The 57,671-nt window shown below is 42.3% G+C and carries 53 protein-coding genes and 8 tRNA genes (1 of these 61 cut by a window edge); 22 read left to right on the top strand and 39 right to left on the bottom strand.

What is annotated here, in order from left to right:
• The 6 genes from odhB to sdhC all read right to left on the bottom strand — a co-directional run.
• A protein-coding gene (gene odhB / locus E2K93_RS15190) for a 2-oxoglutarate dehydrogenase complex dihydrolipoyllysine-residue succinyltransferase (RefSeq protein ID WP_135439908.1) crosses the window boundary here: on the bottom strand, positions 1–1,282 show its 5' portion. 206 nt of this gene lie to the left of the window's left edge; the window shows 1,282 of its 1,488 coding nt (coding positions 1–1,282); the start codon lies at positions 1,280–1,282; its stop codon lies beyond the left edge, outside the window.
• Between the two features lie 25 nt (positions 1,283–1,307).
• Positions 1,308–4,106 carry a 2-oxoglutarate dehydrogenase E1 component gene (locus E2K93_RS15185; RefSeq protein WP_135439907.1) on the bottom strand — a complete coding sequence of 933 codons (2,799 nt, stop codon included), beginning with the start codon at positions 4,104–4,106 and terminating at the stop codon, positions 1,308–1,310.
• 227 nt (positions 4,107–4,333) lie between these two features.
• The gene (locus tag E2K93_RS15180) at positions 4,334–5,044 is read right to left on the bottom strand and encodes a succinate dehydrogenase iron-sulfur subunit (RefSeq protein WP_135439906.1); all 711 of its coding nucleotides are present in this window, start codon (positions 5,042–5,044) and stop codon (positions 4,334–4,336) included.
• An 11-nt stretch (positions 5,045–5,055) separates the two neighbouring features.
• Entirely contained in the window at positions 5,056–6,828 is a 1,773-nt protein-coding gene (sdhA, locus tag E2K93_RS15175) for a succinate dehydrogenase flavoprotein subunit (RefSeq protein WP_135439905.1), read from the bottom strand.
• Positions 6,829–7,176 (bottom strand): succinate dehydrogenase, hydrophobic membrane anchor protein, encoded by a 348-nt coding sequence (gene sdhD, locus E2K93_RS15170; protein WP_135439904.1) that lies wholly within the window; start codon positions 7,174–7,176, stop codon positions 6,829–6,831.
• Positions 7,170–7,544, bottom strand: a complete 375-nt coding sequence (gene sdhC / locus E2K93_RS15165; protein WP_228445619.1) for a succinate dehydrogenase, cytochrome b556 subunit — start codon at positions 7,542–7,544, stop codon at positions 7,170–7,172. Before sdhC ends, sdhD begins: the two co-directional genes overlap by 7 nt.
• A 515-nt stretch (positions 7,545–8,059) precedes the next feature.
• Here sdhC and E2K93_RS15160 point away from each other — a divergent pair.
• Both E2K93_RS15160 and E2K93_RS15155 read left to right on the top strand, forming a co-directional pair.
• The gene (locus tag E2K93_RS15160; RefSeq protein WP_135439902.1) at positions 8,060–9,349 is read left to right on the top strand and encodes a citrate synthase; all 1,290 of its coding nucleotides are present in this window, start codon (positions 8,060–8,062) and stop codon (positions 9,347–9,349) included.
• Positions 9,350–9,567: 218 nt separating this feature from the next.
• On the top strand, positions 9,568–10,635 hold the full coding sequence (locus E2K93_RS15155) for a hybrid sensor histidine kinase/response regulator (RefSeq protein WP_135439901.1): 1,068 nt from the start codon (positions 9,568–9,570) through the stop codon (positions 10,633–10,635).
• Between the two features lie 108 nt (positions 10,636–10,743).
• On the opposite strand, the gene E2K93_RS15150 is transcribed toward E2K93_RS15155, so the two are convergent.
• Positions 10,744–12,528: a hypothetical protein gene (locus tag E2K93_RS15150; protein ID WP_135439900.1), complete on the bottom strand. Its 1,785-nt coding sequence runs from the start codon at positions 12,526–12,528 to the stop codon at positions 10,744–10,746.
• A 117-nt stretch (positions 12,529–12,645) separates the two neighbouring features.
• Here E2K93_RS15150 and E2K93_RS15145 point away from each other — a divergent pair, with 117 nt between their 5' ends.
• Both E2K93_RS15145 and E2K93_RS15140 read left to right on the top strand, forming a co-directional pair.
• On the top strand, positions 12,646–13,260 hold the full coding sequence (locus E2K93_RS15145; RefSeq protein WP_135439899.1) for a hypothetical protein: 615 nt from the start codon (positions 12,646–12,648) through the stop codon (positions 13,258–13,260).
• Positions 13,260–15,230, top strand: a complete 1,971-nt coding sequence (locus tag E2K93_RS15140) for an alpha/beta hydrolase family protein (RefSeq protein ID WP_135439898.1) — start codon at positions 13,260–13,262, stop codon at positions 15,228–15,230. Before E2K93_RS15145 ends, E2K93_RS15140 begins: the two co-directional genes overlap by 1 nt.
• A 43-nt stretch (positions 15,231–15,273) precedes the next feature.
• Here the strand turns inward: E2K93_RS15140 and E2K93_RS17810 are convergent, their stop codons facing one another.
• Positions 15,274–15,417 carry a hypothetical protein gene (locus E2K93_RS17810; protein WP_228445345.1) on the bottom strand — a complete coding sequence of 48 codons (144 nt, stop codon included), beginning with the start codon at positions 15,415–15,417 and terminating at the stop codon, positions 15,274–15,276.
• Positions 15,418–15,449: 32 nt separating this feature from the next.
• Positions 15,450–16,529, bottom strand: a complete 1,080-nt coding sequence (gene bamC, locus E2K93_RS15135; RefSeq protein ID WP_135439897.1) for an outer membrane protein assembly factor BamC — start codon at positions 16,527–16,529, stop codon at positions 15,450–15,452.
• A gap of 334 nt (positions 16,530–16,863) precedes the next feature.
• On the opposite strand from bamC, the gene E2K93_RS15130 reads away from it, so the two are divergent.
• Entirely contained in the window at positions 16,864–17,391 is a 528-nt protein-coding gene (locus tag E2K93_RS15130; RefSeq protein ID WP_135439896.1) for a glycine cleavage system protein R, read from the top strand.
• Positions 17,392–17,399: 8 nt separating this feature from the next.
• A complete protein-coding gene (bcp, locus tag E2K93_RS15125; RefSeq protein WP_135439895.1) occupies positions 17,400–17,873 on the top strand; it encodes a thioredoxin-dependent thiol peroxidase in 474 nt (157 codons plus the stop codon).
• A gap of 92 nt (positions 17,874–17,965) precedes the next feature.
• On the opposite strand, the gene E2K93_RS15120 is transcribed toward bcp, so the two are convergent.
• Together E2K93_RS15120 and E2K93_RS15115 are read right to left on the bottom strand one after the other, a co-directional pair.
• Entirely contained in the window at positions 17,966–19,051 is a 1,086-nt protein-coding gene (locus tag E2K93_RS15120) for an AI-2E family transporter (protein WP_135439894.1), read from the bottom strand.
• Between the two features lie 6 nt (positions 19,052–19,057).
• Positions 19,058–19,285 carry a sulfurtransferase TusA family protein gene (locus E2K93_RS15115; protein ID WP_135439893.1) on the bottom strand — a complete coding sequence of 76 codons (228 nt, stop codon included), beginning with the start codon at positions 19,283–19,285 and terminating at the stop codon, positions 19,058–19,060.
• A 257-nt stretch (positions 19,286–19,542) separates the two neighbouring features.
• Here E2K93_RS15115 and E2K93_RS15110 point away from each other — a divergent pair, with 257 nt between their 5' ends.
• The 4 genes from E2K93_RS15110 to E2K93_RS15095 all read left to right on the top strand — a co-directional run bounded on the left by E2K93_RS15110 (position 19,543) and on the right by E2K93_RS15095 (position 23,942).
• Entirely contained in the window at positions 19,543–21,006 is a 1,464-nt protein-coding gene (locus E2K93_RS15110; RefSeq protein ID WP_228445343.1) for a M48 family metalloprotease, read from the top strand.
• 38 nt (positions 21,007–21,044) lie between these two features.
• The gene (gene arsC, locus E2K93_RS15105) at positions 21,045–21,401 is read left to right on the top strand and encodes an arsenate reductase (glutaredoxin) (RefSeq protein ID WP_135439892.1); all 357 of its coding nucleotides are present in this window, start codon (positions 21,045–21,047) and stop codon (positions 21,399–21,401) included.
• Between the two features lie 13 nt (positions 21,402–21,414).
• On the top strand, positions 21,415–21,849 hold the full coding sequence (locus tag E2K93_RS15100; RefSeq protein WP_135439891.1) for a DUF2069 domain-containing protein: 435 nt from the start codon (positions 21,415–21,417) through the stop codon (positions 21,847–21,849).
• A 179-nt stretch (positions 21,850–22,028) separates the two neighbouring features.
• Positions 22,029–23,942, top strand: a complete 1,914-nt coding sequence (locus E2K93_RS15095; RefSeq protein WP_135439890.1) for a hypothetical protein — start codon at positions 22,029–22,031, stop codon at positions 23,940–23,942.
• Between the two features lie 154 nt (positions 23,943–24,096).
• On the opposite strand, the gene hda is transcribed toward E2K93_RS15095, so the two are convergent.
• Positions 24,097–24,798: a DnaA regulatory inactivator Hda gene (gene hda, locus E2K93_RS15090; protein WP_135439889.1), complete on the bottom strand. Its 702-nt coding sequence runs from the start codon at positions 24,796–24,798 to the stop codon at positions 24,097–24,099.
• Positions 24,798–25,844: a DUF2066 domain-containing protein gene (locus E2K93_RS15085; RefSeq protein ID WP_189637789.1), complete on the bottom strand. Its 1,047-nt coding sequence runs from the start codon at positions 25,842–25,844 to the stop codon at positions 24,798–24,800. The genes hda and E2K93_RS15085 overlap by 1 nt, the downstream gene beginning before the upstream one ends.
• A gap of 228 nt (positions 25,845–26,072) precedes the next feature.
• Between E2K93_RS15085 and purM the strand changes: the two genes are divergently transcribed.
• From purM to E2K93_RS15070, 3 genes are all read left to right on the top strand, one after another.
• Positions 26,073–27,113 (top strand): phosphoribosylformylglycinamidine cyclo-ligase, encoded by a 1,041-nt coding sequence (gene purM / locus E2K93_RS15080; protein WP_135439887.1) that lies wholly within the window; start codon positions 26,073–26,075, stop codon positions 27,111–27,113.
• A gap of 2 nt (positions 27,114–27,115) precedes the next feature.
• Positions 27,116–27,763 carry a phosphoribosylglycinamide formyltransferase gene (gene purN, locus E2K93_RS15075; protein WP_135439886.1) on the top strand — a complete coding sequence of 216 codons (648 nt, stop codon included), beginning with the start codon at positions 27,116–27,118 and terminating at the stop codon, positions 27,761–27,763.
• A gap of 86 nt (positions 27,764–27,849) precedes the next feature.
• A complete protein-coding gene (locus E2K93_RS15070) occupies positions 27,850–28,626 on the top strand; it encodes a DUF3108 domain-containing protein (protein WP_135439885.1) in 777 nt (258 codons plus the stop codon).
• On the opposite strand, the gene E2K93_RS15065 is transcribed toward E2K93_RS15070, so the two are convergent.
• Positions 28,623–29,456, bottom strand: a complete 834-nt coding sequence (locus E2K93_RS15065) for a class II glutamine amidotransferase (RefSeq protein WP_135439884.1) — start codon at positions 29,454–29,456, stop codon at positions 28,623–28,625. The two genes, E2K93_RS15070 and E2K93_RS15065, sit on opposite strands and share 4 nt — an antisense overlap.
• Positions 29,457–29,812: 356 nt before the next feature.
• On the opposite strand from E2K93_RS15065, the gene fadE reads away from it, so the two are divergent.
• Positions 29,813–32,281 (top strand): acyl-CoA dehydrogenase FadE, encoded by a 2,469-nt coding sequence (fadE, locus tag E2K93_RS15060; protein ID WP_135439883.1) that lies wholly within the window; start codon positions 29,813–29,815, stop codon positions 32,279–32,281.
• Positions 32,282–32,442: 161 nt separating this feature from the next.
• Here fadE and E2K93_RS15055 read toward each other — a convergent pair whose 3' ends face one another.
• From E2K93_RS15055 to dnaQ, 8 genes are all read right to left on the bottom strand, one after another.
• Positions 32,443–32,730, bottom strand: a complete 288-nt coding sequence (locus E2K93_RS15055; protein WP_135439882.1) for a putative quinol monooxygenase — start codon at positions 32,728–32,730, stop codon at positions 32,443–32,445.
• A 2-nt stretch (positions 32,731–32,732) separates the two neighbouring features.
• Positions 32,733–33,170 (bottom strand): SRPBCC family protein, encoded by a 438-nt coding sequence (locus tag E2K93_RS15050; protein ID WP_135439881.1) that lies wholly within the window; start codon positions 33,168–33,170, stop codon positions 32,733–32,735.
• Between the two features lie 146 nt (positions 33,171–33,316).
• Positions 33,317–35,212, bottom strand: coding sequence for an alpha/beta hydrolase family protein (locus E2K93_RS15045; protein WP_228445341.1), 1,896 nt, complete (start codon positions 35,210–35,212; stop codon positions 33,317–33,319).
• Positions 35,213–35,426: 214 nt separating this feature from the next.
• Positions 35,427–35,503, bottom strand: a tRNA-Asp gene (locus E2K93_RS15040).
• 36 nt (positions 35,504–35,539) lie between these two features.
• Positions 35,540–35,616: transfer RNA gene (locus E2K93_RS15035), tRNA-Asp, on the bottom strand.
• Between the two features lie 26 nt (positions 35,617–35,642).
• Positions 35,643–35,719 (bottom strand) — tRNA-Asp (locus tag E2K93_RS15030).
• Positions 35,720–35,759: 40 nt separating this feature from the next.
• Positions 35,760–35,836, bottom strand: a tRNA-Asp gene (locus E2K93_RS15025).
• 183 nt (positions 35,837–36,019) lie between these two features.
• The gene (gene dnaQ / locus E2K93_RS15020) at positions 36,020–36,745 is read right to left on the bottom strand and encodes a DNA polymerase III subunit epsilon (RefSeq protein WP_135439880.1); all 726 of its coding nucleotides are present in this window, start codon (positions 36,743–36,745) and stop codon (positions 36,020–36,022) included.
• 94 nt (positions 36,746–36,839) lie between these two features.
• Between dnaQ and rnhA the strand changes: the two genes are divergently transcribed.
• Complete coding sequence (gene rnhA, locus E2K93_RS15015; RefSeq protein ID WP_135439879.1) at positions 36,840–37,307, top strand: ribonuclease HI; 468 nt, start codon at positions 36,840–36,842, stop codon at positions 37,305–37,307.
• Between the two features lie 165 nt (positions 37,308–37,472).
• The gene (locus E2K93_RS15010) at positions 37,473–38,345 is read left to right on the top strand and encodes an MBL fold metallo-hydrolase (RefSeq protein WP_135439878.1); all 873 of its coding nucleotides are present in this window, start codon (positions 37,473–37,475) and stop codon (positions 38,343–38,345) included.
• Positions 38,346–38,533: 188 nt separating this feature from the next.
• Here the strand turns inward: E2K93_RS15010 and E2K93_RS15005 are convergent, their stop codons facing one another.
• Together E2K93_RS15005 and E2K93_RS15000 are read right to left on the bottom strand one after the other, a co-directional pair.
• On the bottom strand, positions 38,534–39,946 hold the full coding sequence (locus E2K93_RS15005; protein WP_135439877.1) for a coniferyl aldehyde dehydrogenase: 1,413 nt from the start codon (positions 39,944–39,946) through the stop codon (positions 38,534–38,536).
• Positions 39,947–39,956: 10 nt separating this feature from the next.
• Positions 39,957–40,511, bottom strand: coding sequence for a TetR/AcrR family transcriptional regulator (locus tag E2K93_RS15000; RefSeq protein WP_135439876.1), 555 nt, complete (start codon positions 40,509–40,511; stop codon positions 39,957–39,959).
• 313 nt (positions 40,512–40,824) lie between these two features.
• Here E2K93_RS15000 and E2K93_RS14995 point away from each other — a divergent pair, with 313 nt between their 5' ends.
• The 3 genes from E2K93_RS14995 to E2K93_RS14985 all read left to right on the top strand — a co-directional run bounded on the left by E2K93_RS14995 (position 40,825) and on the right by E2K93_RS14985 (position 42,567).
• The gene (locus tag E2K93_RS14995; RefSeq protein WP_135439875.1) at positions 40,825–41,613 is read left to right on the top strand and encodes a tetratricopeptide repeat protein; all 789 of its coding nucleotides are present in this window, start codon (positions 40,825–40,827) and stop codon (positions 41,611–41,613) included.
• Between the two features lie 99 nt (positions 41,614–41,712).
• Entirely contained in the window at positions 41,713–41,904 is a 192-nt protein-coding gene (locus E2K93_RS14990; protein WP_135439874.1) for a hypothetical protein, read from the top strand.
• A 12-nt stretch (positions 41,905–41,916) separates the two neighbouring features.
• Complete coding sequence (locus tag E2K93_RS14985; RefSeq protein WP_135439873.1) at positions 41,917–42,567, top strand: hypothetical protein; 651 nt, start codon at positions 41,917–41,919, stop codon at positions 42,565–42,567.
• Between the two features lie 497 nt (positions 42,568–43,064).
• Here E2K93_RS14985 and E2K93_RS14980 read toward each other — a convergent pair whose 3' ends face one another.
• From E2K93_RS14980 to E2K93_RS14970, 3 genes are read right to left on the bottom strand one after another with little or no spacing between them, the layout of a single operon-like run.
• On the bottom strand, positions 43,065–43,556 hold the full coding sequence (locus tag E2K93_RS14980; protein ID WP_135439872.1) for a DUF2919 family protein: 492 nt from the start codon (positions 43,554–43,556) through the stop codon (positions 43,065–43,067).
• A gap of 21 nt (positions 43,557–43,577) precedes the next feature.
• Positions 43,578–43,961, bottom strand: a complete 384-nt coding sequence (locus E2K93_RS14975; RefSeq protein ID WP_135439871.1) for a GFA family protein — start codon at positions 43,959–43,961, stop codon at positions 43,578–43,580.
• Positions 43,958–44,665 carry a DUF599 domain-containing protein gene (locus E2K93_RS14970; RefSeq protein ID WP_135439870.1) on the bottom strand — a complete coding sequence of 236 codons (708 nt, stop codon included), beginning with the start codon at positions 44,663–44,665 and terminating at the stop codon, positions 43,958–43,960. The genes E2K93_RS14975 and E2K93_RS14970 overlap by 4 nt, the downstream gene beginning before the upstream one ends.
• A 223-nt stretch (positions 44,666–44,888) precedes the next feature.
• On the opposite strand from E2K93_RS14970, the gene E2K93_RS14965 reads away from it, so the two are divergent.
• Complete coding sequence (locus tag E2K93_RS14965) at positions 44,889–47,249, top strand: carbohydrate binding family 9 domain-containing protein (RefSeq protein ID WP_135439869.1); 2,361 nt, start codon at positions 44,889–44,891, stop codon at positions 47,247–47,249.
• 84 nt (positions 47,250–47,333) lie between these two features.
• Here the strand turns inward: E2K93_RS14965 and E2K93_RS14960 are convergent, their stop codons facing one another.
• The 4 genes from E2K93_RS14960 to E2K93_RS14945 are packed head-to-tail and all read right to left on the bottom strand — an operon-like array spanning position 47,334 to position 51,010.
• A complete protein-coding gene (locus tag E2K93_RS14960) occupies positions 47,334–47,540 on the bottom strand; it encodes a hypothetical protein (protein ID WP_135439868.1) in 207 nt (68 codons plus the stop codon).
• A 58-nt stretch (positions 47,541–47,598) separates the two neighbouring features.
• Positions 47,599–48,969: an RDD family protein gene (locus tag E2K93_RS14955; protein WP_228445339.1), complete on the bottom strand. Its 1,371-nt coding sequence runs from the start codon at positions 48,967–48,969 to the stop codon at positions 47,599–47,601.
• A 23-nt stretch (positions 48,970–48,992) separates the two neighbouring features.
• Positions 48,993–50,165, bottom strand: coding sequence for a vWA domain-containing protein (locus E2K93_RS14950; protein ID WP_135439867.1), 1,173 nt, complete (start codon positions 50,163–50,165; stop codon positions 48,993–48,995).
• Entirely contained in the window at positions 50,165–51,010 is an 846-nt protein-coding gene (locus E2K93_RS14945) for an AAA family ATPase (RefSeq protein WP_135439866.1), read from the bottom strand. Before E2K93_RS14945 ends, E2K93_RS14950 begins: the two co-directional genes overlap by 1 nt.
• Before the next feature lie 168 nt (positions 51,011–51,178).
• Here E2K93_RS14945 and cysK point away from each other — a divergent pair, with 168 nt between their 5' ends.
• On the top strand, positions 51,179–52,147 hold the full coding sequence (gene cysK, locus E2K93_RS14940) for a cysteine synthase A (protein ID WP_135439865.1): 969 nt from the start codon (positions 51,179–51,181) through the stop codon (positions 52,145–52,147).
• A 125-nt stretch (positions 52,148–52,272) separates the two neighbouring features.
• On the opposite strand, the gene ggt is transcribed toward cysK, so the two are convergent.
• Both ggt and E2K93_RS14930 read right to left on the bottom strand, forming a co-directional pair.
• Positions 52,273–54,030, bottom strand: a complete 1,758-nt coding sequence (gene ggt / locus E2K93_RS14935) for a gamma-glutamyltransferase (RefSeq protein WP_416316114.1) — start codon at positions 54,028–54,030, stop codon at positions 52,273–52,275.
• Positions 54,031–54,036: 6 nt separating this feature from the next.
• Complete coding sequence (locus E2K93_RS14930; protein WP_135439864.1) at positions 54,037–54,633, bottom strand: tRNA-uridine aminocarboxypropyltransferase; 597 nt, start codon at positions 54,631–54,633, stop codon at positions 54,037–54,039.
• Positions 54,634–54,683: 50 nt separating this feature from the next.
• Here E2K93_RS14930 and rrtA point away from each other — a divergent pair, with 50 nt between their 5' ends.
• Positions 54,684–55,292 (top strand): rhombosortase, encoded by a 609-nt coding sequence (rrtA, locus tag E2K93_RS14925; RefSeq protein ID WP_135439863.1) that lies wholly within the window; start codon positions 54,684–54,686, stop codon positions 55,290–55,292.
• A gap of 42 nt (positions 55,293–55,334) precedes the next feature.
• Here the strand turns inward: rrtA and E2K93_RS14920 are convergent, their stop codons facing one another.
• The 6 genes from E2K93_RS14920 to E2K93_RS14895 all read right to left on the bottom strand — a co-directional run bounded on the left by E2K93_RS14920 (position 55,335) and on the right by E2K93_RS14895 (position 57,481).
• A complete protein-coding gene (locus E2K93_RS14920) occupies positions 55,335–56,105 on the bottom strand; it encodes a hypothetical protein (RefSeq protein WP_135439862.1) in 771 nt (256 codons plus the stop codon).
• A 247-nt stretch (positions 56,106–56,352) separates the two neighbouring features.
• The gene (locus tag E2K93_RS14915; protein ID WP_135439861.1) at positions 56,353–56,607 is read right to left on the bottom strand and encodes a hypothetical protein; all 255 of its coding nucleotides are present in this window, start codon (positions 56,605–56,607) and stop codon (positions 56,353–56,355) included.
• Positions 56,608–56,854: 247 nt separating this feature from the next.
• Positions 56,855–56,930 (bottom strand) — tRNA-Lys (locus E2K93_RS14910).
• 75 nt (positions 56,931–57,005) lie between these two features.
• Positions 57,006–57,081 (bottom strand) — tRNA-Lys (locus tag E2K93_RS14905).
• A 174-nt stretch (positions 57,082–57,255) separates the two neighbouring features.
• Positions 57,256–57,331: transfer RNA gene (locus E2K93_RS14900), tRNA-Lys, on the bottom strand.
• A 74-nt stretch (positions 57,332–57,405) separates the two neighbouring features.
• Positions 57,406–57,481, bottom strand: a tRNA-Lys gene (locus E2K93_RS14895).
• Positions 57,482–57,671 lie beyond the last annotated feature (190 nt).

Raw genomic sequence — 57,671 nt, 5'->3', positions numbered from 1 at the left:
AAATCGGCGTAGAGATAAGTGAACCGAATACACCACCGTTAGTGATAGTGAAGTTACCACCTTGCATTTCATCCATGGTTAGCTTGCCGTCACGACCTTTAATAGCAAGATCTCTGATGCCATTCTCAATACCAGCCATGCTCAATGTATCTGCATCACGTAGTACCGGTGTTACCAAGCCACGTGGTGTTGATACTGCAATAGAGATATCAAAGAAGTTGTGATAAACAATGTCATCACCGTCAAGAGATGCGTTTACAGATGGGTAACGCTTCAATGCTTCTGTTACCGCTTTCACGTAGAAAGACATGAAACCTAAACGGGTGTTGTGAGTTTTCTCAAACAAGTCTTTATACTGCTTACGAAGATCCATAACCGGCTTCATATCAACTTCGTTAAACGTCGTTAACATAGCGGTTGAGTTTTTCGCTTCCAATAGACGGTTAGCAATGGTCTTACGCAGACGTGTCATTGGTACACGTTTCTGGCTACGATCACCGGCACCAACAACAGGTGCTGTCGCTGCTGCAGCAGGTGCTTTCGCTGCTGCTTTTGGCGCTTTCGCTGCCGCAAGATGCGCTTCAACGTCTTCTTTGGTGATGCGACCACCTTTGCCTGAACCTTTTACTTGGCTCGCTGACAAACCATTTTCGGTCAGTAAACGACGTACAGATGGTGACGCAATTTCATCACCTGATTCATCTTCACTTGCACTTGGTGCAGCAACTGGTGCAGATACGGCGCCAGCGCTTAATTGACCAATAACTTGTTCACCAAGAACGGTTTCGCCTTCTGCAGCAATAATTTTGCCGATGACACCATCTTCTTGTGCAGGTACTTCAAGTACCACTTTGTCTGTTTCAATATCAACAAGGTTTTGATCACGAGTAACCGCTTCACCTTCAGACACATGCCACGTTGAGATAGTTGCGTCAGCAACTGACTCAGGAAGCACAGGAACAATGATGTCGATTACTTTAGCAGCTGCGGTCGCCGCTGCTGGTGCTGCGTCAGCTTTTGCTGCTGGTGCTTCAGCTGCCGCGTCGCCTGCTGATAACATACCAATAACTTGCTCACCCAGTACGGTAGTACCTTCATCTTCGTTGATGGCAGCGATAACGCCATCCGTTGGTGCAGGTACTTCTAGAACCACTTTATCAGTTTCAATATCAACCAATACTTGATCGCGCTCTACTTTGTCGCCTACTTGTACATGCCAAGTTGCAACGGTCGCGTCTGCTACTGACTCTGGTAAAACTGGAACCTTAATTTCAGTTGTCATTTTTATTCCTTAACAAAAATCTTTTTTAAAGCGTTAACGCATCATGGACTAATGCTTGCTGTTCTTTTACGTGCAAAGACGCGTAACCACATGCCGGAGCAGCAGAAGCCTTACGGCCGGCATAAATAAGAGGAGCAGTGTTACCAATTACATGACGGAAATGATGCTGTGAACAGTACCATGCGCCTTGGTTTTGCGGCTCTTCTTGACACCAAACGAAGTCTTTTACGTTTGGATATTGAGCGATAACGTCTTTTAATTCTGCTTCAGGGAATGGGTATAATTGTTCAACGCGAACAATGGCCACATTCTTCTGTTCGTTCTTACGACGTTGGTCTAGTAATTCGTAGTAAACTTTACCCGAACACATAACAACGCGTTCAACATCTTTCGGGTTGATTTCATCAATCTCACCGATAACATTGTGGTAACTGCCTTCCGCCAAGTCTTCTAGTGAAGATACGGCCAATGGATGACGAAGTAATGATTTTGGTGACATGACGATAAGTGGACGACGCATAGGACGCACCACTTGGCGACGCAGCATGTTAAATACTTGCGCAGGTGTCGATGGCACACACACTTGCATATTGTGATCAGCACACAACTGCAAGAAACGTTCAAGGCGAGCTGACGAGTGCTCTGGGCCCTGGCCTTCGTAACCGTGCGGTAACAACACAGTCAAGCCACACAAACGACCCCACTTTTGTTCACCAGACGATAAGAATTGGTCAAATACCACTTGTGCACCATTCGCAAAGTCACCAAATTGCGCTTCCCAAATGGTTAAACCTGTCGGCTCAGCGGTTGCGTAACCGTATTCAAATGCCAATACTGCGACTTCAGATAATACCGAGTCGTACACTTCGAATGGGCCTTGATCTTTACGGATGTGCTGCAACGGCATAAAGGTGCTGGCATCTTCTTGGCCATGCAAAACCGCATGACGATGGAAGAAAGTACCGCGACCTGCGTCTTGACCGGTAATACGAACACGTTCGCCACGGTCAACAATGGTTGCATAAGCTAGGTTTTCGGCAAAACCCCAATCAAGCATTTTTTCGCCGTTCGCCATCTTCTTGCGATCGTCGTAAATCTTTTTAACACGTGATTGTAATTTGTGCTCTTCTGGGTAGTCAGTAATCGCATGAGCCAGACCTTTCAATTTGTCTAGATCAATATTGTGCTCGTACTCATCGTCCCAGTCGTGTCCTAAATATGGTGTCCAGTCAACAGAATGCTCTGTCATTGGACGCCACTGCTCTACCGTACACTGACCTTCATCAAGTAATTTACGATAGTAGCTCACAAGTTCTTTATTTTCGCCGTCAGATACGACACCTTCTCCAGCAAGTTGCTCAGCATATAGCTGACGTGGCGTTGGGTGCTTCTTGATTGTTTTATACATCAACGGCTGTGTGGCACTTGGCTCATCAGCTTCGTTGTGGCCATGACGGCGATAACAAACAAGGTCGATAACCACATCACGTTTAAACTTATTGCGGAAATCAACGGCAATTTGTGATGCAAGAATAACCGCTTCAGGGTCATCAGCATTAACGTGGAAGATTGGTGCCTGTACCATTTTAGCGATATCGGTACAGTATTCTGTCGAACGAGTATCTTCTGGTTTCGAGGTAGTGAAACCAACTTGGTTGTTAACAACGATACGAATCGTACCACCAACCTTGTATGCGCGCGCTTGCGACATATTGAAGGTTTCTTGAACAACACCTTGTCCGGCTACAGCAGAATCACCGTGAATGGTAATTGGCATAACCAAGTCACCTTTGTCGCAATCACGACGATCAAGGCGAGCACGGACCGAACCGATGACTACTGGGTTAACAATCTCTAGGTGCGATGGGTTAAATGCTAACGCCATGTGCACATTACCACCAGGGGTAACGAAATCTGATGAATAACCTTGGTGATACTTAACGTCACCTGAACCAATTTGGTCAACCTTACCAGCGAATTCATCAAATAATTTAGTTGGGTTTTTACCCATAACATTGATCAATACATTCAAACGACCACGGTGCGCCATTCCCAATACCACTTCTTTGGTACCGTGTTCACCCGCACGGGTAACGATGTGCTTCAACATCGGAATTAAGCTGTCACCGCCTTCAAGAGAGAAGCGCTTGGCACCTGGGAATTTTGCACCCAAGTATTTTTCAAGGCCATCGGCTGCGATAAGGTCTTTTAAGATTTCTTTTTTCAAATCTTTTGAGAAATCAGCTTGAGAGCGAACAGACTCTAAGCGTTGCTGTAACCAGCGCTTCTCAGTGGTTGATGTGATATGCATATACTCAGCACCAATAGAACCACAGTAGGTTTCTGTTAGTGTTTTATAAATATCACCCAACTTCATTGATTCTTGACCTACCGCCAAAGAACCAACGTTAAATTCTTTTTCAAATTCAGATTTTGACAGATCGTGATGCGATAGTTCCAAATCACGAACGCGCTCACGTTCCCATATATTTAATGGGTCTAAGCGCGCATTTTGGTGTCCACGAAAACGATATGAGTTAATCAATTGCAATACGCGAACTTGCTTGGCATCAGCTTCAGAGCTAACAGCAACATGTTTTACGTTTTGTTTTGCTAATTGACGAAACTCGTCTTGGATCACCGAGTGATTGGTTTCAACCTCAACACCATCTAATTTCGGAAGCTCATCGAAAATCTTGCGCCACTCGTCAGATACCGAGTGAGCATTTTCAAGATACATTTCATAAAGCTCTTCAATATAAGCAGTGTTATTACCACTTAAATGGGAAGACTCTAACCAAGTCTTCATTACACCTTCTGGCATTGCCTAATCCTATGTATTGGTTACGACCAACTACGCCAACGTCCAATCAAGTGATTAGTCATTGGCCATTTGTTTAAACGAATTGAGAGAAACATATATCTTACGTAAATAACTTTATAAGAAAATGTTATTAGTCAACTCTGTAAAACTAAAATGCCAGGCCCATTTTCATGGGCCCGGCGATATACCGTCATCCACAAGCGCAGCTTGCAGCTTGAGTGGTCTGGTTATACCGCTCGTTGTAACAACATCGATTTAATAGAACCGATGGCTTTTGTCGGGTTTAAGCCCTTAGGACAAACATCGACACAGTTCATGATGCCGTGACAACGGAATACGCTGTATGCATCTTGTAGGTCGTTTAAACGCTCATCGGTTGCCGTATCACGGCTATCGATAAGGAAACGATATGCGTGTAGCAAACCCGCTGGGCCAATAAATTTGTCAGGGTTCCACCAGAACGATGGACATGATGTAGAACAACATGCACATAAAATACATTCGTATAAACCATCCAATTTATCACGCTCTTCAATTGACTGAAGATGCTCACGTGCTGGTTGGTCTTTACCGTCGTTGATCAAGTATGGTTTGATCTTTTCGTATTGCGTGTAGAACTGACTCATATCAATGATAAGGTCACGAACGACTGGCAAACCAGGTAGTGGACGAAGAATGATCTTGCTACCTTTAAGCTCTGATAATGGCGTGATACACGCCAAGCCGTTCTTGCCGTTCATGTTCAGACCGTCAGAACCACATACACCTTCACGACATGAGCGACGGAATGAAAGCGTTGGATCTTGCTCTTTTAGAAGCATTAATGCATCCAATACCATCATGTCTGAGCCTTCTGTAATCTCCAGCTCATAATCTTTCATGTAAGGCGCATTGTCTACGTCTGGATTATAACGATAAATCGAAAACTTCTGTTTCATCCTAATGCTCCTTAGTATGTACGTGCTTTCGGTGGGAAAGCATCGCGGTGTACAGGTTTCATGTTAACGTCACGCTTAGACATCTCTTCGTTGTCAGGCGTGTAGATAGAGTGGCATAACCAGTTCTCGTCATCACGATCTAGGAAATCTTCACGAGAGTGAGCGCCACGAGATTCGGTACGGAAATTCGCTGCTTTTGCTGTACAGTATGCGGTTTCCATCAAGTTATCTAATTCTAAACACTCAATACGTTGTGTGTTGAATTCTGAAGACTTGTCTGCAAGGTGAGCGTTTTGTAAACGTTCACGGATTTCAGCCAACTCTTTCATACCTTGAGCCATGGCTTCACCTTCACGGAATACCGAGAAGTTAAGCTGCATACATTGCTGTAGGTCTTTACGAATTTGTACTGGATCTTCACCACCAGTTGAGTTTTCCCAACGGTTGTAACGAGCAAGTGCTTGTTCAAGGTTTGCATCACTTGCATCACGACCTGATTCAGTCTCTGCAAGGTACTTACCAAGGAAGTTACCAGCAGCACGACCAAATACAACAAGGTCAAGTAGTGAGTTACCACCTAGACGGTTTGCACCGTGTACAGATACGTTAGCAATCTCACCTACGGCAAATAAACCTTCGACTACACTGTCTTCGCCAGTTGCAGGGTTGAATTCAAGTGCCTGACCATTAACGTTACAAGGTACACCACCCATTTGGTAGTGACATGTAGGGATTACTGGGATTGGCTCTTCAGCCGGATCAACGTGAGCAAACGTTTTAGATAAGTCACAAACGCCAGGTAGACGTAAGTTAAGCGTTTCTGCGCCCAAGTGGTCAAGCTTAAGTTTAATGTGCTTACCAAATTGAGGATGGTCACAACCACGGCCTTCACGAATCTCTGTCATCATTGAACGAGCAACAACGTCACGAGACGCTAAGTCTTTCGCGTTTGGTGCGTAGCGTTCCATGAATCGCTCGCCATCTTTGTTTAGAAGGTAACCACCTTCACCACGACAACCTTCGGTAACAAGTACACCAGCACCGGCGATACCCGTTGGGTGGAATTGCCACATTTCCATGTCTTGCATTTGTACGCCAGCACGAAGTGACATACCAACACCGTCACCAGTGTTGATGTGAGCATTGGTTGTTGAAGCGTAAATACGACCTGCACCACCTGTTGCTAATACGGTTGCACGAGCCTTGAAGTACACGACTTCACCAGTTTCGATACAGATTGCCGTACAACCAACAACGTGACCATCGTCGTTTTTAACTAAATCGAGTGCGTACCACTCAGAATAAACGTTGGTTTTGTTTTTCACGTTTTGTTGGTACAAACAGTGAAGAAGCGCGTGACCGGTACGGTCAGCTGCGGCTGCTGTACGAGCGGCTTGCTCGCCACCAAAATTACGTGACTGACCACCGAATGGACGTTGATATACTTTACCTTCTTCTGTACGAGAGAATGGTAAGCCCATATTTTCAAGTTCGATGATCGCTTCAGGACCTGTTTTACACATGTATTCAATAGCGTCTTGGTCACCGATAAAATCAGAGCCCTTAACGGTATCGTACATGTGGTATTCCCAGTTATCTTCATGGGCATTACCCAAAGCAACAGTGATACCACCTTGCGCAGAAACTGTATGAGAACGAGTTGGAAATACTTTAGAAATCAAGGCACAGCTTTTGCCTGATTCAGAAATTGCTAATGCGGCGCGCATACCTGCGCCACCAGCGCCAATTACAATGGCATCAAATTCACGAACTGGAACGCTCACTTATACACCCCACACTGACAATAATACCGCTGCGACATATACAAACAGGGTAATTGTGAATAAAAATTGTAGTACGCCACGCAAGAACACTTGCTTAACGTAATCTGTTAGAACTTGCCAAATACCTATCCATGCGTGGAAAAGTACGGCGACAACAGCAAGAACGGTAAAAATCTTCATGCCAAGATTGGCGAATAGACCGGTCCAGACTTCATAGGTTACTTCTGGTGTTGTTAGAAACCAGCCCAACATAAATACACTGTATAATGCCAAGATAACGGCACTTGCGCGAAGCAGGATAAAATCATGAACACCGCTTCTGCCTAGAGTTGCTGCGTTATTTACCATACCCAAACTCCTGCTAATACTGCTAATACAACCCAAAGAGCAATAGCAAAACGAGCACTTGCTTGGCCTGAGCCTTTCTCTTCAAGATGACCTAAATCCATAATCAAGTGACGAATGCCACCGACAAAATGATATGCAAGGGCGGTAATGATGCCCCAAACAATGAATTTCCCCAGTGCACCAGTAAAACATTCTTTTACTGAGGCGAAACCTTCTGGAGATGAAAGAGACACAGATAGTGCCCAAATTAGGATACCCACGCCAAAAAACATCATCACACCACTAACACGGTGAAGAATAGATGCTTTTGCAGCAGCCGGTAACTTGATTGTTGCTAAATCAAGATTTACAGGTCTTTGTTTATTCACAGTTATCTTGCCTAAAACGTTATTTTCTAACTTAACAAACCAAAGTGCTCTATATTTTCGCCTATGAAAAAGCAAAAATGTAGTGAACTTTAGAAACAGTTCTTGAACGACATTGATCCGCATGAGCATGCTTTTTAAATATTTTTACCCATTTTTGGATCGTGAGGATTATATATATCTGTACTAAGAATTACAATTTAATCGACTCTTTTATTAAACTTTGTTAGAGTATTTGCACAAATTTTACGCAAAAGTATAATTTTCTAGCGATTTGTACACTTTTGAATTGACTTTGCACCCTGCTTTTAGAGTAGAATAGCCGTCAATTTTTCGTCGCTGATTATCGACAGAAAATGCATATCAAATGCATAACAATTGATTTACATCATTTTTAAGCGCTGTTTATCTGTTTACTATTGAATAAATATTGTGCGCTAATTCCTTGGCAGAAACGTACAGGGATCGATAATCCGCAAATTAAGACAAATAAAACTTAAGAATATAGAGGAAGAACTATGGCTGAGAACAAAGCCACTCTGAGCGTAAACGGCGCAGAGATCGCAGAACTACCGGTATTATCGGGTACCGCTGGCAACGATGTAATTGATATTCGCACTTTAGGAAGTGCTGGTTACTTCACTTACGATCCAGGCTTCTTAGCAACAGCTTCTTGTGAATCAGAAATCACCTTTATCGACGGTGGCAAAGGTGTATTACAACACCGCGGTTATGCTATCGATGATTTAGCAAAGAATGCCGATTACTTAGAAACCTGTTATATCCTTCTGAACGGCCAAGCGCCGAGCCAAGAAGAATATGATCAATTTGTATCTGTCATTACTAACCACACCATGGTGCATGAGAAACTAGCGAACTTTTTCCGCGGTTTCCTACATGACGCTCATCCAATGGCGATGGTTTGTGGTGTTGTTGGTGCTCTTTCATCTTTCTATCACTCGGATTTAGACATCGCAAACCCTGCAGCTCGCAAACGTTGTGCACATCGCTTAATCGCGAAAATGCCAACCATCGCTGCAATGGCATACAAATACAGCTTAGGTCAGCCATTCGTTTACCCACGCAATGACTTATCTTACGCAGAAAACTTCTTGCACATGATGTTCTCTGTACCTGCTGAAGAATATAAAGTTAACCCTATCCTTGCTAACGCGATGGATCGTATCTTTATTCTTCACGCTGATCACGAGCAAAACGCTTCAACGTCGACTGTACGTCTAGCGGGCTCTTCAGGTGCTAACCCTTATGCCTGTATTTCTGCTGGTGTTGCGTCACTATGGGGTCCAGCTCACGGTGGTGCTAACGAAGCGTGTTTGAACATGCTTGAAGAAATTGGCGACGTAAGCAAGGTTGACGAATTCGTTGCTCGTGCAAAAGACAAAAACGACCCATTCCGTTTAATGGGCTTTGGTCACCGTGTTTATAAAAACTTTGACCCACGTGCAACCGTAATGCGCGAAACATGTCACGAAGTTCTTAATGAGCTAGGTATCGAAGATCCATTACTTGACGTTGCTATGGCACTAGAGAAAGTTGCTCTAGAAGACCCATACTTCATCGAGAAGAAGCTATACCCTAACGTAGATTTCTACTCAGGTATAATTCTTAAAGCGATTGGTATTCCAACCAACATGTTCACCGTAATTTTCGCTCTATCTCGTACGGTAGGCTGGTGTGCACATTGGGATGAAATGTTAAGCCAACCAGGCCAAAAAATTGGTCGTCCTCGTCAAAACTACACTGGCGAACTTAACAGAGAATTTAACCCACTGGATCGCCACGAGTAATTCAGGGTTTACCAAACATAAAAGCCAGCAGTACGCTGGCTTTTTTATTGCCTGAAATTTAATCCTTTCCAGAGCAGCTAAACGACTTTATCAATTTGTTACAGGCTAAGCAGAAAACCCGTTATTACAGGGTAAACATTTGCTTTATTTAGATTTTCGCCATAGATTTAAACTAACCAAAACCCCGTAAAATAACGACACATAGGCGAAACAAAAGCGTGAGCGAAGAGAGAAAGCATACCATTTTGGTTGTTGATGATGAGCCAGGCAACATTGATCTGGCGTCAGCCCTGCTAAAGGAAAAGTATAAAGTTAAAGCGGCGACAAACGGTAAAGTTGCCTTAAAAATTGCTCAAGCAGACAATAATATCAGTCTGATTTTATTAGACATTATGATGCCGGAACTTGACGGGTATGAGGTTTGCGAACGACTTAAAGCAGATCCTGCTACGCAAAACATACCGGTTATATTCCTTACCGCCAAATCAGAAATCGCAGACATTACCCGCGGCTTTCAACTCGGTGCTGTTGATTACATTACCAAGCCTCTCAAACCAGAAATTCTCAAGGCACGAGTACGCACCCATATTAGCTTAAGACAGAGCCAAATCGCACTCGAAAAGCAAGTCGAAACCTTAAATGAAAACATGCATTTACGCGAAGATATTGAAAACTTAACGCGGCATGATTTAAAAGGCCCGCTTGGGGTCATTTTATTTGAAACACCGAAAATAGAAAATCGAGAAATTGCCGATTCAATAGAAGAGTCAACCAACAATGTTCTTAACATGCTCAATAACACCCTAGATGTGTTTAAAATTGAACGAGGCACTTACCCATTTAGCCCTGATATGGTTGATTTAAATGCTTTGGTCAATAAAGGCATTAAAGCGGTGAGTCGCCTTGCCAGTAAAAAGAACATCTCATTTAATGTTGAGTCTACGCACCATAACACCTATATCGACGCTGAAGAGCTGTTGTGTTTATCGATATTTAATAACCTAATCAAGAACGCCGTTGAAGCGTCACCAGACGGTGAAAGCATCGACATCCATATAAGCGAGCAAGGTGAAAGCGTTGAGTTTCGTATGAAAAACACCGGCGCTATTCCACCAGAATTACGCGGTAACCTATTTGAGAAGTATTCCTCATCAAACCATTTACGCGGTTCTGGCTTAGGCGCCTACTCCGCTAAACTGATGACCGAAGCACAAAACGGCAGCATAGCGTTTAATATCATTGATGAAACCTACACTGAGTTTATCGTCAAAATGCCAGCCTACTAACACACACCTGCGCACACGTAGCTGCACTTAACTCATTTAAAAGCTCAATTAAAGACATTAAAAAAGGCGCTCACAGAGCGCCTTTTTTATGTGTAACATCATAGTGATTTAGAAGTCTTCATGTTGACGCACATGTTGCCATGTTTCGCCTAAATCATTTGATTGATAAATATCGCTACTTACCCCTTCACAACTGACAACCAATGCGTCGGTGACTTCGGTGATAATGCTGCGGCAATATTTCGCAGGTAATTGCAACTCAGTTCGTTGCCAATTCGCACCGCCATCAAGGGTCTTAATGATTTCATATTTGGTTTCTTTTGGTCCTGTCCAAAAATCATAACCAGAAAATGCAACGATACTTAGCGCTTCTTTTTCGCCGTAAAACCACGGATAAGAGACAAAACTAAAGCTCTCTTTTTTGATTTTTACTTTTTTCTTATCTTTCATGCAGGACTTGGTTTTCATTGCATAACCTTCAGGACATGTTCTGATACTGTCTTGGATCATGACTTTGCTGCCGCTATTTGCGTCAAAGTAATAGATGCTTGGTTGACCTGTCCAAGACCAATACCCAGCTTGTTCAACGAAGATGGTATTTTTACCGGCAGTATATTGTGTCGCAAACGTCTCATTGATGCCGATTTTCTCAACAATGTTCCAATCTTCATCGATAACAAATTGATCTTGTGTGCCTTCTGAAAACACGCTTAATTCACGTTTATAACCGCGGCTGATTTCAACATACTTTTTACCATCTTTACTCGCCGTTCTAACGCCTAAGATTTTGGTTCGTTTTGATTTTTTCTTTTTCTTCTTTTTCTTATCGATGTCAGCTTGAACGATCACGTCATTGCCATCAGCATCACGCCAGCCTTTATTGACCGCATAACTGCGAATAACTTGCCATTGAAACCCGTCATTGCTTAAACCACCTTGCAATACCTTCATTTGCTTGTCGTCATAGGTAAGTAATTCAAAGCGGTTATTTTGCAAACTATTGATTTCGCTAATGCGTAGATTTTGAGTTAAAGATACGTCTAGCCACTCATCATCCTCTGCGGCTTTAAAGAACAATCGCCCTTCATCACCACCAATCAAGATATCACCGCTGTCATTGTCGGCAATGGCATGCAAATCGTTGTTACTATCAACCGCTTCTAGTTGCCATTCACCATCGTCTGTTCGGACCAATAACACACCCAGTTTGGCTAACATATAGAAATCACCGTTAGCGGTTAAATATTGTTTATTAAACGCCAAAGGGTTTTGTGCGATTGACGAATACAGTGAAAAACGTTCGTCTTCCGCGTCGTCTTCATCCCAGCCTAAAACCTCTTTATTGATATCGATAAACGGAAAATATTTAATCAGGCTTTCACCCGCTTGTTGATCGGCGATACGCGATAACACGTTTAAAAATCTATCACCGTCTGGTTTAGGGTAATAAATAATCGTCCCTAAGTCTGTTACTTGATTCGCTTTAACATCGAATGTACCAAACTCAATATCGGCTCCGGCACCGCGTATAAAGTAATAATCACCTTTAACAAAAAATGAACGAATATCAGATAAGCTATAACTGCCGGCATTCACCGCAGAGGCGAATATGGTGCTATTGGTCGTTGCTGGTAGCAAAGACTCCAAACGCTGATATTTAACTTTTTTTGACTCATTCACATTCTTCGGTGCAATGGTTATAAAGTTATACGGTAATGGGTAAGCACTGGTATTGATGATCTGTACAGTAACAACGCCTTGGTTTTCCGCAATCGGTGTTTTTGCGGTCAAAGGTTCTACCAGATCAACATTACTGGTAACGCAACCAGTAGCCATAAACAAGCAGGTCAGACCGATAAGTGCGGGTCTGATGAAAGAAACAAAGTGCGTCATAAATTCTCTTACTTTTATTGTTATAGAAAGGTTAAATTTGCATGCAGATTAGGTTACCATAATTCTAAAATTGATGTCATTACAGATCAGTATATCTGTCTCAGGAAGTTATAAAATATGGAACGTTATCGCCAAGCGGTTGCTTTCACTTTGAAATTCATTTTGGCAATTTGGTGTCTCAGTGTCTCGTTAGCCGCTAATTCGCAAACACTAAAGTACAATTTAAAGCCCTTAAGCCAGATCAGCGAAGTTGGTAACAAAAAAGGTGTCGCAATACTGTACCTTAAAGCCCAAGGTACCGCGCCATCGATGATTATTAAGCCGGTGTCATTAACCGCAAATCAGAAATTCCAACGCTATAAAGGTCGTACCGATTATAAAATCAATTTAAAAGGTTATGAGCCAGGATTTTACCAACTGACGTTACCTAAAGGTTCATATCAAATTACCGAAATAAATGCGCCGTTTTATGACCTACCGTTTAGTAAAGATACCAATAACGACATAACGTGGCGCTTCACTGTAAAGGCGCAGATGCTGTCCTACATAGGCGAGCTAAAAATAGACGGTGAGCGAAGCAGAAACCACGTTGAAATTAACCTGTTCAACCGTTATGCAAGCCAGTATCAACCATTAAAACAATTAGTCGCTCAATTGCAGATTCCATATCCACTGATAACCGGTCAAGCCTATCACGATGACTTTGCCCGTGACTTTGAAGGAAGCGAATAATGAAAGCCCTACTCACCTTTATCACTTGTTTGTTGTTGGCTTTTCAAGTTTCTGCGGTCAACTTACAGGCTAAAGATTTTTTTGCCGCACCACATTTATTAGCCGCTAAGCTCAACCCAACAGGCGATAAAGTCGCCTTATTAAAACAGGAAAACGAGCAACACATTGTTTATGTTCTTGATGTAAATAGCGATCAAGAGACCGTATTTGTAAACCTCGATCAATACGCATTTGAAGAATTCAACATTAATGAATTTGGCTGGGTTGATGACGCGCATTTAGCGGTGCAGTTTACGCAAAAGCAAAAAGGCATAGAGCAACTTATCGACAGCAAGCGCAAACAGCGCTTAATCATTGCCAAATTACCTGAAGACAGCACACAGCAAGCAAAAATACTGCAAGTTAAAACCAAAGGCATCATGGTTCACTTGTTACCTAAGCAGCCTGGGGTGTTTCTTTATTCAAAGCCAGGAATCAATTCAAAGGTCTATAAGGTAGACGTCAATAAACTGGACGTGTTTGGTCAGAAAAAGAAAAGTAAACTGGCTAAAATTGATGGCGGCCAATTCAAAAAACGCAACGTTGTAAAGTCCATTAAGGGTTTTGCGACACGTTGGTATTTTGATAATGACGGCAGCATTTTATCGGTGCTGCACATGAAAATGGACAGACAGTTTCATTTAACCAATGTCAGCGAAGATGAGCCACAAGAATTGCACCAGTGGACGCCAGAAGAGCTTAATTTTGATAATAAAGACAACCAAGTATTGTTACCAATCGCCTACGCAGGTGAAGGCAATCGTTTTTACAGCATCGATGTTAATCAACAAAACAAGACCTCGTTGTATGTATACGATTTTGACAACAATACCCAAGAAACGGTTTATCAGGCAAAAGCCTTTAAAATTGTTGACGTATTACTCACCGATGAGCATGAGTTACAAGCCGTTAAAGTCATCAATGATGGTAAATTAACCACCGAATACGTCAATAATGAAGCGATAAAAGGCAGCTTTAATTTACCGCGTAAACCGTCTTTAGTCAGCTCGGTGAATAGCAGTGTCGATAAAGCCAGTCAGATTTATTACATTGAAAATCATGACATTCCCGGTGAGTTTTATTACCTGTCAGCGAACGCTAAACAACCACGATTAATTGGCACCATGTTTCCTAACCTAACCAACAAACTATCGTCGACGATGCACGAAGCCACGGTTACTGTTGAAGGGCTTGATATCCCCTACCTGCTGACAACACCAAATCAAAACAAATCAACATACCCGCTTGTGGTGATGCCACATGGTGGCCCAATCAGTATTTACGATAATCGTTACTACAATCCACTAAGCCAACTGCTTGCAGCGAATGGTTATGCGGTGTTACAGGTCAATTTTCGTGGCTCTGGTGGTTATAGTGAAGAGTTACAAGAAGCAGGTATCGGCCAATGGGGCGATTTAATGCTAGAAGATATTTATCAAGCATTACAACAGGTGACGGCATCGCCGCACATTGATGCCAATAACGTCTGTATCTTTGGCATTAGTTACGGCGGCTATGCGGCGATGATGATGCCAACCATTTACCCTGATGCATTTAAGTGCTCAGCCAGTTTTGCAGGGGTAAGTGACGTAAATCTGTTGCTGCACTCTACTCGTATCAATGATGCCCAGCAAGAATGGTTAAAAAAATATGTCGGCGATAGAGTACTGGAACGTGAAAAGTTCAAACGTATATCGCCAGTGTATAATATCGACAAATTACATATTCCATTGCTTATTGGCCATGGTGCAAAAGACAAAATTGTCGATGTAGAGCACAGCCATCGCATGAAGTTGATGTTAGAGAAACATAACAAAGAATTTATTTGGTATGAAGATGAAGAGGCAACGCATAGCTTTGGCTCTGCCGAGCAATCTGCTAAGTATTTTGAAGCATTATTAGCGTTTCTCAAGCAACACACCAAGCAATAACACAACAAATATAGGCATCATTACCAGTGTTATATAAGATTGCTTAAAACGCTGGTTTCGATTGCAATAACGTTATCGATAAGCGCACCGACAGCGCGATATAGAAAATAACATTGAAAATAACGCTGATAAAAACCATCAAATCAGTGATGTTAGAAAAAGCAGGACACATAAAAAAGGCGCTCATTAAGCGCCTTTTTTGCTATCTATAAAGCTTAGTTATCTAAACGATAACGCTGGCTCTAACACTTCGAAGTTCTTCTTCAGTGATTCGTCACCCAAGTTATTGTTTTGATCATCGGTAATAATCAACTCGGTTTTGCCATCACTGTCTTTCAATTTGAAACGATAGGTGCCATCAGGAATATCAACAACAGGGGCATCATCTCCCCACACGGTGTCCCATACACTTGCTTCTACGTAAGTATATTCAACATCAAAAACAAACTTATCTTCATCGATGTCGGTGATGATAAAGTTGTACTGCTCAAAGAAACCAGGCAGATAAGACCATAGCTCATCACGCGGGTAATCAATGATTAATGCAGGTTCACCGTCGTTGGTTTGCCCTAACTCAACAATTTGCATGTTGGCACGAGCTAAACGATCATCACGATTATTAATGCGGTATTGATAATCTAGTTGTCCAGTAACGGCATTTAGCATCGCCATTTCAACGCGCTGTTTTTCGATTGGATCAATTTTCTTGGTTGAGCCTTTATCATTGGTCAGCATGTAGTCAACCAATTCAACATTTAGACCAACACTGCGACCGTGCGGTTTAGTAACCAAGGTATATTTAAAACGCCAGCTTTCAGTAATGTCGACGCTTTTCCAAAACAGATAACCGCTTTCGTCTTCTACATGGAACCAGTCTGACTCAAACAAGTTATTGCTTTCATCTTCAACCGTTAGTGCAACGTCTTCTGTTTGCAAGTAATCTTTAATTGCTTTGACAATTTGATCACGTAGCTCACGGTTATCATCGACTTTATCAAACCAAATAGCTGCGGTTTTATCGAACTCATCGATTCGGCTTCCGCTTGCTAAAGGCAATACTTGCGCAGGAGCTCGTATATCAACGGCTTGGCCTACGGCACCATCGGTATTTTTCAATTCTGGTACGGCAAAAAGTTGTTTTTTGGCTGGCGGTGTCATACCGTCAGGTACTTTAAGCTCTGCTTCTGGCTTGAAATTTACGTAGTCAAAATCCCCTTTCGCTTCTTTACGCGTTTCAACATTAGAACATGCGCTAAGTGCCAGACCTAAAAGGGATAAATAAATTACTCGGCGATCCATTAATACTCCTGAGGGAAATGCCTTTTTACTTTTCAAATAAACCAATACTGATAAATTCGATAAAGGGATTTTATTTTTGCTTTTCGATTGACTAAGCAATCAATAGTTCCCGAAAACTTTCATTTTAATCGTTGTTAATGGGGAGCTAGAGCAATATTTAATAGCGGTTAATGGTACTTGCCCTAATCTCTAAACACAAGCTTTGTAAGTAAAATCTGAGACAAAAATTTGAGCCTAATAATGATTGTCAAAAACAATCTTTCTTGTACCTCTACTAATTTACAAAAAAACGCCCTAAAATAAGACGTTTACAAACAATATTGACTCATGTTTTATGTCTGCATCTATCGTCTTTACCGCATTAGGCAGTGACCGAACCGGTATCGTGAACGAGATCACTAAACTCGCCAGTGATTTCGGCTGTAATATTGATGACTCCAGAATGGCTATTTTGGGGGACGAGTTTACCTTGATAATGTTGCTCAGTGGTTCCAAAAATGCCATTAATCAGATCGAAACACGGCTACCTTTATTGGCGCATTCATTGCAATTAATGACCATCAGCAAACGCACCCAAGCCAACAGCAAATGTCAAATACATGAATGTCTGGAAGCTAGCTTAAGTGGTGAAGATGCGCCTGGTCTGTTAAGCAAAGCAACACAGTTTTTCGCCAAGCAAGACATCGACTTGTCGTCATTAAAATCGATAACCAACGGTAAAAACAATATTGTTGATATTCATATGCTCATCAATTTGCCGAAGCACATTGATAAAGTCGCGTTGGATGATCAATTTCAACAATTATGTCGTTTATTGAACGTTCAAGGTGATATCAGAACACCACAAAAACATATTTTTTAAGGAATAGCATGAATACTTTGCAAGTTGGCGACAAAGCGCCTTTGTTTTCTCTTCAAGACCAGAATGACAACACCGTAAACCTTGCTGACTATATCGGTAAAAAACGTGTACTTGTTTATTTTTACCCAAAAGCAATGACGCCAGGCTGTACGGTTCAGGCACAAAACTTACGTGATAGCAAAGCCCAATTAGACGCGCTAAATACCGTGGTTTTTGGTATCAGTCCAGATGCCGTTAAGCGTCTCGATAAATTTTGTGTACGTGATGAATTAAACTTCACCTTATTATCCGATGAAGATCATAAAGTAGCGGATGACTTTGGCGTTTGGGGCTTGAAAAAATTCATGGGCCGCGAATACGATGGTATTCATCGCCTCAGCTTTCTGGTTGGCTTGGATGGCAACATTGAGCATGTCTTTAACAAGTTTAAAACCAAAGACCACCACGACGTAGTACTTAATGTCATCAACGAATTGGCTTAATCAAATCACCGTTTGCTGACGATATAAAACAAAAAAGGTAACGTAACGTTGCCTTTTTTTGTGCTTAATCTCAGCGATGAGAATACTGGATATTACGCTTGCGCTTTTGACGTCTGGTCATTTGGCTCAATAGCCGAATTTGGCCAAGCATTAATAACGGCTTTAACTAAGGTCGCTAGCGGGATTGCAAAGAATACCCCCCAAAAACCCCACAACCCGCCAAAAATGATTACCGCAATAATAATGGCGACAGGATGTAAGTTAACCGCTTCTGAAAATAATAACGGCACAAGAATGTTACCGTCAAAAATCTGGATTATGGCGTAGGCCAACATCACATAACCAAACTCTGGTGTTGCTCCCCACTGAAATAGCCCCACTAATACCACGGGAATGGTAACCACGGTTGCGCCCACATAAGGCACCAATACTGACAACCCGACCAATGCGCCAAGCAAGATGGCGTAACGCAAGTCCAGTAACCAAAAGGTGATCATCGACAAAAAGCCAATTATCATTATTTCGACCACCTTACCGCGAATGTAATTATGGATTTGCTGGTGCATCTCTTTACCAACTTGTGACGTCAAACGACTTTCTTTTGGCAGAAAACGTTTGACACTTTCCATCATGGTCTTTTTATCTTTAAGAAAGAAAAACACCATAATCGGTACCAAGATGAGATAAATGATCAATGCCACAACATCGGAAATTGAATTCAAACTGGCTTGCAATATGGTTTGGCCAATCAATACGATTTCACTACGGATGGTATCGATGATGCCGTCGATTTGTTCGGTTTTAATAATATCAGGGTACTTTTGTGGCAAGGTCACTAAAAACTCATTACCTTTGACCAACATATCCGGTACTTCAGCAACCAGATTACTGGTTTGCTGCCACAACAAAGGCATTAAACCTAGCATGGTCGCCAAACTCACACCAGTAAACGCTAGCATCACCATAACCACGGATTTATTGCGACTCAAACCAAAGTTACCTAGGCCGCGAACCGAAGGTTCCAGTAAAAAAGCCAAGGCAACAGACACTATAATTGGCATTAATAAGTTGCCGAAAAAGGTTAGCACCAAAAAGCTAAGCAACATTAATAAGGTCAAACTGACCACATGCGGGTCGGAAAATTTATCCTTGTACCAATTAACTATGTAATTAATCATCGAGCACTACTCTTTTGTTATCGTCAAGGTAACGCTGGCGTCAGCGTTAGTTTTCTGGCAAATACGGACACGTTGTGTTTGCAACCAGGCGGGAATATCAGCCAACGAACCAGGGTCTTTGAGGTGAACAACGGCTTTTTCTCCGCTTGCTAATTTTTTTAGTAACAGCTTCGTTGTTACTAATGGTAGCGGGCACTTGTCGTTACGACCATCGTAAACGAGAAAATCAGCCATTAAAATCAAACCTTTATCATTGGATCATGAAAATGATAGCAAGTGCACCGGTTTAAGGGAATAAAAATATCACAGGCCATTTAACACGCGGATTCTATTGTCAAAAACGTTAATTTAATTCAATATAGCAATATTAATATCAATAAATACAACTCAAGCATTAGAACAATCGAAAATTCGCTGCAACTAACTGTGCTTCGTAGCCTCTAATGAGTTAATTTGAGTGTAATCCGCCCTTTGGCTGAAAGTGGAATTAAATGAAAAAGGTTTTTAGGTTCAAACCTATCAGTATCGCCTTAATGGCAACAAGTTTGTTGTTTACAACAACCGCGTCGGCGTATGCCGATGACAAAAACACCTTGCCTGAAATTGGTACCTCTGCGGTAAGTACATTGTCTCTGGATAAAGAGCAAATATACGGCGACGCCATGATGAAATCGATTCGCGCATCGCAGCCGATGATTCATGATCCCGTTTTAGAAGAATACATCAATGATTTAGGTAACCGTTTGGTTAAAAGTGCCGATGATGTGCATTACCAATTCAATTTCTTTTTAATTAACAGTAAAGAAATCAACGCCTTTGCGTTCTTTGGTGGCAACATCGGCACCCATTCAGGTTTGCTGACCATGGCTGACAATGAAAGTGAGTTGGCATCGGTACTTGCGCATGAGATTGCGCACGTCACTCAACGTCACCTAGCCCGCCGTATGGAAGAGCAAAGTCGCAATACACCTCTGACTATTGCCGGTATGATATCCGGTGTTTTGTTGGCGCTAGTCAATCCTCAAGCAGGTATGGCCGCCTTATCAACCACCATGGCAGCAAGCCAACAAGCGGGTATTAATTACACCCGTGGCAATGAGAACGAAGCCGACCGAGTTGGCATGGAAATCCTTGCTGACAGTGGTTACGATCCAAATGGTGCACCAAACTTTTTCAAAAAGCTGGCTCGAAAATACCGTTATACCTCCAAGCCACCTGCGATGTTGATGACTCACCCATTGCCAGAATCGCGAATTACCGACTCCCGCTTACGGGCGACTCGCTACCCGAATCGCCTTTTACCGCCTAATATAGACTTTGAATTAGCAAAATCTCGATTAAGAGCGCGTTATGAAGGCAATGGCAAAGACAACATATCGATCTTTAAAGACGAAATTCGGTTAGGCAAATACGATATCAAACAGGCGGCTCAATACGGCTTGGCATTGAGTTATTTCGCAAACAAAGACTATGAGCAAGCGGAGAATGTGTTAAGACCGTTATTCGCCCAAGCTCCTAAAAATCTATTCTATGTGGATGCGATGACCGATGTGTATTTAGAGCAAAATCGTTACGATGATGCGTTATCTATGTTGGCTGAATTATACCTGATCATGCCACACAACCAGGTCGTCACCTTAAACTATGCTAACGCCGCATATAAGGCAAAACAGTACAAGTTAGCAGAAACCTTATTACAAGACTTTTTATTAGTCAGTAAAAACCACTTTTTAGCTAACGATCTGTTAGCTGATATATATAAGGCACAAAAGAAAACCGCACAAACCCATGTGCAAAATGCTGAAGTATTGGCCTTAATGGGGTTATACCCAAAAGCGGTTGATGAATTGCATACGGCCTACAATCACAGTCAGAAAAACTCCTTGATGCAAAAGAAAATTAAAGCGAGAATTCTGCAGTTTCAAGAACAAGAAAATCAGCTAAAACGCTTGTAGTTTTAGCTGCTTTACCTACGACCTATATAGAGAAAATTATGTCTGCATTAACTATTTATCATAACCCTCGTTGTTCAAAGAGCCGACAAACCCTGCAATTGATCGAAGCCGCTGGCAAAGAGGTCAATGTTGTTGAGTATTTAAAAACGCCGCTAACAAAACAACAATTACAGCAGGTTCAATCGCTACTTGGTGTTGAGCTTCGAGCAATGATGCGCACCAAAGAAGATGAATATAAAGCACAAGGTTTGAAAGACGCCGCGGTAAGCGACGAGCAATTATTGCAAGCGATGGTCGATACGCCAAAATTAATGGAGCGCCCTATCGTCATTTCTGCCAATCAAGATAAAGCAGTTATTGGCCGCCCGCCAGAAAACGTAAATACATTATTTTAATTGGTCGAGTTTAATGTCTAAACAAACTTTCAGTACCCCAACCCTGCGAAAAATAGCAACCTTTGGTTATTTGGGTTTATTAGGGTTTATGCCGCTTTGGTTATTGGTATTATCACCAAGTGAAGCGTTATCGCCGACCTTAGCGTTGGTGATGTTTGTATTACCTTTATTGTTTCCTCTCAAAGGCATTTTACAAGGTAATCCGTACACGTTTGCCTGGGCAAACTTCATTGTGTTAATTTATTTCCTACATAGTTTGACGACACTTTGGGTGTCCGAAGGTGAAACATTATATGCCCTAATTGAGTTGCTGTTGGCAAACTTGATGTTCTTCGCAGGGGCATATTATTCAAAATATCGTGGTCAAGAATTGGGCCTGAAAATACGTAAACTTAAAGACGACTTAAAAGACGAACGCGAAGCATTCGAAAACAAAGACAACAGTTAAGCCGTTATTTTAATAATAAAATGGCCGTGAGCCGATAATATGATGGTAATCACGGCTTGCAATCCAATTTTCACTTAACAACGTACTAAGAGTTAGGGTAAATTGGGGATAGATAATTTTTATACAATAACCATAACAATAATAACGATGCCGCTTAGGCGTACTTATGGGATCAAACGATGAAACAGCATTATTTAGCTATAGCAATATCGTCAGCAATGTTGCTATCTGCATGTGGCGGCGGCTCCGGCAGCGACAATGACACTAACGACGACTTGCTTAATTTCGACAATATAGCCTCTGAAACAGATTACATGCAGGGGCAAAATCCTGACTTGTTATTATTTGCCCCAGGGGATGAAATCACCGATATTCAGTGGTCACAAACTTCAGGCCCGGCAGTAACGTTACTAGCCGATAAAAGCAAAGCTATCTCCTTTGAAGCTGAAAATGCCGGTCAATACACCTTTTCAGTCAGTTATAAAAGCAATGGCACCTCAGTAAATGAAAGCGCAACAATTTCGGTAAGCGAAGCGTCACCAAAACTGCGTTTATCTCGAGGTCACTCTGTTGTTGAAACAGGCAATGTCTCATTGCGCTTGTTCGCTGATTCTGACATCGAAACCGATACCATAAACTGGCGTCAATTATCGGGCCCGAACATCAGCTTTGATGAAAACAACATCGACCCATTATTGGCTATATTTACCGCGCCCGTGGTCAATCAAGATCAAATCATTGAAATTGAAGTCACGGCAGAAACCCGTGACGGTGACGTGTATAGAGACAAGGCCAGTATACTTGTTGAAGATCGCCCAAGTATCGCCGGTGGAGCCTATTTTGATGATGGCCAATTAGCTAACGTCTACGTCTATAACCAAGACTCGCCATACAAAGACACTTTGGTTGAGTGTGTTTACTCAAATCAATTAGAAGACTCATGTCGATTAGGCGATTTACCTTTATTAGCCACTGACAGTAACGGTGCGACGCCAACCATTGACCAAATCATGGATCGCGTCGTCGTATCCCATGACTGGATGGCGGTGAATTTTAGAGCGTTTCTTGAAGCGTACGATGATAACGATGATTTTAAAAACCTGTTAAGAGCAACAACAGGTATTGTCTTATCTTATGATATCCGCCCTTCTTTTTACTGGGCAGCAACCGGGGCAATTTATCTTGACCCGGAAAATTTATGGCTTGCTGCGGCGCAACGCGAAACCATAAACGAAGCACCGGATTATCGTAGTGATTTTGGTAATGACTTACAATTTGTTATCCCGTGGCGCTACGTAAAAGACAACGATTACGTATCACTATATTATCCGCCAGAAGATGGGTTAAGCCGTGATTTAAGCGATATGCGTTTTGAGCTAACCGACTTATTGTATCATGAGCTGGCTCACGCCAATGATTACATGCCACCGGCTGAATGGGATTCCTACGGTGACTCGACTCGATTCTTAAACGCTGCCGTTGAAGAAGATGAAATCTCAGATGACTTAGACCGTTTATACCCATTATTAAGTGATGATATGCGTGATTTGGCTGAGGTACGTTTCCTTACCGGCGACTCTAACGCCACACAACGCAGTTACATGCCTGACGACGTGGTCGGTTTTTATCGTCCAGATCGCTCTAATGGCTTTTACAATTACACCAATGAAAAAGAAGATTTAGCGATTTTATTTGAAGAGCTAATGATGTCTGTTCGATTTGGTATCCAGCGTGATACGGCAGTAACCAGTGTGCCGGTATACGATAACAGCGGCGACTTGATTCGTAGCCAAAGCTACATTGTCTCATGGGGACAACGTGGCCGTGTTGCAGAAGACAGTGTCAGTGCTCGCGCAGAATACATTACTGAGCGTCTGCTACCAGAAGTTGATTTGTCATTGATAGACAGTCTGCCAGAGCCTTTAGAGATGAACGCAGGACAAAACTGGTGGGACAATCTAGGCATCAGCCCACAACCACCAGCTCCATTGAAATCAATGGCTGGTTCTAAACTGCCAAGTAGTGGAGCCTTGCAACCGAAGATGTCGAGCTACCGTCAAGGCCATATAAAAGCCTTACCAACGCGTAACTAACATCCACACCCAATAAAAAACCCGGTGACACTATGTGTACCGGGTTTTCTTTTGTCTGTAACTTTTTTTGTATGTGACTTTTTTGTAAGTGACTAGGTACTTATGCTGTTTACCGCTCGGTGCTTAATGAACAAAGCACAGCAATAAATCTGCTTTAAAATAATACTTCTTTGATAAACGGAATAGTGATTTTTCGCTGCGCTGTAATAGACGCCTTATCTAAGACATCGAGACTTTCCAATAGCGAGTTCATATCACGCGATACGCGATTTAATAAGAACTTCACCGTCTCATCTTGCATTTCAATACCACGACCACGGGCACGATGTTGAAACGCCTGCACCTTATCTTCATCTGGTAGAGGTTTCACCTGTTCAGTAAAGCCCCAACTAATGCGAGAGACTAAATCAGGTAAAGTGATCAATAAACTGTTCGCAGCATTGTTACCGGCAAGGATGATCTTTTTATTGTTTTCGATGACTCGATTGTACAAATCAAAAATACCTTGCTGCCAAGCTTTGTTGCCAGCAATTAAGTGCAAGTCATCGAGACAAATCAAGTCTACTTGTTCGAGGTTATTAAGCACCTCAACAGACAAGTGTTTTATCTCACTTAATGACACACACAGACTCGACTTGCCTAACTGTGAGGCAAACGCTGAGCTGGCATGCAATAAATGAGACTTACCAACACTGTGTTGGCCAAACAGATAAAAGCCATGGGTGCTATGGTCGTCACTTTTAATAAAGGCTTTTAATTGACTGACGATCGCACCGCTATCGAGAGAATAAAAACTCGTAAAGGTTTCATCATCAGGCAGGTGTACTGCCAAAGGCAATTGTTCAGTGTTTGGCATTAACCTTTCCAATAAAAACTTACCGGTTCACTCGTATCTTGAGAAACCAATGGATCTTGATTAACCACTAAGTTTTGCTCTAAATTAAGAGCCCGCATAATGGCATCAACATTCGCTTTGGTGTGCAAGCGAAACAGCATTTTCGTGCCTGAGACTTTAATCATGACAACATCGTCGACCAAACTGACATTACTAAAAAAATCACTTACGGCGACAAAGTCTTTCATCGTTGTGACATTGGCTATTTCAATATCAATATAGGCATCGCTGTCGCTGCTGACAATCACCGAATATTGTTGGTGGAGATTTTCAGCAACGTCAAATACCAAGGACTGCAACAGCTTGTCTTTATCCTTACCTTGTTTATTGTTGGCAAGGTTTAAATCACCACTCCACAGTTGCCAATCGCCAGCTAATGGCGGGGTTTGACAATTGTTACCACACGCGGTGATGTCCGGCTCATTAATTAAGGTTGAATCAGATATTCTTAAGACCAATACCGCTTCGGCCATATAGCGTTCGGACGCAGGCAATAAACTTTGCTCAAATCGCCCCCAAACATCACTATTACTGATGGCCATAGCGTCAGTTAAATCCATAATCGGAAAGTTAACCGCAATACCACGCTGATTAAACCAAAGCTGCAATTGCTTTTTGGTTTCCTCATTGGAGTCGTCGATAAGCGTGCGTTGGCTGCCCTGCTCGTCAATCATCCAAACCGTAAGCAGTGGTCTATGCTTTCCCCAAATACCAGCGTTGACTTGTTGCAATAACTGGTCGACTTTGGCGGACTCAAAATTAGCAAATAAAAACGTTTGCTCATCTTGGCTATCAAAGCGATATTCACTTAAATACGCATTCGGTTTATTAATGGCTTTTTTTAGCTCAGCGCTATCGTTAACAAAATCACTACCGGCGAGCTTAACCAAGACCTGCTTAAACGCTTGTCGATACGCTTTTTCACGTCCACCGTTGTCTCCAGAATATGCTACTTTTGCTTGATAAAGATCGTCAATTTCAATGGCTTGAGCATGAAAAGACGACATCGAAAAAGCGAAAGCACAACTGCTGACAAAAGGTATTAGTATTTTTCTTAATTTCATAGGGCGAATATTATCATAAAGATTAGCCATTTAGGCTAGAAAAAAAATATTTTCTCGCAAACATTTTATATCTCTCTAAGCACTGGTAGAATACGCGCCAGTAAAAGTTCGACAAATGTCTCAGTTTGGCGATTATGCCGCTTTGACAGTAAAACATTTTAAGGGTTCATCGTGAGCGAGCAAAAACAATCATTAAGCTATAAAGATGCAGGTGTTGATATTGATGCAGGTAATGCCTTGGTTGAAAACATTAAAGGTGCTGTGAAAAAGACAACTCGTCCAGAGGTTATGGGCGGCTTGGGTGGTTTTGGCGCAGTATGCCAATTGCCATCTGGTTACAAAGAGCCAGTATTGATTTCAGGTACTGACGGTGTAGGCACCAAATTACGTTTAGCAATCGACTTGAAAAAGCACGACACCGTAGGTATCGACTTGGTGGCAATGTGTGTTAACGATTTGCTTGTATTGGGCGCTGAGCCTCTATACTTCCTAGACTACTACGCCACAGGCAAACTAGACGTTGATGTTGCATCAGACGTTGTTAAAGGTATTGCTGAAGGTTGTATTCAATCTGGTTGTGCCTTAGTTGGTGGTGAAACCGCTGAAATGCCAGGTATGTATCACTCAGGTGATTACGATATCGCAGGTTTTTGTACCGGTGTTGCGGAAAAATCAGAGCTTATCACCGGTGACGATGTTAAAGCTGGCGACCAATTGATTGCTCTAGCGTCTTCTGGCCCTCACTCAAATGGTTTCTCTTTGATTCGTAAAGTTCTTGAAGTAAACAATACTGATCCAGCAGAAATGCTAGGCGACAAGAGCATTGGCGAACACCTACTTGAACCAACACGTATTTACGTTAAGCCTGTATTAGCCATGCTTAAAGACGTTAAAGCCCACGCACTATCGCACATTACCGGTGGTGGTTTCTGGGAGAACATTCCTCGTGTACTTCCTGAAGGCAGCAAAGCGGTTATTGATGGTAACAGCTGGCAGTGGCCTGAAGTGTTCAATTGGTTACAAGAAAACGGCAACATTACTACTCATGAAATGTACCGCACCTTCAACTGTGGTGTTGGTATGATCATCGTTGTACCAGCGGAACAAAAAGATCGTGCTTTACAGATATTGGCTGAGCATGGCGAAAATGCATGGCACATTGGTCATATCGAAAACGCCAATGACGGCGACGAGCAAGTGGAAATCAACTAGTCATGTCAGAGAACAAAAATATTGTTGTTCTGATTTCTGGTAGCGGCAGTAATTTGCAGGCGATTATTGACGCCTGCAATGACGGAAAAGTCGCAGGCTCAATAACAGGCGTGTTATCAAACAAAGCTGATGTATTTGGACTAGAGCGCGCGGCAACCGCGGGTATCGACGCTCAGGTACTATCACACAAAGAGTTTGATTCACGCGAGCAATACGATCAGGCATTGATTGCAAAGATTGATGCTTGGCAACCAGACCTTGTTGTACTTGCCGGCTTTATGCGCATTTTAACCCCGGAATTTGTGCAGCATTACAAAGGGCGTTTATTAAACATTCACCCTTCTCTACTGCCTAAGTATCAGGGCTTAAACACCCATCAACGAGCACTCGATGCAGGCGATGAAGAGCACGGCGTAAGCGTGCATTTCGTCACCGAAGAACTTGATGGTGGTCCGGTCATATTGCAAGCTAAGATCCCTGTATTTGCAGGGGATACGGCGGCTGACCTACAAGCTCGAGTACACGAGCAAGAACACCGCATTTACCCTCTTGTTGTTGACTGGTTTTGTACCGATCGCTTAACAATGCGCGAAGATTGTGCCACACTTGATGATAAAGTGTTACCGGCTAACGGCTACGCCAGCGAGTAACAGGTACCTTCAATCGGCAAAAATTGAACTTAGCTCTGCCTGTTCACTCCAACTGACAATCAATAAAAGTAAGTCAAGGGACGTTTATGGGCAGCAAGTTTTTATCTACACTCGTTATCACATCCAGTTTGGCGATGAGCTCCGCGTTTGCCGAGCAAGCGCCGGTATCATTTATTCCTGACTTTACTGCCAACTATAATATCGTTCACGATGGTGACATTGTTGGTAAAGCCAAGCGAGTATTAAAAAACCTTCCTGACGGCACCGTCGAATTTAGCTATAAAACCGACATTGAATGGATGATTTTTTCCGATCATCGCAAAGAGTTCACCACCAACCGTATCGTCGATGGCCAAGTTATACCATTGAGCTATAAATCCGATCGAGAAGGCACCGGTAAAGATAAGTACTATCATTGGTCGTTCGATCAAGAAAAGTCTCAAGCAATTAATTTACTTAAGAAAAAAACCAAAGACATTGAATGGCCTGACGGTTTGCAAAGTAAGTTAAGCTACCATTTGCAGTCGCGTTTCAACCTTATAAACGACGTCAAAGACTTCAAATTTAAAACCCTAAGCACCTCGGGTAAAGTCAAAGATTACAACTACGAATATGTTGGTAAAGAAGAGTTGATGCTGCCATATGGTGTGGTCGATACCGTAAAGTTGGTGCGCAGAAAACCTGGCAGCAAACAGACAACCTATGCCTGGTTCGCTCCCAAGTTAAATTACTTAATGGTTAAATTGCATCAAATTGACGGTAGTTTCCAACAGTTTCAAGCGGAATTGGTTGGCGTTGCCAGTAAAGGCAATGCTGCGGTTAATACTGACAGTCAAACCGACACCGCTGACAAAAAAAATTAACCGTTTTTCTCGCCCATTAATTGCGCGTGTGATTTCACCTTAGGTGCTTGTAATTGCCCTTGCGCCATCACTTCGCCCCCGACAAATGCCACCCATTGACCCGGAGACATTTTGTGCCATGCCTCATCACAGGTAAGCGGCTGAGTGGCTATTACGGTAACGATGTCTTTTTCTGTGGTTTCCTTTTTAAAGTCAATCGCGACATCGGTGTCAATAAGCTTGGCGGGGCCAAAAGGCGCCCTGCGGGTTATCCAGTGTAAATTGTTATAGCAATACGCAAACACAAAGTCACCGTCGGACAAGATCAAGTTAAACACACCAAATTGGTTAACGCGCAGACTCAATTGCGCTAAATATTGGTAAAGCTCTTGGTCATCAGGTCGCTCGTCGCCAAAATGAAGACGAAGTTGCTCCAATATCCACACAAATGCCTGTTCACTATCGGTCGAACCAACCGCTTTTAGTTTTTGTGTCTGCAAAGTCTGCTGATAGTCAGCAAGTTGACCATTATGAGCATAGGTAAAATTACTGCCCCACAACTCGCGAATAAACGGGTGGGTGTTTTCCAGACAGACATTACCGACATTTGCTTGGCGTATATGACAAACAACCGCTTTGCTTTTAATAGGGTAATTACTGACTAGGTTAGCGATCTCTGATTCAAAGCTTGGTTTTGGGTCTTTAAAACTGCGACAACCTTTACCTTCATAAAAGGTAATGCCCCAACCATCTTTATGTGGCCCAGTATTACCACCGCGCTGCATTAAGCCGGCAAAACTAAAGCAAATATCTGTCGGAACATTAGCGCTCATCGCCAACAATTCACACATACACAACCACCAGTTATAACTAAACGAAATTAAAATACTATTTTAATAACCATTATATTCAATTCGAAACTTTTACCAATAAATTCCCGTCATAAATTCGAAATAAATTTAGAGTAAATTATACTAATTAAGTATATGGCAAAGGATTTTCTCGGCTTGGCAAGTATGTGTTGGCAGCAATAATCCAGGGATCACCGACGTAAAAAAACGCCTCTCCCCTTATCCAACATATTCTACCGCAAGCAAAAAAACGTAAATACCGATGAAAACATTTGAAAATGTTTGCAATTGTATTTATGCTTAAGTAAAACTGGTACGACCTCTTACCATAAACTAAAAATACAACAGGAGTTAACGTGGAATTTTTAATTGGCTTACTCGTCCTTATAGTGGTAACGAGTTATCTGGCATATGCTCGGGCCTCTCTAGGTTTATTCACTGCCGCTTATACCGCACTGATGGTCATTGCGACTGCTTTTTCCCTAGTCGGTTTTATTGGCTGGTTATTGTTTATCGCGGTAGCCGCTGTTTTCAATGTGGCGAGCTTACGTCGTCAACTGATCAGTAACAAGTTACTGCAGGCCTTTAAAAAGGTTATGCCTGAAATGTCTTCGACTGAGCGCGAAGCATTAAATGCTGGTACCACATGGTATGAAGCAGAGTTATTTAAAGGCGCTCCAAGTTGGGATAAGTTACATAAATTCCCACAACCTCGACTAACGCAAGAAGAACAAGCCTTTATGGATGGTCCGGTAGAAGAAGTCTGCCGCATGGTTGATGATTGGGAAGTAACCCATGAATTAGCCGATATGCCGCCACATATTTGGCAGTATCTGAAGGACAATAAGTTCTTCGCGATGATCATTAAAAAGCAATACGGCGGCTTAGAGTTCAGTGCATACGCACAGTCACGTGTTCTGCAAAAGTTAAGTGGTGTGTCAATTGTTTTGGCCAGTACGGTTGGTGTTCCAAACTCTTTGGGCCCAGGCGAATTGTTGCAACACTATGGTACCAAAGATCAACAAGACCATTACTTACCACGTTTAGCGACGGGTGAAGAAATCCCTTGTTTCGCACTAACTAGCCCTGAAGCGGGTTCAGACGCTGGTGCCATTCCTGATTTTGGTATCATTTGTAAAGGTGAGTTTGACGGTAAAGAAGTGTTGGGTATGCGCCTAACGTGGAATAAACGTTATATCACCCTAGCACCGGTTGCCACGATTTTAGGTTTAGCATTCAAGCTTTACGATCCAGACAAGCTGATCGGCGAAGAAACCGATTTAGGTATCACCTGCGCATTGATTCCGACAGATATTGACGGCGTAATTACCGGCCGTCGTCATTTCCCATTGAACGTGCCGTTCCAAAATGGTCCGACGCAAGGTGAAGAAGTATTTGTACCATTAGACTACATCATCGGTGGCGCTAAAATGGCCGGTCAAGGCTGGCGTATGCTGGTTGAATGTTTGTCTGTTGGCCGTGCTATCACCTTACCTTCAAACTCCGCTGGTGGCATCAAGCAAACCGCGTTAGCGACCGGTGCTTACAGTCACATTCGCCGTCAATTTAAGCTACCTATCGGTAAAATGGAAGGTATTGAAGAAGCACTAGCGCGTATTGGCGGTAATGCTTACCTTATGGATGCCGTAACGACCATGTCTACTGGTGCCGTTGACTTAGGTGAGAAGCCTTCTGTTGTATCCGCTATTTGTAAGTACCACCTAACCGAAAAAATGCGTGAGTGTATTATCGACGCTATGGATATCCATGGTGGTAAAGGTGTTTGTATGGGGCCAAGTAACTATTTGGCACGCGGCTATCAAGGCGCTCCTATCGCAATTACCGTTGAAGGCGCTAACATCCTAACCCGAAATATGATTATTTACGGTCAAGGTGCTATCCGCTGTCATCCATATGTATTGGCAGAAATGGAAGCGGCAAGTAACAAAGACATGTTGCAAGGTCAGCATGATTTTGATGAAGCGCTATTCGGTCACATTGGTTTCACTATTTCAAACTTGATCCGCTCTAAACTGTTTGCCATATTCGGCACCAGTTATATCAAAGCGCCGTTCAAAGATGAAACGCGTCACTACTATCGTCAAATGACCAAGTTCAGTTCAAACTTAGCGTTGTTGTCAGATTTGTCTATGGCAGTGCTTGGTGGAGATTTAAAACGTCGTGAACGCATGTCTGCGCGTTTAGGTGATGTATTAAGTTACCTATACCTTGCCTCAGCAACATTGAAACGCTATGACGACGAAGGCCGTCAACTTGCTGACAAACCACTTATGATGTGGGCCGTTGAAGATAGCCTATACAAGTGTGAGCAAGCGATTAAAGAGCTTTGTGAGAACTTCCCTAACCGATTCATCGGTAAAGCGTTTAAATTGATGGTTATGCCATTTGGCACCTCATTACGTAAACCTTCAGATAGACTTGATCACAAAGTATCACGTATTCTGCAAGTGCCAGGCGAAGCTCGAACTCGATTAGGTCAAGGCCAATACTTGAATAAAACCGATGGTTCTTTGTTTGGTCAACTTGAGTTAACCCTTGAGAACATCATCAAAGCTGAAGTGATTGTCGATAAAATCAATGCTGCAAGCGGCGAACGTCACCGCATCATTAACCTTGATCAACTGGCAGAAATGGCGTTAGAGAAAGGCTTTATCGGTGAAGATGAAGCGAAGCTGCTTATAGAAACTGAAGCACAACGTAAAGCTGTTATTAACGTTGATGACTTTGACCCATATGAGCTTGTCGCGAATAAAGAAAAGCACTTAGCAAACCTTGAAGCAAATAAAGGTGAGCGTGCTGCTTAAATAACGCTTATAAGACTACGACACAAGTTACCGCTTGAATTACCTCGTACGTCACAGCAAACAAAAAGCCGAATCATGTGATTCGGCTTTTTTATCTTCGTTTTTATCTTGTTTTCGATATTGGTTGCAGTGCCCTATCCTATGCACTCAACGGCTCTTTGTTAATCAATGGTTTGATAATATGCGCCGCTTGGTGGCTCGCCAAACAAGCTCATTGCCGCTTGCATATCTTCTTGGGGAAAGTTGGCTAACGAGGCTCTGTGCGACTCTACATCTTGCCATAATTCAATAACCACAAAGGCACAATCATTATCCTGATTGCGCAACAGTTGGCATTCAACACAGCCTGGACTATTGGCTATATAGTTTTTTAATTCAGTTAGGAAATTGAACATTTGCTGCTGCTTTCCATCTGCAGCTTTTAAATGATTTACTCTTGTTATTGTCATAATTAGTACGCCGTTTCTGCAAAACTCTTAAATTGTTCTTGATACTTAACAGATTGTTTTTTAAACATTCCTGGCATTAATAATGCCATGAGTCGAACAAAACCGCTGCATTTAAATTCATTTGTGCAAACCCAACGGGTGTTGCCATTACCCAAATCGATAAAAGAGTTTTCAACCAAATTCCAGACATTGTCTGTTTCGTACACACCGGCAAATATTTGCGGTAAATCTTTTCGAGTAATGACTTCGGTCATGACGACTTCTCGATTGCCCATTTGGTACACCAAACGTGCTTCACTACCAACTTGTCCCGGCTTGCCGCTGATGGTTTCAAAGCTAAGCAAGTCAGGTTGCCAGTGTCGCATATTTTCGCTGCTATCGAATAAATCGATGACTTTCTCAATAGGCACTGCGATGTCAATCTCGACCGTATATTTCATACAGAGGTCCGCTAAATAGGGTATCTACACTATAAGATAGATCACTGTAATTACAAGTTTGCAGAACACACAAAAAGGCCCTGATTCATGTTAATCACAAATCAGGGCCAGTCTTTAAACCATTGTAACGTTTGAGCGTTTTTTGGTTATTTTAAGTAGGTTTGTAAAAACTTCAGGTACGCTTCTGAGGCGCTAATACGGTTTTCTTTTTTCGCAAAACCATGACCTTCATCGTCAAATAAAACGTATTCAACCGCAACACCGTTTTTCTCCATTTCAGCAACCATTTCATCGCTTTCAATTTGCAACACCCGTGGGTCATTTGCACCTTGCACAACCAACACTGGATTGCTTATTTTGTCAGCATGAAACAATGGTGATATCCGTGTTAAACGCTCTTTGTCTGTAGCTGGGTCGCCAAGCTCTTCATACAGAGACTTGCGAAATGCTTCCCAATACGGCGGAATACTCTCTAAGGTACGAACCCAATTGGTAACACCAAAAATATTAATACCAACCGCAAACTCATCGGTAAACGCCATGCCGGCCATCGTTAGGTAACCGCCGTAACTGCCGCCTATCAAACCTATTTTTTCAGAGTCTACCCAATCTAACGTTTGTAGATATTTTTTCGCATAGACAATGTCTTGCAAGTCATCTTCACCATGTTTTTGATCGTCTAAATGATAGAAGGTTTTACCATAGCCTGATGAGCCACGGTTGTTGGCGGCAAAAATGGCATAACCATTATTGATAAGGTGCTGACGCAAGGCACTGTAACCGGTGCGAGATTGTCCACCAGGGCCACCATGAATCATGATCAACACTGGTACTTTACTGTCCTTAGACGCTTGTTTTGGTTTAAACAATAACCCTGGGATCTGCAAACCATCGAAACTTTCATAACGCACGACGCGGCTGTTAACCAGTACCGACTCATCAATGGCTGGGTTAAGAGAGTCTGTTAATCGACTTAAGCGCTCCCTACTAAGATCATAAACATACAAGTTTGATGGTGAGGTATCGGAGTTGATCATGAACGACATCTGTTGTTCATCATTAGAAAAATTAACACGCAATACATCGCCCGGTGGTAAGCCATTTATATCAACCTTCTTACCGGTTCTGGTGTTGACAATTTTTGCCACTGTTTTTGCATCTTGATTGATGTAGGTAACTTGGTAACCATAGTTTGGTGAAAACATGGTGCCTCGAGCATCCCACTTGAAATTGCTCAGCTGTTTATGCTCACCGTTAGCAATAACGTACTCAAATAATTGCCTAAATTCACCTTGTTGATCTGATGAATAGATCAACGATTTATTGTCTTTCGTGAAAGTCACCGCAGAATGTGAGGCATCAAGATCAGGCTCAGATACATTAACCAGCTTTTGCTCATTAATATTGTATAGGTAGATATCGTCATCGGTGTTGCTGATGTTTTTAGACAATGCCAGCCATTGACCGTCACGGGACAAGGTATTTAACGACATCACATCTTTGTTCTCAAACACCATTTCACGTTGATAGTCGTCGCTCGCATAGCGGTATAAATCAAACTGTTTATTGTCTCTTTCATTGGTTGCCACATAAAAGTGACTGCCATCTTGATGCCAGCCAGAAAAGTAGGCTTTGACATTGTCACCTGGGGTTAGGTCGACAACCTTACCATCAAGCTCCTGCACAAAAACATGATCGAGTTCATCACCGCCTTTATCTTGTGCATAAAGAAAGCGATCATCATTAGGAAACCAGTCAATAACCCAAACGGACTCTTCTGTTGAATGCGTCAATTGGACCGGCTCTGCCCCGTCGGTTGGGTATCGGTAGGCATTAAAAATACCCGTCTTGTCACTGTGCACTAATATGGCACTGCCATCATGGTTGATACTGGTACCGCTAATGGTCGTGGTTTCAAAAAATTGTTTGGCGCTATAACTGCTAAATTTTACAGGTGCAGGCTCTTCATTGCCACTCGTACAGGCGAACAATAATGTTGCACAAGTCGCGAAAGCCATGCTCCGCATGATGGTTTGCTTCATAACACATCCTTAATTATTAGTATTATCTTGCTTTCATTTTTGAAAGCCAGTCTGATTTAACTTAGCTGACTGGAGCAAGTGATGCAAATATAAGCAGTTAATAAGTAAGGAGAAAAAACAGTAAGTAAAAGAGAAGAGAAATTATATTGTTGCAGAAACAAAAAAATCGCCTTTCAGCGATTTTCGATTATCTTCAATCTTTTGTGAAGATAAGTGGCGGAGTGGACGGGACTCGAACCCGCGACCCCCGGCGTGACAGGCCGGTATTCTAACCAACTGAACTACCACTCCGCAACAGGGATACTTCAACGCAGCTTTGACAAATCGTGGCGGAGTGGACGGGACTCGAACCCGCGACCCCCGGCGTGACAGGCCGGTATTCTAACCAACTGAACTACCACTCCGCATAGGATTTGTTTGTTTATATCGTTGGCGGAGTGGACGGGACTCGAACCCGCGACCCCCGGCGTGACAGGCCGGTATTCTAACCAACTGAACTACCACTCCGCATCGATAAAACGCGCAATCAAATATGTGAGGAAAATGTTGGCGGAGTGGACGGGACTCGAACCCGCGACCCCCGGCGTGACAGGCCGGTATTCTAACCAACTGAACTACCACTCCGCTGCACTTTCTTCAACATGCTGTCGTTGAATGCGGAGCGAATAATAAGGGTACTGTTCGCACGAGTCAACAACTTTTTTGAATAAAAATGTTCAACTGAACATTTGTCATACAATCAGGCGCTTTTAAACGCAGAAAGTTGCATTTTTAAGCAAGCATTTAGCGCTCTGCAGCCCGAAATGGTTATTCGCTGGCGACTTCACCACGCCAAATACTTTTACCCGCTTTTTTCTCTACAATCGCCAAGCGCTCATCGTGTGCTTGCAGCTCGTCATTACTGGCGCTGACGACACGTAAAGCCGGACGATTGCTGTCTAAACGACGAACACTTAAACCGTCGCTACCATCTTTGTCTTCTTGTAAAGACAGAGTGTTTTGGTAGCGCGTCATTTCAATGTAAACGTATGCTAATAACTGGGCATCAATCAAAGCGCCGTGATAGGTACGGTCGACGAGCTTTTCGACGCCATAATGCCTTGCAAGAAAGTCGAGTGTTTTTGGTGAACCAAACTCATCTCTTGATGTTTTCAAGGTATCGGTCACGGTACATATATCTGCCGTCATCGGCAAACCACGACGAGTCATAGCAAACTCATGATCCATAAAGCCAACGTCAAATCGGGCGTTATGGATGATCAATTCGGCACCACGAATAAACTCGATAAATTCATCTGCGACTTTGTTAAACAGTGGTTTGTCGGTTAAAAACTCGTTGGTCAATCCGTGAACGTCGATAACCTCTTGGTCCATATGCATCTGCGGGTTAACGTAGGCATGATATGTACGTCCGGTGAACTTACGGTCAATAAGTTCCACACAACCAATTTCAACAATGCGATGGCCTTGTTTCGGGTCTATACCGGTGGTTTCCGTATCGAGTACGATGAGTCGTTCTGCTTGCTCTTGCATAATGTTTAGGTATCAGGTTTATTTATTAACGATGCTATATCCTTGCCATGTTACCTGATAAACTGGCTTTAAAAAACAAGGATTGCAAAACAATATGAGCAAAGTCGTGCAAATATATACCGATGGTTCCTGTCTGGGAAATCCTGGACCAGGTGGTTATGGTGCGGTGTTAATTTATAACAAGCATCGTAAAGAGCTCAGCCAAGGTTATAAACTGACCACCAACAACCGAATGGAAATGTTGGCCTGCATTATCGCTTTAAAAGCTCTAAAAGAACCGTGTCAGGTGACATTAACAACGGACAGCCAATATGTACGTCAGGGCATCACCAGCTGGATCCATAACTGGGTGAAGAACAATTGGCGCACCGCCAGCAAACAACCAGTAAAAAATGTCGATTTATGGAAGACGCTTTATGAGCAAACGCAAAAGCATAAAATCGAGTGGAAATGGGTTAAAGGACACAGTGGCCATCCCGAAAATGAGCGATGCGATGATTTAGCAAGAACCGCTGCTGAGCAAAGCGATTTACTTGAAGATAGCGGCTACAAGCCGAGCTAAATAGAGCGCACCTATATATAGGTATGGCTTGCGCTGGAACAATAAATTGCCATTTTACTGCGATAATTACCGGTTTTTAAGCGCAATGCTCTTGCTCAACATTGAACAATAATGCAATATCCGTGAAAAAACATAAATCACGCAACGATACAACAAGAGCAGATTATGGCATTACAAATCCAACACTTTTTCCATAACGCATCGTTTACGCTGACCTATGTCGTTTTTGACGATAGCAGTAAAGAATGCGCCATCATTGACCCAGCACTCGATTACGACCCTGTAGCCAGTCGAGTCGATACCGTGTATAGCCAACAATTAATCGATTATGTTGATGCGCAACAGTTAACCGTTCGCTATATCTTAGAAACGCATGCTCATGCAGACCATATCTCCAGTGCCTTTTACTTGAAACAAAAGATTGGTGGGGACATTAGCATTGGTGCCAATATTCGCAGTATCCAAAAAACCTTTAAAACGGTGTTTAATTTAGCAAAAGATTTTAATACCGACGGTGTGCAGTTTGACCAGTTACTAAAAGAGGGTGATAGCTTACCTTTAGGTGAATATCAAATTGACGTATTGGAAACTCCAGGTCATACAGCGGACTCATTAACCTATGTTATCGCCGGCCATGCCTTTGTTGGTGATACGTTGTTTATGCCTGATTCTGGTTCAGCGCGCTGTGACTTCCCTGGCGGTGATGCCGCCCTATTGTATCGTTCAATTCAAAAAATATACGCGCTCGGTGACGATACCAAGCTGTACATGTGCCACGATTACCAACCCGGTGGTCGTGATTTGCGTTTTGTCACCAGCGTTGCCGAACAAAAAGCGGACAACATTCAAATCAGTGACGGCGTAAGCGAGCAAGATTACGTTAAAGTTCGCCAACAACGTGATGCGACTTTGGCAAATCCAAAGTTAATTTTCCCGTCTTTACAATGCAACATTCAAGCTGGTGATTTGCCACAAGCAGAAGAAGACGAACAGCATTACTTTAAGACGCCAATACAAGGCATTGATAAGCTAAGTTAATTGTTTTCTCAGGCAATAAAAAATCGAAGCACTGGCTTCGATTTTTTTGTTTATAAGAGCTGCTGTGGGCAGGTTACTCTACGCGATTTTTCATGAGCAGGTGTTGAGAACCTCACAAGCTGATTAGCATAAGCGAAGTGTGGAACATGCATTGCTCAGCGCTATATATTGGCGTCATATGGCTAGGCTTATCTTAAGAAAAACTTGCGCAACAATTTATGCATCAAGTCCCTATTCTTCAATATAAAACGGTTCTTCGGTAGCCATGAACTTGAATGCAGCACCGTTTTCGCTTTTGAAAACGTTAAAAAGCCTTCATGACCATGATAATGTCCGATACCCGAATTACCGACACCACCAAATGGCGCATCATCCGCCGCGACATGCAATGCCGTGTCATTAATCGAGACACCACCACTGTGGGTTTGTTCTAGCAAGGTGTTAATCACCGTGTCATTGGTCGACATAATATACAGCGCCAATGGACGTGGACGCTCATTAATATAGCTGATGACGTGTTCAATGTTTTGATAGGTCATTACCGGCAAGATAGAACCAAATATCTCTTGCTGTAATATATCCATCTCTGGTGTCACGTTAGTCACTAAGTGCGGATATACACGATGACCTTGATCTGCCTCGACCTCTTTTACCGAGTGGATCTCGCCGCCCTTTTGTTTAGCATCCTCTAAAAAGCCCATTAAACGACTATGTTGTCTGTCGTTTATAATGTGAGTCTGACTATTCACGTCGCCATTTGATAGATGATATTCACCATAGCGTTTGAGAAAGGTATAGATAAACTCCTGTTCTCTATCTACCGGTACAAACACGTAATCAGGGGCTACACAAATCTGCCCAGAGTTAAGCGACTTGCCGACGATAATGGCATCAACGGCGATATTGATATCAATACTGTCATCAATAATGGTTGGTGACTTACCGCCTAACTCCAAGGTCACTGGCGTTAAGTTTTCGGCCGCCGACTTGGCCACCATTTTTCCAACTGCAGATGAGCCGGTAAAGATTAAATGATCGAAAGCGAGCTGTGAAAAAGCCGCACCAACCTCCGCTTCACCTTCAACGATTTGCACATGCTCGGCAATGCTGGAGACAATATTACGCAATACCTTATTGGCATTAGGCGTAAATTCGCTCATTTTAATCATTACCCGATTGCCTGCCGCTAAGGCTTGCACCGTTGGCCCAAGCGCCAAAAAGAATGGAAAATTCCATGGTGTAATAACGCCAACAACGCCTAGCGGTTGATAGTGAACTTTTACCTTAGACGGTGCGAGCATTAAACCGGCATGACGCTTGGACGGTTTCATCCATTTTTTCAGGTTTTTAAGGGCATAATTGATGCCGGCAACACTTGGCAAGATGTCGGCAATTAAACTATCAAATTCACTGCGATAACCGTAGTCTTGTTTCATGGCCTGGTAAATGGCCTGTTCGTTGGCAATGATCGCGGCTTTTAGTTTGTTGAGAACAACCTTACGCTCTGCTAATGACGGCGCGGGGTGCTGGCGATAAGCCGACTGTAATTGCGCAAAGTTTGCCTGAAGCTGATGGCTCGTTATATTTTCTGCAATCGTCATAAAACTCTCTTTAAACCTCTGTGGAAATGCTTTCGATCATCAGCCTTAAATCGTGATCAAACTGCTCATTACTGCGTCTTTCTAACATCAAGCCTTTACCGGCAGATATAAGGGTAAACGCTACGCCATTAGAGCGTTGTGCGCCTACCATGTTTTGACTGACCAGGAAATCGGCAAGTCTTGCACGAAACCTTAGTGGCCAATCTTCTTTTGATGCATGTGTCGCTTTTAAACAATCATCAAAGACTTCGGTGCCATGGGCATTGGTCACAACCTGCATAGGTTCACCAATAAAGATGTTAAACACATTGAATAGTGTTTCTGCGGCTTGTTGCTGTTTATTGTCTAACTCGGCAAACACTCTAACGTACATATCAGCCAAATAGGTGTGAATAACCCACTGGTAACAACGCTCTTTAGAACCAAATTTTTTATAGATGGATTGCCTTGATACCGCAGCGGCGTTAGCAATATCTTGCATCGATGTTTTTTTGAAACCACTATGGGAAAACGCAATCAGTATATTCTGCGCCATTGTAATGGTGTCACTTTTAACGTCTGTCATGATTTGGATTTTTCTCTACCCTAAAAGCCTGCAGATATTTCGCCTGTTGCTCGTTAAACATGCGGCGCAAAGCCATACAGTTAGCCTCATGTTATGAGGCACCAGAATAAACAAAAGCAAGGTTAAAGGTCAACCATTAGTTTACATATCAGGATGGATTTGTAAACCAAGTGTATCTTGATAACATAATCAATCTGGATTCATTTCAGTGACGCTTTTAAATTATTTACAACGATTTGACGTTAACCGATTGAAAAGGTTAAGGTCTGTTGAGGGTGAACAGCTGTTACTCATAAAATTACAGGGAGTTATTATGAAACTAACGTTAGCCTTATCGAAAGTTGTTTTAGCAATCTTAACATTCATTTTGATAATCGCCTTTGTGGTTAATTATAAAATGACGGAGAAAGAGAAAACACGACAATTAATCCAGTCTCCAAAGATTAACGATGTTTATATATTAGAAAAACAATTGCTAAATCAGAACACCCCGTCACGAGAAAAATACTTAATAGCGCAGATTAACTCAATAAATGATAACTCAGTATCGTTCAAGTTGAGCAATTATGTATACGCGAAAGTGTCTGATGCTGTTAAAGGAATTCGCTCAGATAAACTTTTAACAAGGAATTTTTTCTCTAATAATTTAACAAGTTTAAATAACGCTGAAATTATTAGATATTGGCAAGACGGCAGCATAGCTGAAGTTGGGCGTTCAGCCAATGGAATGCATTTATTTGGTGGTGTTGTCATTGCAAAGTCACGTCAGCCCGTTAAAAAAGAGAGAAAAGCTAGAAAGGGAGAAGAAGCTAATCAGAAAGCTATTTCGCTTTATCAAGGCAATATGGGATACGAAAAAGACCTAGATGAAGCTTTTCGCCTATTCGAACAGGCAGCGAAAAGTGGCCATCCTTATGCACAAATCAGCTTAGCGCAAATGTATCGAGATGGTGAAGCGGTAGCAGCAGATGAAAATAAAGCGTTATATTGGTTTGCAGAAGCCATTAAGCAAGGCATAAGTAGCGCCAATAAGGATTACAATGAACTTTGTAAACAAGTTGATGGATGCAATCTTGATGTTGAAAACATCATTCCGAACTGAGCGTGCAGTAATGCAAAACATTATCAGAATATTTGAAGATAGTTAAGAACGCGTTCCTATGGTGTGAGCGCGTCTTTCATTTTGGCAGCGAAATATCACATGGAAATAAATACTTATTTTGAAGCTGTTCACTATGTAAAAGCGCATATAGAAATTAGTTTTCACGACAAAAAATATCATGCTAAAAGAGAAGCGCAAGAAGTAGAAGCCATGGAGATAACAAATAACATCTTAAAGCAATATCATATAAATAATAAAATGATTAACGATTTCAATCCAAGAGTCGGATAATGGAGGGTCAAAATGGAGCTTTTAATAAAAATGATATGGAAAGTATTAACAACTTGGTGTGTCTTTATTATGGTTAGCCACCAAAGCTTCGCTGCGTCACAAGAAAAACAAATATGCCAATTAAAATACAGTGAGAATCAACAAGCCCCTTGGTATGTCGAAGTGATGATGAGAGGAAAAAAATATTCTATTTCTCAAGGTGGTTTTTTTTTGAATTATTTGCCATTAAAAAAAATAGACCGATTACCTCTTACAATTGTTGAATTAAATACCGGCTATATTTGGCAAGGATTCCATCAAGAGCATAGGATGGGGTTATATTATTACGATAATTCGTTACAAGAAGACATATTAATTAAAAAGGGACATGTCGTAGCTGTCTTTGAACTAGATGGTGAAGCGATGGTAATTGAGAACCAAAGCAATGAAGGCAAAGAGTGGTCTAGTTTAAGTAAACTTTCAAGCCTCGACTTTACAATGAGTGTGGAAAAAACATTTGATGGACCTATATCCTGGATATGGACAGAAAGCGATGTCATACATCAAAATGCCAAAACTAAAGGTGTCACATATTTATTGGCTGGTTCTTCTGGCTGGGTATACCGAATAAGTTCAACGCTTGAAGATGGCTATTTAGAGTGTTTTGAAAAAGCACCTAGTTGACCACTAAAAACTAAAATAGCTCCCAAAATAAACTAGACACTCATTGTTAATATTTAGATTACTATAAATCCCCTATTCTAATAGTTGAGCAATTCAATTCCAAGGAGGGAATTCTGCCCTCCCTAGAGGAAGGCACATAATTAAACTAGACATCCATTATTAACGGCAATTTCTTATCGGAATCGTGGCAAATTCTGTATGGAAAGGTGGCGTTGTTTGATTGTAAAGGCGGCCGTTTAGAGTGGAATATACAAAAAGCTAATTGGTTCGATATTTCGTATAAGTGAAATACTATTTAAGGCTTGTTATATTTCTATTTAAGTAAGAATCTTTCACATTAAATAAGAATGCGCTCCATTGATGTGAGCGCGTCTTTCATTTTAATGGCCAATGGTCACTTCGAATCGGATGGTGCTCCCATTCAAAAACACGATGGGATGAGAACAGAATGTGCTAATGCAAATAGCTTATGGATGAAGGTTTTATTTGTGACGGCGCTATTTTTCTTCTTCGATAAGTTCAGGGAACTCTTGTAAATTAATATTCGCGCGGCGATCTCGCTTTAGTATCACTAACAGTAATATAGCTAATGCGGTTTGTATCAAGGCTTGGCTACTATCCCCCCAACCTAGCAAGGCATACATACCCCAAGTAAGTGCCATATCTATCAACATAGCAATCGCTACGAGCCAATAAAATTTGGGCCATATACGTTGTACCCAATTGGCGGCATTAGGACGTCGTGCCATTAAAAGTGCGAACAGTAAAAGTCCCGGTATGCCCACTAATAAACTGGTATAAAAAACTTGCGGGTCAGGATAGACATAACGAATAAAACCGAGTTTATCGCGCATATTGCTTAAGCTAAGCAACGCTACAACGTAACCTTTAACTAAAAATGCCAAGGCTAGGTAATACCAAATCGATATCTTTAAACAGTTATGCTTGTCGAAGTCTTTAACCGAAAAGTGTGAAAACGGATGAGTCATTGCAGCAACAAAAATCCAATACTACTTACTTAAATGCGATAGCTTGGCAGCGTTTTGTTCCCAATTTTGACCATCAAATTTATCTATGGGCCAATTCTGCCAATCATCAGTATCTAAACACCGCGCATTGACACTATAACCATCGGGATTAGACCGAGGTATATAGAAGGATTCAACACCGCAATGTTTACAAAAATAATGTTTAGCGACCTTACTGTTAAACCGATACAACTGCAAGTCTTGCTCGCCAGATAGTAAGTTAAACTGTTGCTTGGGTATGATCAGATGAATAAAGCCGGTTTTATTGCACATAGAACAATTGCAATCGGTGAGATACGGTTGCTCTTCAACCTCAATCTCAAATCGCACTGTTTGACAGTGACAGCCGCCTGTTAACGTTTTCATTGGCAGTGTTTTTCCAAATCAATGATACCGCGTTGAATCGCACGTAATGTTTTTGAATGAAACTCACGATAATACAAAACCCATACCACCATTATACTAGCAGCGATAAATATCAGCGGGTGAAAGAACCATGACAGTGCCGCTAATGAGAAGTAATAAGAGCGTAATCCATAGTTATAGGAGTGTCCCGCCTGATCCTGAAGGATCCCCATTTGTCTGGCGTAATCGAGTAAATGGGCTTCTTCGGTTTGATAGGCAACCGGGGCTGCACCTATCATGATGTTAAGAAAACCATATTGGCGCATTGACCAAGTAAATTGGAAAAAGGCCAACACAAATATTAACGCTAATAAGCTCAGTTTAATTTGCATGGTTACCGCTAATTGCGTTGGCGTAATGGGGATGGTTTGCAATACCGCATTAACCTTGTCAATTTGCGTGAATAAGGTCAGCACACCGGCTAAAACAAGCAAAGTGGTTGATGCAAAAAACGCCACATGACGTTCAAGGTTAGCGAGCAACCCCGCATGCGAGACCCTGACGTCGTTATCAAATATCTGACGCATCCAATGAATACGGTGCTGATGTAAAACCCGTGACAAACAAGCGGTATCCTTAGCTTTTATGCGCGAAAACTGGGTATAGCCGATCCAACAGCTGAGAAATATAATTATCGCTAAAATATCCATTACACTTAATATCACTACCAACCCCTTCTACGCATAAAAATATCAACTAAAATCATAACGTTACACCAAAAAACTAAGTTAACGCTATGCTTTAAACGTTGACATACCAAGCCTGTTTGCGTTATAAATCATTTGTAAATAAATGTTAATATTTTTGTAACAATAAGCCAATCTTTATTATTGCTTATTGGTTTTCCAGACATTTTCATAATAACAAGAGCAAACATAGGTTGTAGTCATGATTTTGCCGGTTCGCAAAACGCAACACCCACAGGCCAAGGTAGGCCATCAAGGCTGGTTAAAAACGCTATCAATCGTTACGGCGTTGTTCTTTTCGTTAAGTGCTACTGTCAAAGCCAAGCAAGACCCTATCACCTATGATATCCCCAACGTAACAGCCGAAATCACCTTTGATGGTGAATTGGATGAGTCGGTTTGGCGGCAAGCTAAAAAAATCGATATGGATATCGTTAATTACCCTTATGACAATACCAAAAGCCCAGTAAAAACGACGGCATACCTATTTGAAGATGGCGAAAACCTGTATATCGGTTTTATCGCTGAAGATCCTCATCCTGAAAAAATTCAAGGCTTCTATCGCGACCGTGACGATGCTTTCTCCGATGATATTGTCGGTATCAAGCTAGATACATTTAATGATGATAGGCTGGCGTATAAGTTCTTTGTCAATCCTCTTGGTGTGCAAAATGATGGTATCACCAATGAGATGACCGGCGATGAAAACAACCTTTGGGATGGTATATGGCCTGCGTATGGCAAGATCACCGACAAAGGGTATCAAGTGGAAATGGCCATCCCTTATCGTGAGCTTAATTTCGATGAAAATATCGATATTAAAACCTGGGGTTTTGAACTGATCCGTATTTACCCTAGAGACACCATATTACGCATATCCAATATGCCTATCGATAAAAATGATTATTGCTGGGTCTGCCAAATGGATGATCTGCGCGGTTTTCAAGACGCCAAGCTCGGTAAAAATTTGTTAGTTACACCGTCACTGGTATATAGCTATGAAGAAGAGCGCGATTTATATGCCCCTGATGATGTAGGACAAGAGTGGCAAGACAGCGACGATACGGATGTCGGTGTTAACGTGCGTTGGGGCATCACCCCAGATATTCTCCTGAATGCGACGATTAATCCCGACTTTTCAACGGTCGAAGCAGATAATGGTCAACTATCGGTTAACAAAACCTCGGCGTTATTCTTTGCTGAAAAGCGCCCTTTCTTTCTTGATAACTCAGAATATTTTTCAACACCGTTTAATCTGGTCTATACCCGAAACATCATCAACCCTGATTGGGGGGCAAAATTAACCGGTCGCTCTGGCAATCATTCATTTGCAGGTTTTGTAACCAATGATGACAGCACCAGTTTAATTATGCCGGGTAATTTATTTTCGACCGTTGCCAATATCGATGAAGAGAGTTTTTCAGGCGCATTTCGTTATCGCTACGACGTCAATGATGATTTGTCGTTTGGTGCCATCACCACCATTCGAGATTCAGATAATTATGAAAACCTAGTCGCTGGTATCGACACTAAGTACAAAATTACCCAGAGTGATACCATCATCGCCCAGTTGCTGCATTCTCAAACAACTTACCCGCAACAACTGCTTGATAGCTATTGTCCTGGTGGTAATTGTTACCTTGCCTCTTTGGTGGGAATTGACGATGACGAATTTGATGATATCGCTTATCAGATAGAGTACGAACACAGTACAGAAGATTGGCGTTTTCACAACAAATACGAAGACATTGGTAAAGAGTTTCGCTCAGATCTTGGCTTTCAGGTGCACAGCGATTACAACAAGTTTTCCAGTACGCTAAACCGTTTTTATTATAGCGATCAACATTGGTGGTCAACGCTTACTTTTGGTGCGCAATACAGCATTTCTCATAACGATGACGATGAATTAATCAGTAAGACGCAAAGCGTCAGTGCGAGCGCTGAAGGCCCGTGGCAGTCATTCTTTGATTTAGTACTGACTCATGAGGATCGTGTTGGCCTGCGTTATGACAGTAACGATGCGAGTATTGATGATAACACCACTCGTTTTTCATTAAGTTATGCCGACTTTATTGCCGAAGCACAGCCACTGCCTAACGTGTTTGTTGGTTTGTCTGGTCGAGTTGGTGAAGGTATTGATTATTTAAATGATCGTGAAGGTGACATTTACGAGTTAGCGCCATTTATAAGCTGGAACGTTACCGCTCACTTAGAAACCGAACTTACTTTGGTGTATGCCGAGTTAGAAGCAGATGGCGATTTTGTTTACCGTGAAAACATCGCTGATTTGCGCATGACTTATGCGTTTGATATCAACAACCTGCTGCGACTGAGTATGGTTTATACCAGTGCTGAGTATAATCAAAACAATAATCCGCAGTTGTTCGGCATCGATGGTGATGAAGATAATCTCGCCACCGAGTTAATTTATTCCTATAAGCTCAACCCACAAACCGTATTCTTTTTAGGTTATTCTGATAATTCTATTGATAACCGAGAAGTCGGTTCGTTAAAGCAAAACCAACGCAACGTATTTATGAAAATGAGTTACGCTTGGATGTAACAGTTAGTGCGCTGTTGAGTACGTGGGCTTAATACAATGTCGATACAAAAGTAGAAAATAAAATGGAGCCCTTAGGCTCCATTTTTAGTTGGATTTGTCGGCATACAAGGTTTCGCTTAAGCACGCCTGACGTTCGAGATAGTCCAATTCTGCACACCGTTGCGATTCACTATCTGCTTCGCTGTATGTCTTGCCGTTTGCTTTAGCTGAGTTATCTGCACTATTTGATGCACAGGCAAATAAGGTAAGCACAAACGACATATTGATTAACAACAAAAGCAAATGCTTCATTTTGATTCCTCAGCTGTGTGAATGGTGATCATCTTACACTGAGATTATAGCTGCCGAATCAAGACTCGGCGCTAGCTTGTCCTTTCTTTTCTAACTTCTCTCTCGCCATGGCAATGACGGCTTCATCAACCTTTTTACGCTCATCAATGACCACCGTAGCCGATATTTTGTCATGAATTGCCTGGCGATTAGGATCCCAATAAATTTGGAAAAAGCCCAATAAACCGGTTGCCAAGCCTGCACCATAACCACCATAACGACCAAAGCTATCCCATATCGACAATGGCGTACCATCGAGTTGTAACACCCTTATTCCCATTAAACGTTTACCTGGCGTCTGTCCTTTCCACCAACTGGTAAACACAGTGAAATAAAAGGCAGCCCAACCAAAGCCTAAGCCAAGGTCATCGATAATCGCTTTAATATACTGCATCATCGAATAGATAGGTTTACGCGGTTGATCATCGCCCGCCTCCGCCTTAGCTTGACGCAATTGGCCTAACTCAGTGTTTTCAATGGCGCTGCTGACATCTTCTGGTTTGGCTTGGTCGTGCTCAGTAGCAGCAGGCTCTCTTGCAGTTTGACTGTTATCACTACTTTGCATGTCATTGCCCTGCTCATTTTCGGTAGCGATTGTTTGCGGTGTACTTGACGCCGTCTCAGCCCCATGGCGCTCTGCACGCTCTGCATATAGGGCATCAAAGTCGTTAGAGAGTTGTGTTTGCAAGTCAGGGCGTATACCAGCATCGATATCTAAGCTATCAATAATGTCGCCAATAAGTTCTGATGCTTGCTGGTTATTTAAATCCAATTTAAGCGCATGCTTAGGTACATCTTGCAATATGTCGTACCAACACTGGCGATCTTTACATTGTTTTTCCGATGCTTCGGATGCGACTTTGATGATGTAACCGGTAACCTGTAAGGCCGTACCAACACCGACTTCTTTGCCAATATCTTGACCGTTATTGTTCTTGCCCTTAGCAACTTTATCTTGCCAATTAGCGCCGTTATTTTCTTCTTGCCACTGTGTGTATTCCTGCCATTCAGATTCGGAGCTATCGGCGGTAAATTTATTAACCATAGGAGCAAAATTGTCGAGCAATACCACCAAGACAATAAAAGCCCCGATTAAGCGCATTAACGCTCGACGTTTATTGCCTTTAACTTTGCCTTGTTTTTGCGCTCGCTTGCGACTGCCCAAGCGAAACGCCATAATGGATATCGCAATCGCCAAAAATTCACCGCCAGCATTGCTGAGCATGGCAATCAGTAATAAATCGATTAGGATGGCAATACCACGTTTGTATGGACTGGCAATAGGCGTACCAAACAAGCCTTCATTCATGGTGAAAGCAAATGGCGTGATGATTTCCTGAGTCTCATCAAAGGTTAATTTTTTTCTGGTTTTACCAAAAAGTTTTTTCATAGCCATACCTAATTATTTTATTGTTATAGTAACTCTTTTATCGCATCAGAAAGCCCTGCTATGGTCATAGGGTACATTCTTGATGACATGATTTGCTTAATTAAATCAATAGATTGGTAATAACTCCAGTAATTTTGTGGTTGCGGGTTTAACCAAATGCAATTATCAAAATGATTTAGTATTCGTTCCATCCACACATTACCCGGTTCTTCATTCCAATGTTCGACACTGCCGCCTGGGTAGGCAATCTCGTAAGGCCCCATAGTGGCATCACCGACGAAAATGATTTTATAGTCTTTTGAGAAGCGATGCAGGATATCCCATACATCAATGGTTTCCTGATAGCGGCGACTGTTGTCTTGCCATACTTTTTCATAGACGCAGTTATGAAAATAAAAATACTCCAAATGTTTAAATTCGGTGTGCACCGCGGAAAACAACTCTTCACAGACTTTAATGTAGGGATCCATTGAACCACCTACATCAAAAAACATTAAGACCTTGATTGCATTGTGCCGCTCTGGTTGCATTTTGATATCCAGATAACCAGCATTTTTGGCGGTTGCACGTATGGTATCGTCAAGATCGAGTATGGTATCGGCGCCACTGCGAGCAAATTGACGCAGTTTGCGCAGCGCCACTTTAATGTTGCGCGTGCCGAGCTCTACATTGGCATCAAGATTTTTAAATTCGCGTTTATCCCAAACTTTGCTGGCCGAATAGTTACGGTTGCCATCTTGGCCAATGCGAAAGCCACCGGGATGATAGCCGTGCGCGCCATATGGAGAGGTGCCGCCAGTGCCTATCCATTTGTTGCCTCCTTGATGACGCTCCTGCTGCTCTTTTAAGCGCTCTTGCAAGGTCTTCATCATCTCTTCAAGACCACCCATCTGTTTGATTTGGGCTTTTTCTTCGTCACTTAAATGACGCTCAAAACGTTTTTCCAACCAATCTTTCGGGATTGAAGACAGATCCAAGTCAATGCTTTCAACCCCTTCAAAATAATCGGCGAAAGCGCGGTCAAATTTATCAAAATGACTTTCATCTTTTACTAAAATCACCCGCGATAGCGCATAGAAGTCATCAATAGAACAAAAGATGACCCGCTGCTTCATGGCATTGAGCAAATCTAAAAGCTCTCGCAGAGTACAGGGCACCCGATACTCACGAAGCTTAAAGAAAAAATCAATCAGCATTAGCGTTCTCCGCGATGCATAAACGCCAGTTTCTCAAACAAATGTATGTCTTGCTCATTTTTTAATAAGGCACCGTGTAACGGCGGTATCGATTTGTTAACACTGGTTTCGTGCAATACCTGTTCAGGAATATCTTCGGCGACAAGTAATTTAAGCCAATCGATTAATTCAGACGTCGATGGCTTTTTCTTCAGACCTGGTATGTCTCTTAAATTGAAAAATACCGCAAGCGCTTCATCCAGTAAGCTTTGTTTTAGGTTTTCAAAATGGACATCGACGATACGTTGCATTTCGTCTTTGTCAGGAAATTTAATGTAGTGAAAGAAGCAACGGCGTAAGAACGCATCAGGCAATTCTTTTTCATTATTTGAGGTAATGATCACAATCGGACGTTGTTTGGCAACCACGCGTTGCTGAGTTTCATACACATAAAACTCCATTTTATCGAGCTCGAGTAGCAAATCATTGGGAAATTCAATATCAGCCTTGTCGATTTCATCAATCAATAGCACCGGGCGTTTGCCGGCTGCAAATGCTTGCCACAGCTTACCTTTAACAATGTAATTGCTAATGTCTTTAACACCGTCTTTGCCCAATTGCGAGTCTCTTAATCTCGACACTGCATCATATTCGTACAGGCCTTGCTGTGCTCGCGTTGTGGATTTGATATGCCATTGCAACAGCTCGGTATCAAGCGCTTTAGCTAACTCTTCTGCCAGCATGGTTTTGCCCGTACCGGGTTCACCTTTGATCAACAGAGGCTTTTCTAATGCAACGGCAGCATTAACAGCGAGCTGTAAATCATTGCTGGCTATATAATTATCAGTACCTTTAAAAGAAGTCATAGTATATCCATTGGTAAATTCGTTATTCCAAATAGAAATAGAGGTTATAAAAAATTAAGTTATTAGTTATAGCTTTCTGTTTCTTGGCTAAATCGAAAAAGGTCAGTAATCTTATCTATAATTAACGAAATATTAACGCTTTTAAAACGCATTTCCTAGGAATAAACAATGTCACACTTATATCAAGACAATCCACAAACCATTGGTAACACACCGCTGGTCAAATTAAACCGAGTTACTTCAGGTAATGTTTACGCCAAAATTGAAGCAAGAAACCCAAGCTTTAGTGTTAAATGCCGCATTGGTGCGAGCATGATTTGGGACGCTGAAGAATCAGGTAAATTGACTAAAGACATCACCATTGTAGAGCCAACCAGTGGTAATACCGGTATTGCATTAGCCTTTGTTGCAGCCGCTAAAGGCTACAAACTGATACTGACCATGCCAAATACCATGAGTCTTGAGCGTCGTAAGCTTTTGATCGCACTTGGTGCGAAACTTGAGCTAACTGAAGGTGCTAAAGGCATGAAAGGCGCGATTGAAAAAGCAGAAGAAATTAAAGCCCGAGATCCTGAAACGCATTTAATTCTTGGTCAATTTGATAATCCAGCAAACCCAGCGATTCATGAAAAAACCACTGGTCCTGAAATCTGGGAAGACACCGATGGTAACATCGACGTGTTTGTTGCCGGTGTTGGCACAGGCGGTACTATCACCGGCGTTAGTCGTTACATCAAAAATGAAAAAGGTAAAGCGATCCAATCAATCGCCGTAGAACCAACAGATTCGCCAGTTATCGGTCAAAAGATGGCAGGTGAAGAGCTAACGCCTGGTCCACATAAAATCCAAGGTATCGGTGCAGGCTTTATTCCTGGCAACCTTGATTTATCTGTGGTTGATGGTGTTGAGCGTGTTAGTAATGATGAAGCAATGGCAATGGCTCACCGTTTAATGAAAGAAGAAGGTATTCTAGCGGGTATTTCTTCTGGTGCGGCGGCCGTTGCTGCTAAGCGTATTGCAGAGCGCCCTGAAAATGAAGGCAAAAACATTGTCGTTATTTTGGCAAGCTCGGCAGAGCGTTATTTAACGAGTCCATTATTCGCTGACACGTTTAGTGACGATGAGCTTGTGCAATAACGAACATACTCCTTAATCGAATAACAAAAAGGCGACCATAGGGTCGCCTTTTTTGAATTACATAAGCTCCATGAGATTATTCGCGCAGCTCTTTGTATACGCTTATACCGGCATACTGTATTGGTTTACTGACCCATAACCTTACCTTCGCGGCGCGGGTCTGCCCCACCAACCAGTTGACTATCAAATACTTCGATACCTTGGATACCACTGTTTAAGTTGCGAATAGATACTTTGTGTCCGCGTTGCTCTAACCCGCCTTGCAGAGCTTCTAACTCGGTGCCTTTTTCAAGCGATGTCACATCATTACGGTTGGTCACTTTTGGCAAGTTAATCGCGCTTTGAATATCCATATCCCAATCCAACACCGCAATCATGGTTTGTGCAACATAATTAATGATGCGGCTGCCACCAGGAGAGCCAACCACAAGGCGTAAGCTATTATCGGCGTTGAATACCATCATAGGAGCCATAGAGCTGCGAGGACGCTTTAGAGGCGCTAAGGCATTAGCAACCGGTTTACCATCAACTTCTGGGGCTAATGAAAAATCGGTGAGCTGATTATTTAGCAAGAAGCCATCTACCATCACTGCCGAGCCGAACGCCATTTCAATACTGGTGGTCATCGAAATCGCATTGCCTTTGGCATCAACAATGGAAATGTGTGATGTTGATGGCATTTCAATGGCGTTATCCGCGGCGCGTACCATTGGATCAAATCGGCCATGGCTCACTTTGCCTAAATCTTGTTGTTCGATTAACTCACCGCGTCGAGCGGTATAGTTATCAGTAATAAGCTGTTCGACAGGTACATCGATAAAGTCCGGGTCGGCAATATAATGATTGCGATCAGCAAACGCTAAACGTGAGCTTTGTGCGAATAAATGAACTGCCTTTTCCGACATAGGGTCAACTTGCGCTAAATTATGTTGCTCAAGTTGTTTGAGAATTTGAATAACCGCTACGCCACCAGAGCTTGGCGGTGCCATGCCGCATAGCTTGTAGGCTTTATATGGTGCGCAAACCGCTGACTTTTGTTGTGCTTGATAGTTTTTCATATCAGCCATACTCAAGGTGCCCGGTGCGATAGCGGCATTATTTACCGCTGCGACGATGTTTTCAGCAATCCAGCCACGGTAAAACACCTCAGTGCCCTGCTCGGCAATGGCTCGATAGACTTTACCCAGTTGTGGATTTTTTAACAGGCTGCCTTGTGCCAGAGGTTGGCCATTAGGGTAAAAATAATTACTGGCATTGGATAACTTTTTAACGCCTGGATTAAAGCCCATGGCCACCAACTTTGCCATACGAGGCGAAACGATAAAGCCCTCTTCGGCAAGCGTAATGGCATCCTCAAACAGAGCAGCCCAAGGCAAGATACCGTATTTGTTATGGGCATCTTCCAGTGCTTTTAATACACCAGGGACACCAACGCTTCGACCACCAACCACTGCGTCAATCCAACGGACAGGTTGGCCATTTTCTTGTAAAAACATATCTTGAGATGATTTAGCCGGCGCCGTTTCTCGACCATCAAAGCTGGTTAACTTTTGTGCTTGATTATCAAAATGCAATATAAAGGCACCGCCACCGATACCTGATGATTGTGGCTCAACCAAGGTTAACACTAACTGAACTGCGATCGCCGCATCGATTGCGCTACCGCCTTTCTCAAGCACATTGTATCCCGCTTGAGACGCGTATGGATTGGCCGCAGCCACCATAAACTTTTGCGCGGTATGCAGCGCTTTTTGTTCAATACCGGTTGCCGCTTCAGGCTCTCTGTCTTCGCGTACCTCAGATGAGGTACCATCGAGAGTACAGGCTGTTAATGGCAATAATAGCGCAGATGTTAGAAGCAGCTTTTTCAGATTGAACACGATAATTCCTTATTTTTGTTGCTGGTGACGGCCGGATAACTCAAGTTGCCATTGATTAAATGATGTGAAGGCATTGAGTAACCCTTGATACTTAGTCGGGTTGTCCTCAAGCGCTATCAGTGCATGTGCACAGGCTTCTAAGGACGAGACATCATTCACCTTATGGTGTTTACGGATAACATACTGGCTTTTTATCTCAGCATCCAGCGTTATTGTTGGCAATGCCTGTAAATTTTTAGATAACTGCAACATTTTATAGGCTTTTTTCCATGTTGCATCAAGAATAACGATAACCAACTTAGCTTGTTGTTCGTCACTTATAGGCCGAGCAAGTTCGGCGTCGTTACTTGGGTACAGTAAACGCACGTTAACTTGGTCATCTTGGATTGCTTGATTAAGTGCGTCGCAATCACTGAAATCTTCGCCTATCAATATGCGTGAATTGCGCAAAGACAAATGCGCAAGTTTGGCGCTGCCCTTGCTATGATGTTGCTCTTTGGGGTGCTGTAAAAACCACACCTGAACATGATTATCGATAGTTTGGACAAACTTACAAATACATGTGACTAGCGGTCGCTCGCACCTTGTGCAATACTGTCGGCTCATAAAAAAATCAAAATTGTTTGCATACGTGCATTATAAGTAAAGCAAATTCTATGTTGAAGCTATCATTACCAACAAATCGTCAAGCATGGTTGCTACCTGCGATTGTGTTTGTCATTGCCGTTATTGTCCATTTTCTTCCAAAGCCGATAATCGACCAGCTAATTTACCATCGAGAGCTTATCGCTCAAGGTGAATGGTGGCGCTTGCTAACGGGCCATTTTGCGCACACAAATACGAACCACTTACTGCTCAACCTAGCCGGTTTAACTATGTTGTGGGCTTTGCATGGTGAGCACTATCGTCATCACACATATGCGATTAGTATTACCGTGGCAGCTTTGGTTTGCAGTATAGGCATGTATTTCTTATCTCCAGACACCATTCGTTACGTTGGTCTGTCTGGGGTGTTGCACGGTATTTTTGTTTGGGGCGCAATAAAAGATATTCACAAAGGTTGGCGCTCAGGATACCTGTTATTAATCGGCGTCTGGGCGAAAATAGCCTATGAGCAATTGGCTGGCTCAAGCGCTGATGTTGAAAAGCTTATTAATGCTCGGGTTGCCATTGAAGCGCATTTGTACGGCGCCATTGGTGGATTGCTATTGCCGTTATGGGAAAGAGTTACAAATCGCCATAAGCCAGAGGCAGAAAGCGAATAAATTACGGCTACAAAAAAGGCGCTTTAAGCGCCTTTTTTGTGGTTATTGTTTAGAGCGACTGGCCGGTGAAGATAGACTTTTTCGCAATACATATATGGCATAATTTGACGATGAAAAAACACTGCCATAGTTTTCAATCATAGCTCTTGCCTCATCATCGGAGCCAAGCTGCTCTGCCAATCGCTGATAGAACGATTTTTCTGGGGGCATCATATCTTCATAGGCTTCATAACCAAACACTAATTGAACCTGAGCCTCACCGCCGATACGAGTATGCCAAGACCAACTATCTTGCCATTGCATCTGTTTTGCTACATCACTGACTTGTTTAATCGCCTCACGAGCTTGTATGCCTTTACCAGGCGCTATTTTAAGAGACTCAACACCAAAGTACTTAAATTGCTTGTCATTGTCCCAAGAACTGTTCTCTGTATCGTAGCGACTGTAGTAATGCGCAGAATCTACCACGTACTTACCAACGTGTTTGCGCCAGTGCGGTGTGGTTTTAGCATTTTTTGACCAATCTGCGTGTTCGGCTATTTTATCCCAATTGGTACAACATGAACGTAAAATGTAGGTTTCCAGCTCTTCTCCTACGACTTGCGTATACACGTGCCACTTGTTTGGTTCGCCTTGATTCACCCGAAACTGCATGTGGGTTCTCAGAGCTGCCTCAAATGCTTCTCTATCTAAATCTTTGATGGTGACAACGAATATATCCGTTAATGGCGCAACCTCTTCTTCAGCCTTTACTGCTGTGATAAACAACAAGCTCAACAATGACAGCGCAGAGATAAGTGTTTTTATTTTCATCTTTTATCAATCCACATTAATAACCTATTGATTTTAATATAGTAGATAAATAATAAAATGAGTTAGGCAATTAATAAAAATCAGCCAAGGTGAGTGGCAATCGAACCGCAAGAGAAACTCGAATAGCGGCATAGGCTGTTGATTGTTGATGACAACAAGGTTAAGGGTTTTGTTGAGACAATAGAATGCAGAGAAACTATTGTCACATCAATGGCGGGTATTAGTGAGTTATAATGAACCTTATATGCTACAGGTCTTGCAACTCATCGTCTTTTTCACCCACACGGCGAACACCAAAAATAACGCTAGGTGGAACACCCATACCTAAATCAATATCTGCTACACGGTAATTTGAGCCTTTTTCTTTTAGCAGCTTATTTACCTTTTCTTGTTTCTCTACTGCCTTGATGATGGTATTGGCGATAACTTCATCACTGCTAAATGCGGTCATTTGCTCATTTACTTTATCGCCGAATTGTTTGGCTTTATCTAGAAATCCCATATTACTTTCCTTTTTACGGCACTTTTGCGTACTGGATAAGTTTTGATTAAATCAATATGACTGGGTAATTACAAGGAGTGTTTGTATTTGCGATAAAACCAAACATAGACAAAGAGGTCGTTAAAAACTTAAACCTTGGATTAGATTTGATGTTAAAGGTTAAAACCCTTGGCTTTGATGTTTTGATGTTTTGATGTTTTGATGTTTTGATGTTTTGATGTTTTGAATAAAGGAGATATTAAGAAAGTGGTCGGTCGTGAAGGATTTGAACCTTCGACAAATTGGTTAAAAGCCAACTGCTCTACCAACTGAGCTAACGACCGATATAGATTTTTCACATTCTCATAATGGTTTATTGAGAACGTAGTGTTAACAGTCACTTTCCTTGGTGAAGAAAGTGGTCGGTCGTGAAGGATTTGAACCTTCGACAAATTGGTTAAAAGCCAACTGCTCTACCAACTGAGCTAACGACCGATATAGATTTTTCACATTCTCATAATGGTTTATTGAGAACGTAGTGTTAACAGTCACTTTCCTTGGTGAAGAAAGTGGCCGGTGATGATGATTGACACCTTCGACCAAACTTGATGTTAACGGTTAAAAGCCTTGGCTTTTAATGCTAACAATCACTCTCTGAAATAAAGAAAGTGGTCGGTCGTGAAGGATTTGAACCTTCGACAAATTGGTTAAAAGCCAACTGCTCTACCAACTGAGCTAACGACCGATATATATTTTCACATTCTCATATTGGTTTATTGAGAACGTAGTGTTAACAGTCACTTTCCTTGGTGAAGAAAGTGGTCGGTCGTGAAGGATTTGAACCTTCGACAAATTGGTTAAAAGCCAACTGCTCTACCAACTGAGCTAACGACCGACATAAGGTTTGAGTTAAGGCTTGGCGCCTCAACGCGGGGCATATGATACTGATAATAAATTTTAGTGCAACAACAATTTCTAGATTTTTGAAAAAAACTGTTTGTTAGCACAAAAAGTCAGCAAACAGAGCAAGTTATAATCACATTTTGTAAAGATATGTCATCAGCGCTCTATTAATTATTTCCCCT

Source organism: Thalassotalea sp. HSM 43, assembly GCF_004752005.1.
In the GTDB taxonomy this organism is placed as follows: Bacteria; Pseudomonadota; Gammaproteobacteria; order Enterobacterales; family Alteromonadaceae; genus Thalassotalea_A.
The sequence above is the reverse complement of the archived record's forward strand: the minus strand, read 5'-3'. Positions and strand labels throughout refer to the sequence as shown.

What these genes read in the sequence shown, in the direction of transcription:
- E2K93_RS14920 (WP_135439862.1), bottom strand. Translation starts at nt 56,105, where the DNA reads ATGAAAATAAAAACACTTATCTCTGCGCTGTCATTGTTGAGCTTGTTG.
- arsC (WP_135439892.1), top strand. Translation starts at nt 21,045, where the DNA reads ATGTCTGCATTAACTATTTATCATAACCCTCGTTGTTCAAAGAGCCGA.
- E2K93_RS15150 (WP_135439900.1), bottom strand. Translation starts at nt 12,528, where the DNA reads ATGACGCACTTTGTTTCTTTCATCAGACCCGCACTTATCGGTCTGACC.
- E2K93_RS15110 (WP_228445343.1), top strand. Translation starts at nt 19,543, where the DNA reads ATGAAAAAGGTTTTTAGGTTCAAACCTATCAGTATCGCCTTAATGGCA.
- E2K93_RS15185 (WP_135439907.1), bottom strand. Translation starts at nt 4,106, where the DNA reads ATGCCAGAAGGTGTAATGAAGACTTGGTTAGAGTCTTCCCATTTAAGT.
- E2K93_RS17810 (WP_228445345.1), bottom strand. Translation starts at nt 15,417, where the DNA reads ATGAGCGCCTTTTTTATGTGTCCTGCTTTTTCTAACATCACTGATTTG.
- E2K93_RS14995 (WP_135439875.1), top strand. Translation starts at nt 40,825, where the DNA reads ATGAAACTAACGTTAGCCTTATCGAAAGTTGTTTTAGCAATCTTAACA.
- E2K93_RS15085 (WP_189637789.1), bottom strand. Translation starts at nt 25,844, where the DNA reads ATGTCGTCTTTTCATGCTCAAGCCATTGAAATTGACGATCTTTATCAA.
- E2K93_RS15005 (WP_135439877.1), bottom strand. Translation starts at nt 39,946, where the DNA reads ATGACGATTGCAGAAAATATAACGAGCCATCAGCTTCAGGCAAACTTT.
- E2K93_RS15100 (WP_135439891.1), top strand. Translation starts at nt 21,415, where the DNA reads ATGTCTAAACAAACTTTCAGTACCCCAACCCTGCGAAAAATAGCAACC.
- E2K93_RS14915 (WP_135439861.1), bottom strand. Translation starts at nt 56,607, where the DNA reads ATGGGATTTCTAGATAAAGCCAAACAATTCGGCGATAAAGTAAATGAG.
- E2K93_RS15050 (WP_135439881.1), bottom strand. Translation starts at nt 33,170, where the DNA reads ATGAAATATACGGTCGAGATTGACATCGCAGTGCCTATTGAGAAAGTC.
- bamC (WP_135439897.1), bottom strand. Translation starts at nt 16,529, where the DNA reads ATGGATCGCCGAGTAATTTATTTATCCCTTTTAGGTCTGGCACTTAGC.
- E2K93_RS15180 (WP_135439906.1), bottom strand. Translation starts at nt 5,044, where the DNA reads ATGAAACAGAAGTTTTCGATTTATCGTTATAATCCAGACGTAGACAAT.
- bcp (WP_135439895.1), top strand. Translation starts at nt 17,400, where the DNA reads ATGAATACTTTGCAAGTTGGCGACAAAGCGCCTTTGTTTTCTCTTCAA.
- E2K93_RS15045 (WP_228445341.1), bottom strand. Translation starts at nt 35,212, where the DNA reads ATGAAGCAAACCATCATGCGGAGCATGGCTTTCGCGACTTGTGCAACA.
- purN (WP_135439886.1), top strand. Translation starts at nt 27,116, where the DNA reads ATGTCAGAGAACAAAAATATTGTTGTTCTGATTTCTGGTAGCGGCAGT.
- rrtA (WP_135439863.1), top strand. Translation starts at nt 54,684, where the DNA reads ATGTTGAAGCTATCATTACCAACAAATCGTCAAGCATGGTTGCTACCT.
- sdhD (WP_135439904.1), bottom strand. Translation starts at nt 7,176, where the DNA reads ATGGTAAATAACGCAGCAACTCTAGGCAGAAGCGGTGTTCATGATTTT.
- E2K93_RS14930 (WP_135439864.1), bottom strand. Translation starts at nt 54,633, where the DNA reads ATGAGCCGACAGTATTGCACAAGGTGCGAGCGACCGCTAGTCACATGT.
- E2K93_RS15095 (WP_135439890.1), top strand. Translation starts at nt 22,029, where the DNA reads ATGAAACAGCATTATTTAGCTATAGCAATATCGTCAGCAATGTTGCTA.
- E2K93_RS14960 (WP_135439868.1), bottom strand. Translation starts at nt 47,540, where the DNA reads ATGAAGCATTTGCTTTTGTTGTTAATCAATATGTCGTTTGTGCTTACC.
- cysK (WP_135439865.1), top strand. Translation starts at nt 51,179, where the DNA reads ATGTCACACTTATATCAAGACAATCCACAAACCATTGGTAACACACCG.
- E2K93_RS15000 (WP_135439876.1), bottom strand. Translation starts at nt 40,511, where the DNA reads ATGACAGACGTTAAAAGTGACACCATTACAATGGCGCAGAATATACTG.
- E2K93_RS14965 (WP_135439869.1), top strand. Translation starts at nt 44,889, where the DNA reads ATGATTTTGCCGGTTCGCAAAACGCAACACCCACAGGCCAAGGTAGGC.
- E2K93_RS14955 (WP_228445339.1), bottom strand. Translation starts at nt 48,969, where the DNA reads ATGAAAAAACTTTTTGGTAAAACCAGAAAAAAATTAACCTTTGATGAG.
- E2K93_RS15070 (WP_135439885.1), top strand. Translation starts at nt 27,850, where the DNA reads ATGGGCAGCAAGTTTTTATCTACACTCGTTATCACATCCAGTTTGGCG.
- E2K93_RS15140 (WP_135439898.1), top strand. Translation starts at nt 13,260, where the DNA reads ATGAAAGCCCTACTCACCTTTATCACTTGTTTGTTGTTGGCTTTTCAA.
- E2K93_RS14975 (WP_135439871.1), bottom strand. Translation starts at nt 43,961, where the DNA reads ATGAAAACGTTAACAGGCGGCTGTCACTGTCAAACAGTGCGATTTGAG.
- E2K93_RS15055 (WP_135439882.1), bottom strand. Translation starts at nt 32,730, where the DNA reads ATGACAATAACAAGAGTAAATCATTTAAAAGCTGCAGATGGAAAGCAG.
- rnhA (WP_135439879.1), top strand. Translation starts at nt 36,840, where the DNA reads ATGAGCAAAGTCGTGCAAATATATACCGATGGTTCCTGTCTGGGAAAT.
- E2K93_RS15120 (WP_135439894.1), bottom strand. Translation starts at nt 19,051, where the DNA reads ATGATTAATTACATAGTTAATTGGTACAAGGATAAATTTTCCGACCCG.
- E2K93_RS14950 (WP_135439867.1), bottom strand. Translation starts at nt 50,165, where the DNA reads ATGCTGATTGATTTTTTCTTTAAGCTTCGTGAGTATCGGGTGCCCTGT.
- E2K93_RS15130 (WP_135439896.1), top strand. Translation starts at nt 16,864, where the DNA reads ATGTCTGCATCTATCGTCTTTACCGCATTAGGCAGTGACCGAACCGGT.
- E2K93_RS15010 (WP_135439878.1), top strand. Translation starts at nt 37,473, where the DNA reads ATGGCATTACAAATCCAACACTTTTTCCATAACGCATCGTTTACGCTG.
- E2K93_RS15145 (WP_135439899.1), top strand. Translation starts at nt 12,646, where the DNA reads ATGGAACGTTATCGCCAAGCGGTTGCTTTCACTTTGAAATTCATTTTG.
- E2K93_RS14980 (WP_135439872.1), bottom strand. Translation starts at nt 43,556, where the DNA reads ATGACTCATCCGTTTTCACACTTTTCGGTTAAAGACTTCGACAAGCAT.
- E2K93_RS15065 (WP_135439884.1), bottom strand. Translation starts at nt 29,456, where the DNA reads ATGTGTGAATTGTTGGCGATGAGCGCTAATGTTCCGACAGATATTTGC.
- E2K93_RS14990 (WP_135439874.1), top strand. Translation starts at nt 41,713, where the DNA reads ATGGAAATAAATACTTATTTTGAAGCTGTTCACTATGTAAAAGCGCAT.
- E2K93_RS15115 (WP_135439893.1), bottom strand. Translation starts at nt 19,285, where the DNA reads ATGGCTGATTTTCTCGTTTACGATGGTCGTAACGACAAGTGCCCGCTA.
- dnaQ (WP_135439880.1), bottom strand. Translation starts at nt 36,745, where the DNA reads ATGCAAGAGCAAGCAGAACGACTCATCGTACTCGATACGGAAACCACC.
- E2K93_RS15160 (WP_135439902.1), top strand. Translation starts at nt 8,060, where the DNA reads ATGGCTGAGAACAAAGCCACTCTGAGCGTAAACGGCGCAGAGATCGCA.
- E2K93_RS14985 (WP_135439873.1), top strand. Translation starts at nt 41,917, where the DNA reads ATGGAGCTTTTAATAAAAATGATATGGAAAGTATTAACAACTTGGTGT.
- E2K93_RS14945 (WP_135439866.1), bottom strand. Translation starts at nt 51,010, where the DNA reads ATGACTTCTTTTAAAGGTACTGATAATTATATAGCCAGCAATGATTTA.
- hda (WP_135439889.1), bottom strand. Translation starts at nt 24,798, where the DNA reads ATGCCAAACACTGAACAATTGCCTTTGGCAGTACACCTGCCTGATGAT.